This window comes from Pseudonocardia sp. ICBG601 (assembly GCF_020496245.1).
In genome coordinates this window covers 1,639,710-1,694,087 of record NZ_JAHLJA010000148.1, presented here as the reverse complement: position 1 = coordinate 1,694,087, position 54,378 = coordinate 1,639,710, and the positions used below count along the sequence as shown (strand labels likewise).

General features: G+C 74.1%; 63 protein-coding genes and 1 tRNA gene (2 of these 64 running past the window's edge). 30 read left to right on the top strand and 34 right to left on the bottom strand.

The features are described from left to right. Together xseA and KPL57_RS37420 are read left to right on the top strand one after the other, a co-directional pair. A protein-coding gene (gene xseA, locus KPL57_RS37425) for an exodeoxyribonuclease VII large subunit (protein ID WP_226355250.1) crosses the window boundary here: on the top strand, positions 1-1,106 show its 3' portion. 133 nt of this gene lie to the left of the window's left edge; 1,106 of the gene's 1,239 nt are visible here — the last part of the coding sequence; its start codon lies off the left edge, out of view; it ends in the stop codon at positions 1,104-1,106. Further along, a complete protein-coding gene (locus tag KPL57_RS37420) occupies positions 1,106-1,330 on the top strand; it encodes an exodeoxyribonuclease VII small subunit (protein ID WP_100879661.1) in 225 nt (74 codons plus the stop codon). Before xseA ends, KPL57_RS37420 begins: the two co-directional genes overlap by 1 nt. Before the next feature lie 72 nt (positions 1,331-1,402). Here KPL57_RS37420 and KPL57_RS37415 read toward each other — a convergent pair whose 3' ends face one another. Both KPL57_RS37415 and KPL57_RS70610 read right to left on the bottom strand, forming a co-directional pair. Next, positions 1,403-2,353, bottom strand: a complete 951-nt coding sequence (locus KPL57_RS37415; protein ID WP_226355249.1) for a hypothetical protein — start codon at positions 2,351-2,353, stop codon at positions 1,403-1,405. A 157-nt stretch (positions 2,354-2,510) separates the two neighbouring features. Next, a complete protein-coding gene (locus KPL57_RS70610) occupies positions 2,511-3,449 on the bottom strand; it encodes a DUF4245 domain-containing protein (protein WP_226355248.1) in 939 nt (312 codons plus the stop codon). 217 nt (positions 3,450-3,666) lie between these two features. Between KPL57_RS70610 and glpX the strand changes: the two genes are divergently transcribed. The 4 genes from glpX to KPL57_RS37390 all read left to right on the top strand — a co-directional run bounded on the left by glpX (position 3,667) and on the right by KPL57_RS37390 (position 9,052). Further along, entirely contained in the window at positions 3,667-4,653 is a 987-nt protein-coding gene (gene glpX / locus KPL57_RS37405; RefSeq protein WP_226356644.1) for a class II fructose-bisphosphatase, read from the top strand. Between the two features lie 54 nt (positions 4,654-4,707). Next, complete coding sequence (locus tag KPL57_RS37400; RefSeq protein ID WP_226355247.1) at positions 4,708-6,108, top strand: class II fumarate hydratase; 1,401 nt, start codon at positions 4,708-4,710, stop codon at positions 6,106-6,108. 139 nt (positions 6,109-6,247) lie between these two features. After that, entirely contained in the window at positions 6,248-7,477 is a 1,230-nt protein-coding gene (locus KPL57_RS37395; RefSeq protein ID WP_226355246.1) for an EAL domain-containing protein, read from the top strand. 45 nt (positions 7,478-7,522) lie between these two features. Continuing rightward, on the top strand, positions 7,523-9,052 hold the full coding sequence (locus tag KPL57_RS37390; protein ID WP_226355245.1) for an ATP-dependent DNA ligase: 1,530 nt from the start codon (positions 7,523-7,525) through the stop codon (positions 9,050-9,052). Here KPL57_RS37390 and KPL57_RS37385 read toward each other — a convergent pair. After that, the gene (locus KPL57_RS37385; RefSeq protein ID WP_226355244.1) at positions 8,983-9,759 is read right to left on the bottom strand and encodes a UTRA domain-containing protein; all 777 of its coding nucleotides are present in this window, start codon (positions 9,757-9,759) and stop codon (positions 8,983-8,985) included. The genes KPL57_RS37390 and KPL57_RS37385 overlap by 70 nt on opposite strands. A gap of 90 nt (positions 9,760-9,849) precedes the next feature. On the opposite strand from KPL57_RS37385, the gene KPL57_RS37380 reads away from it, so the two are divergent. Both KPL57_RS37380 and KPL57_RS37375 read left to right on the top strand, forming a co-directional pair. Next, positions 9,850-11,295: a GuaB1 family IMP dehydrogenase-related protein gene (locus KPL57_RS37380; RefSeq protein WP_226355243.1), complete on the top strand. Its 1,446-nt coding sequence runs from the start codon at positions 9,850-9,852 to the stop codon at positions 11,293-11,295. A gap of 43 nt (positions 11,296-11,338) precedes the next feature. After that, positions 11,339-12,163, top strand: coding sequence for a class II aldolase/adducin family protein (locus KPL57_RS37375; protein ID WP_226355242.1), 825 nt, complete (start codon positions 11,339-11,341; stop codon positions 12,161-12,163). A gap of 48 nt (positions 12,164-12,211) precedes the next feature. On the opposite strand, the gene KPL57_RS37370 is transcribed toward KPL57_RS37375, so the two are convergent. Further along, positions 12,212-13,492 carry a PhoH family protein gene (locus tag KPL57_RS37370; RefSeq protein ID WP_062400360.1) on the bottom strand — a complete coding sequence of 427 codons (1,281 nt, stop codon included), beginning with the start codon at positions 13,490-13,492 and terminating at the stop codon, positions 12,212-12,214. 454 nt (positions 13,493-13,946) lie between these two features. After that, a complete protein-coding gene (locus tag KPL57_RS37365) occupies positions 13,947-15,200 on the bottom strand; it encodes a DUF885 domain-containing protein (RefSeq protein ID WP_226355241.1) in 1,254 nt (417 codons plus the stop codon). Positions 15,201-15,510: 310 nt separating this feature from the next. Here KPL57_RS37365 and KPL57_RS37360 point away from each other — a divergent pair, with 310 nt between their 5' ends. Continuing rightward, the gene (locus tag KPL57_RS37360; protein ID WP_208818823.1) at positions 15,511-15,900 is read left to right on the top strand and encodes a hypothetical protein; all 390 of its coding nucleotides are present in this window, start codon (positions 15,511-15,513) and stop codon (positions 15,898-15,900) included. A 1,148-nt stretch (positions 15,901-17,048) separates the two neighbouring features. Beyond that, positions 17,049-17,480 (top strand): hypothetical protein, encoded by a 432-nt coding sequence (locus tag KPL57_RS37355; protein ID WP_226355240.1) that lies wholly within the window; start codon positions 17,049-17,051, stop codon positions 17,478-17,480. A gap of 134 nt (positions 17,481-17,614) precedes the next feature. Here KPL57_RS37355 and KPL57_RS37350 read toward each other — a convergent pair whose 3' ends face one another. Beyond that, positions 17,615-18,385 (bottom strand): isoprenyl transferase, encoded by a 771-nt coding sequence (locus tag KPL57_RS37350; protein WP_208818822.1) that lies wholly within the window; start codon positions 18,383-18,385, stop codon positions 17,615-17,617. A gap of 116 nt (positions 18,386-18,501) precedes the next feature. On the opposite strand from KPL57_RS37350, the gene KPL57_RS37345 reads away from it, so the two are divergent. Then, positions 18,502-19,128, top strand: a complete 627-nt coding sequence (locus KPL57_RS37345; RefSeq protein WP_226356643.1) for a hemolysin III family protein — start codon at positions 18,502-18,504, stop codon at positions 19,126-19,128. Between the two features lie 25 nt (positions 19,129-19,153). Here the strand turns inward: KPL57_RS37345 and KPL57_RS37340 are convergent, their stop codons facing one another. Beyond that, entirely contained in the window at positions 19,154-19,465 is a 312-nt protein-coding gene (locus KPL57_RS37340; protein WP_083658998.1) for a hypothetical protein, read from the bottom strand. Positions 19,466-19,557: 92 nt separating this feature from the next. Continuing rightward, a complete protein-coding gene (mca, locus tag KPL57_RS37335) occupies positions 19,558-20,436 on the bottom strand; it encodes a mycothiol conjugate amidase Mca (protein WP_062404173.1) in 879 nt (292 codons plus the stop codon). A gap of 545 nt (positions 20,437-20,981) precedes the next feature. Between mca and greA the strand changes: the two genes are divergently transcribed. Then, the gene (gene greA, locus KPL57_RS37330) at positions 20,982-21,470 is read left to right on the top strand and encodes a transcription elongation factor GreA (protein ID WP_174525543.1); all 489 of its coding nucleotides are present in this window, start codon (positions 20,982-20,984) and stop codon (positions 21,468-21,470) included. Positions 21,471-21,584: 114 nt separating this feature from the next. Here greA and ilvA read toward each other — a convergent pair whose 3' ends face one another. Continuing rightward, complete coding sequence (gene ilvA, locus KPL57_RS37325) at positions 21,585-22,808, bottom strand: threonine ammonia-lyase (protein WP_226355239.1); 1,224 nt, start codon at positions 22,806-22,808, stop codon at positions 21,585-21,587. A 91-nt stretch (positions 22,809-22,899) separates the two neighbouring features. Between ilvA and KPL57_RS37320 the strand changes: the two genes are divergently transcribed. Then, the gene (locus tag KPL57_RS37320; RefSeq protein ID WP_073577681.1) at positions 22,900-23,127 is read left to right on the top strand and encodes a hypothetical protein; all 228 of its coding nucleotides are present in this window, start codon (positions 22,900-22,902) and stop codon (positions 23,125-23,127) included. A gap of 15 nt (positions 23,128-23,142) precedes the next feature. Here the strand turns inward: KPL57_RS37320 and KPL57_RS37315 are convergent, their stop codons facing one another. Genes KPL57_RS37315 through KPL57_RS37305 form a run of 3 tightly spaced genes read right to left on the bottom strand, consistent with a single transcriptional unit; the run spans position 23,143 to position 26,178 of the window. After that, the gene (locus KPL57_RS37315; protein ID WP_226355238.1) at positions 23,143-24,288 is read right to left on the bottom strand and encodes a cystathionine gamma-synthase; all 1,146 of its coding nucleotides are present in this window, start codon (positions 24,286-24,288) and stop codon (positions 23,143-23,145) included. 38 nt (positions 24,289-24,326) lie between these two features. After that, positions 24,327-25,697, bottom strand: coding sequence for a cystathionine beta-synthase (locus KPL57_RS37310; RefSeq protein WP_226355237.1), 1,371 nt, complete (start codon positions 25,695-25,697; stop codon positions 24,327-24,329). A gap of 19 nt (positions 25,698-25,716) precedes the next feature. Beyond that, positions 25,717-26,178 (bottom strand): pyridoxamine 5'-phosphate oxidase family protein, encoded by a 462-nt coding sequence (locus KPL57_RS37305; RefSeq protein WP_226355236.1) that lies wholly within the window; start codon positions 26,176-26,178, stop codon positions 25,717-25,719. 112 nt (positions 26,179-26,290) lie between these two features. Between KPL57_RS37305 and KPL57_RS37300 the strand changes: the two genes are divergently transcribed. Continuing rightward, the gene (locus KPL57_RS37300) at positions 26,291-27,511 is read left to right on the top strand and encodes an acetyl-CoA C-acetyltransferase (protein WP_226355235.1); all 1,221 of its coding nucleotides are present in this window, start codon (positions 26,291-26,293) and stop codon (positions 27,509-27,511) included. A gap of 64 nt (positions 27,512-27,575) precedes the next feature. Here the strand turns inward: KPL57_RS37300 and KPL57_RS37295 are convergent, their stop codons facing one another. The 3 genes from KPL57_RS37295 to KPL57_RS37285 all read right to left on the bottom strand — a co-directional run bounded on the left by KPL57_RS37295 (position 27,576) and on the right by KPL57_RS37285 (position 29,434). Then, the gene (locus tag KPL57_RS37295) at positions 27,576-28,019 is read right to left on the bottom strand and encodes a hypothetical protein (RefSeq protein ID WP_226355234.1); all 444 of its coding nucleotides are present in this window, start codon (positions 28,017-28,019) and stop codon (positions 27,576-27,578) included. A gap of 146 nt (positions 28,020-28,165) precedes the next feature. After that, positions 28,166-28,987, bottom strand: a complete 822-nt coding sequence (locus KPL57_RS37290) for a Bax inhibitor-1/YccA family protein (RefSeq protein WP_226355233.1) — start codon at positions 28,985-28,987, stop codon at positions 28,166-28,168. Between the two features lie 156 nt (positions 28,988-29,143). Beyond that, entirely contained in the window at positions 29,144-29,434 is a 291-nt protein-coding gene (locus KPL57_RS37285; RefSeq protein WP_226355232.1) for a hypothetical protein, read from the bottom strand. A gap of 190 nt (positions 29,435-29,624) precedes the next feature. Here KPL57_RS37285 and KPL57_RS37280 point away from each other — a divergent pair, with 190 nt between their 5' ends. Beyond that, on the top strand, positions 29,625-29,849 hold the full coding sequence (locus tag KPL57_RS37280; protein ID WP_062400338.1) for a hypothetical protein: 225 nt from the start codon (positions 29,625-29,627) through the stop codon (positions 29,847-29,849). Between the two features lie 26 nt (positions 29,850-29,875). Here the strand turns inward: KPL57_RS37280 and KPL57_RS37275 are convergent, their stop codons facing one another. Further along, positions 29,876-30,091 (bottom strand): hypothetical protein, encoded by a 216-nt coding sequence (locus KPL57_RS37275; protein ID WP_226355231.1) that lies wholly within the window; start codon positions 30,089-30,091, stop codon positions 29,876-29,878. A 254-nt stretch (positions 30,092-30,345) separates the two neighbouring features. Here KPL57_RS37275 and KPL57_RS37270 point away from each other — a divergent pair, with 254 nt between their 5' ends. Next, positions 30,346-30,591 carry a DUF397 domain-containing protein gene (locus KPL57_RS37270; RefSeq protein WP_226355230.1) on the top strand — a complete coding sequence of 82 codons (246 nt, stop codon included), beginning with the start codon at positions 30,346-30,348 and terminating at the stop codon, positions 30,589-30,591. Between the two features lie 7 nt (positions 30,592-30,598). Here the strand turns inward: KPL57_RS37270 and KPL57_RS37265 are convergent, their stop codons facing one another. Next, a complete protein-coding gene (locus KPL57_RS37265) occupies positions 30,599-31,648 on the bottom strand; it encodes a nitronate monooxygenase family protein (protein WP_226355229.1) in 1,050 nt (349 codons plus the stop codon). Positions 31,649-31,750: 102 nt separating this feature from the next. Between KPL57_RS37265 and prcB the strand changes: the two genes are divergently transcribed. Then, positions 31,751-32,542, top strand: a complete 792-nt coding sequence (gene prcB / locus KPL57_RS37260; RefSeq protein WP_226355228.1) for a proteasome subunit beta — start codon at positions 31,751-31,753, stop codon at positions 32,540-32,542. A 9-nt stretch (positions 32,543-32,551) separates the two neighbouring features. On the opposite strand, the gene KPL57_RS37255 is transcribed toward prcB, so the two are convergent. After that, entirely contained in the window at positions 32,552-33,109 is a 558-nt protein-coding gene (locus tag KPL57_RS37255) for a GrpB family protein (RefSeq protein ID WP_226355227.1), read from the bottom strand. Between the two features lie 29 nt (positions 33,110-33,138). Here KPL57_RS37255 and KPL57_RS37250 point away from each other — a divergent pair, with 29 nt between their 5' ends. Both KPL57_RS37250 and KPL57_RS37245 read left to right on the top strand, forming a co-directional pair. Next, positions 33,139-33,492: a VOC family protein gene (locus tag KPL57_RS37250; RefSeq protein ID WP_226355226.1), complete on the top strand. Its 354-nt coding sequence runs from the start codon at positions 33,139-33,141 to the stop codon at positions 33,490-33,492. 57 nt (positions 33,493-33,549) lie between these two features. Next, positions 33,550-34,044, top strand: a complete 495-nt coding sequence (locus tag KPL57_RS37245) for a hypothetical protein (protein ID WP_226355225.1) — start codon at positions 33,550-33,552, stop codon at positions 34,042-34,044. Between the two features lie 67 nt (positions 34,045-34,111). Here KPL57_RS37245 and KPL57_RS37240 read toward each other — a convergent pair whose 3' ends face one another. After that, positions 34,112-34,729, bottom strand: coding sequence for a GyrI-like domain-containing protein (locus KPL57_RS37240; protein WP_226355224.1), 618 nt, complete (start codon positions 34,727-34,729; stop codon positions 34,112-34,114). 45 nt (positions 34,730-34,774) lie between these two features. On the opposite strand from KPL57_RS37240, the gene KPL57_RS37235 reads away from it, so the two are divergent. Continuing rightward, the gene (locus tag KPL57_RS37235; protein ID WP_308253075.1) at positions 34,775-35,308 is read left to right on the top strand and encodes a putative immunity protein; all 534 of its coding nucleotides are present in this window, start codon (positions 34,775-34,777) and stop codon (positions 35,306-35,308) included. Between the two features lie 28 nt (positions 35,309-35,336). Next, positions 35,337-35,621: a putative quinol monooxygenase gene (locus KPL57_RS37230; protein WP_226355223.1), complete on the top strand. Its 285-nt coding sequence runs from the start codon at positions 35,337-35,339 to the stop codon at positions 35,619-35,621. Between the two features lie 63 nt (positions 35,622-35,684). On the opposite strand, the gene KPL57_RS37225 is transcribed toward KPL57_RS37230, so the two are convergent. Next, entirely contained in the window at positions 35,685-36,149 is a 465-nt protein-coding gene (locus KPL57_RS37225) for a MarR family winged helix-turn-helix transcriptional regulator (protein WP_226355222.1), read from the bottom strand. 81 nt (positions 36,150-36,230) lie between these two features. Here KPL57_RS37225 and KPL57_RS37220 point away from each other — a divergent pair, with 81 nt between their 5' ends. Then, complete coding sequence (locus KPL57_RS37220; RefSeq protein WP_226355221.1) at positions 36,231-37,430, top strand: FAD-dependent monooxygenase; 1,200 nt, start codon at positions 36,231-36,233, stop codon at positions 37,428-37,430. Positions 37,431-37,436: 6 nt separating this feature from the next. On the opposite strand, the gene KPL57_RS37215 is transcribed toward KPL57_RS37220, so the two are convergent. The 3 genes from KPL57_RS37215 to KPL57_RS37205 form a co-directional block, all read right to left on the bottom strand. Next, positions 37,437-38,021, bottom strand: a complete 585-nt coding sequence (locus KPL57_RS37215) for a cadmium resistance transporter (protein ID WP_226355220.1) — start codon at positions 38,019-38,021, stop codon at positions 37,437-37,439. An 83-nt stretch (positions 38,022-38,104) separates the two neighbouring features. After that, positions 38,105-38,659 (bottom strand): dihydrofolate reductase family protein, encoded by a 555-nt coding sequence (locus tag KPL57_RS37210; protein ID WP_226355219.1) that lies wholly within the window; start codon positions 38,657-38,659, stop codon positions 38,105-38,107. 5 nt (positions 38,660-38,664) lie between these two features. After that, entirely contained in the window at positions 38,665-39,303 is a 639-nt protein-coding gene (locus tag KPL57_RS37205; protein ID WP_226355218.1) for a dihydrofolate reductase family protein, read from the bottom strand. A 179-nt stretch (positions 39,304-39,482) separates the two neighbouring features. On the opposite strand from KPL57_RS37205, the gene KPL57_RS37200 reads away from it, so the two are divergent. Further along, positions 39,483-40,250: a maleylpyruvate isomerase family mycothiol-dependent enzyme gene (locus KPL57_RS37200; RefSeq protein WP_226355217.1), complete on the top strand. Its 768-nt coding sequence runs from the start codon at positions 39,483-39,485 to the stop codon at positions 40,248-40,250. 79 nt (positions 40,251-40,329) lie between these two features. Further along, the gene (locus KPL57_RS37195) at positions 40,330-41,085 is read left to right on the top strand and encodes a class I SAM-dependent methyltransferase (RefSeq protein WP_226355216.1); all 756 of its coding nucleotides are present in this window, start codon (positions 40,330-40,332) and stop codon (positions 41,083-41,085) included. A 229-nt stretch (positions 41,086-41,314) separates the two neighbouring features. Here the strand turns inward: KPL57_RS37195 and KPL57_RS70605 are convergent, their stop codons facing one another. The 3 genes from KPL57_RS70605 to KPL57_RS37180 are packed head-to-tail and all read right to left on the bottom strand — an operon-like array spanning position 41,315 to position 42,912. Continuing rightward, on the bottom strand, positions 41,315-42,115 hold the full coding sequence (locus KPL57_RS70605) for a methylenetetrahydrofolate reductase (RefSeq protein ID WP_226355215.1): 801 nt from the start codon (positions 42,113-42,115) through the stop codon (positions 41,315-41,317). 59 nt (positions 42,116-42,174) lie between these two features. Then, a complete protein-coding gene (locus tag KPL57_RS37185) occupies positions 42,175-42,564 on the bottom strand; it encodes a pyridoxamine 5'-phosphate oxidase family protein (protein WP_226355214.1) in 390 nt (129 codons plus the stop codon). A gap of 48 nt (positions 42,565-42,612) precedes the next feature. Next, positions 42,613-42,912 (bottom strand): DUF1905 domain-containing protein, encoded by a 300-nt coding sequence (locus KPL57_RS37180; protein ID WP_226355213.1) that lies wholly within the window; start codon positions 42,910-42,912, stop codon positions 42,613-42,615. Between the two features lie 210 nt (positions 42,913-43,122). Between KPL57_RS37180 and KPL57_RS37175 the strand changes: the two genes are divergently transcribed. Then, positions 43,123-43,518, top strand: coding sequence for a DUF4345 domain-containing protein (locus KPL57_RS37175; protein ID WP_226355212.1), 396 nt, complete (start codon positions 43,123-43,125; stop codon positions 43,516-43,518). Positions 43,519-43,774: 256 nt separating this feature from the next. Beyond that, complete coding sequence (locus tag KPL57_RS37170; protein ID WP_226355211.1) at positions 43,775-44,182, top strand: VOC family protein; 408 nt, start codon at positions 43,775-43,777, stop codon at positions 44,180-44,182. A 299-nt stretch (positions 44,183-44,481) separates the two neighbouring features. Here KPL57_RS37170 and KPL57_RS37165 read toward each other — a convergent pair whose 3' ends face one another. Continuing rightward, on the bottom strand, positions 44,482-44,967 hold the full coding sequence (locus tag KPL57_RS37165) for a DUF3291 domain-containing protein (RefSeq protein ID WP_226355210.1): 486 nt from the start codon (positions 44,965-44,967) through the stop codon (positions 44,482-44,484). A gap of 322 nt (positions 44,968-45,289) precedes the next feature. Beyond that, positions 45,290-45,363 (bottom strand) — tRNA-Leu (locus KPL57_RS37160). A 33-nt stretch (positions 45,364-45,396) separates the two neighbouring features. Here KPL57_RS37160 and KPL57_RS37155 point away from each other — a divergent pair. Continuing rightward, positions 45,397-46,215, top strand: coding sequence for a class I SAM-dependent methyltransferase (locus KPL57_RS37155; protein ID WP_226355209.1), 819 nt, complete (start codon positions 45,397-45,399; stop codon positions 46,213-46,215). 205 nt (positions 46,216-46,420) lie between these two features. Here the strand turns inward: KPL57_RS37155 and KPL57_RS37150 are convergent, their stop codons facing one another. Next, a complete protein-coding gene (locus KPL57_RS37150; protein WP_226355208.1) occupies positions 46,421-47,137 on the bottom strand; it encodes a uracil-DNA glycosylase in 717 nt (238 codons plus the stop codon). Further along, a complete protein-coding gene (locus KPL57_RS37145) occupies positions 47,134-48,087 on the bottom strand; it encodes a Ppx/GppA phosphatase family protein (protein WP_226355207.1) in 954 nt (317 codons plus the stop codon). The genes KPL57_RS37150 and KPL57_RS37145 overlap by 4 nt, the downstream gene beginning before the upstream one ends. An 87-nt stretch (positions 48,088-48,174) precedes the next feature. Here KPL57_RS37145 and KPL57_RS37140 point away from each other — a divergent pair, with 87 nt between their 5' ends. Beyond that, a complete protein-coding gene (locus KPL57_RS37140; protein ID WP_226355206.1) occupies positions 48,175-49,812 on the top strand; it encodes an acyl-CoA dehydrogenase family protein in 1,638 nt (545 codons plus the stop codon). Positions 49,813-49,824: 12 nt separating this feature from the next. On the opposite strand, the gene KPL57_RS37135 is transcribed toward KPL57_RS37140, so the two are convergent. Then, positions 49,825-50,796: a zinc-binding dehydrogenase gene (locus KPL57_RS37135; RefSeq protein ID WP_226355205.1), complete on the bottom strand. Its 972-nt coding sequence runs from the start codon at positions 50,794-50,796 to the stop codon at positions 49,825-49,827. Positions 50,797-50,870: 74 nt separating this feature from the next. Between KPL57_RS37135 and KPL57_RS37130 the strand changes: the two genes are divergently transcribed. Beyond that, on the top strand, positions 50,871-51,461 hold the full coding sequence (locus KPL57_RS37130; protein ID WP_226355204.1) for a TetR/AcrR family transcriptional regulator: 591 nt from the start codon (positions 50,871-50,873) through the stop codon (positions 51,459-51,461). On the opposite strand, the gene KPL57_RS37125 is transcribed toward KPL57_RS37130, so the two are convergent. The 3 genes from KPL57_RS37125 to eno all read right to left on the bottom strand — a co-directional run bounded on the left by KPL57_RS37125 (position 51,458) and on the right by eno (position 54,051). Further along, complete coding sequence (locus KPL57_RS37125) at positions 51,458-51,982, bottom strand: DUF501 domain-containing protein (RefSeq protein ID WP_374203831.1); 525 nt, start codon at positions 51,980-51,982, stop codon at positions 51,458-51,460. The two genes, KPL57_RS37130 and KPL57_RS37125, sit on opposite strands and share 4 nt — an antisense overlap. 4 nt (positions 51,983-51,986) lie before the next feature. After that, positions 51,987-52,586: a septum formation initiator family protein gene (locus KPL57_RS37120; protein WP_073577652.1), complete on the bottom strand. Its 600-nt coding sequence runs from the start codon at positions 52,584-52,586 to the stop codon at positions 51,987-51,989. Positions 52,587-52,755: 169 nt separating this feature from the next. Continuing rightward, positions 52,756-54,051, bottom strand: a complete 1,296-nt coding sequence (gene eno, locus KPL57_RS37115) for a phosphopyruvate hydratase (protein WP_226355203.1) — start codon at positions 54,049-54,051, stop codon at positions 52,756-52,758. 153 nt (positions 54,052-54,204) lie between these two features. On the opposite strand from eno, the gene KPL57_RS37110 reads away from it, so the two are divergent. Next, on the top strand, positions 54,205-54,378 hold the 5' end (the start) of the coding sequence (locus KPL57_RS37110; protein WP_043279643.1) for a tetratricopeptide repeat protein. Its footprint extends 237 nt past the window's final position; the window shows 174 of its 411 coding nt (coding positions 1-174); the start codon lies at positions 54,205-54,207; its stop codon lies off the right edge, out of view.

Here is a 54,378-nt window from a genome sequence, read left to right as displayed (position 1 = left end):
CCGCGTTCCTGACCCTGCGTGACCCGGCCGCCGACATCTCCCTGCAGCTGACGGCGCCGTCGTCGCTGGTGCGCGACGCCGGCGGCGCCGTGACCGAGGGCAGCCGGGTGATCGTGCACGGCAAGCCGTCGTTCTACCTGGGGCGCGGCACGCTGTCGCTGCGCGTCGACCGGATCCGCGCGGTCGGGCTCGGCGAGCTGCTGGCCCGCATCGAGCGGCTGCGCAGGCTGCTCGCCGCCGAGGGGCTGTTCGACCCGGCCCTGAAGCGGCGCCCGCCGCTGCTCCCGCACACCATCGGCCTGGTCACCGGGCGCGACTCGGCCGCCGAGCACGACGTCGTCCGCAACGCGACCTCGCGCTGGCCCGCGGTGCGGTTCCGGATCGAGAACGTCGCGGTGCAGGGCGGGCTCGCCGTCGAGCAGGTCGTCGGCGCGCTGCGGGCCCTCGACCGTGACCCGGACGTCGAGGTCATCGTGCTCGCCCGCGGCGGCGGCAGCGTCGAGGACCTGCTGCCCTTCTCCGACGAGACGCTGTGCCGCGCCGTCGCCGCCTGCCGGACCCCGGTCGTGTCGGCCATCGGGCACGAGCCGGACACCCCGCTGGTCGACCACGTCGCCGACGTGCGCTGTTCCACCCCCACCGAGGCCGGACGCAGCCTGGTGCCCGACCTCGCCGAGGAGACCGCGCGGATCTCCGGGCTGCGCGACCGGGCCCGCCGCGCGCTGCACGGCTGGGTCGACCGCGAGCAGCACCGCCTCGACGACCTGCGACGACGGCCGGTGCTGGCCGACCCGCTGCGCATGGTCACCTCCCGGGAGGGCGAGATCGCCGACGCCCGCGCCGCCGCTCACCGCGCGGTGCTGCGCCGGCTGGACCGGTCGTCGTCGGAGCTGGAGCACCTGGGTGCCCGGCTCGCCGCGCTCGGCCCGACCGCGACCCTGGCCCGCGGCTACGCGATCGTGCAGCTCGCCGACCGCACCGACGACGACGTGCCCCCGCTGCTGCGGTCGGTCGCCGACGCGCCCGCCGGCACCGGCCTGCGGATCCGGGTCGCCGACGGCGCCGTCGCCGCCACCGTGACCACCACCCCCGACCCGGAGACCTGATGAGCGACCGACCGGCAGTGGAGACCCTGGGCTACGAGAAGGCCCGCGACGAGCTCGTGGAGGTCGTGCGCGCGCTGGAGGTCGGCGGCCTCGGCCTGGACGAGTCCGTCGCGCTGTGGGAGCGCGGCGAGGCCCTGGCCAAGCGCTGCGACGCCCAGCTCGCCGGCGCCCGCACCCGCATCGAGGAGAAGCTGGCCGACGCCGAGTCCGACGACGAGGCCTGAGCCTCCCGCACGGGATCCGGCGTCCCACACGGGTCCCGATCCGGTGTGGGACGCCGGATCCGGTGTGGGAGGTCATCGGGTCGGCAGCCTGGTCCGGAGACGGGTCAGGAGGGCGGCGGGGTCGTCCAGGTCGCGCCAGGTCCACCGGACGACGTGCAGTCCCAGGTCGCGGAGCCGGTCCTCGCGGATCTTCTCCTCGGTGATCACCTGGCCCGCCGTCCTCCCCGGTGGGAGCAGACGCCCGTACTTGATCTCGCCGTCGAACTCCCCGACGACGGGTGGACGGCCGTCCCACCAGAAGCCGACCGTCGCGAGCCACCGGCCGGCGGGGTCACGCACCTCGCGCTGCAGGTCGGGTGCGGGGAGTCCGGCGGTGTGGAACAGGACCCGGCTGCGCGACTCGCCGGGGCCCGCGGCGCGCCCGTCGGCGAACCGCGCGACGCGCACCGCGGCCGCCGTCCCCCGGCGACGGCGGTCCGGGCGGGCGGCGCCCAGGAGCTCCGCGGTCCCGAGCCCGTGTCGCCGGGCGAGAGCGTCCGCGACGACGACCGCCTGCCCGAACGGCACCGTCCTGGCGACGTCGACGACGGTGCGGGCGGGGCTGGTGACCGGGAGCCCGCGCACCCGGACCGTCTCCGCGGGGTCGAGGGGCAGCGCGTGGAGGACGAGGTCGTGCCCCCTGCGGGCGCCGGTCGGCACCGACCGCGTGACGTGCACGCGGTCCAGCGGCACGTCCCAGGTCTCGGCGCCGTGCACGACCGCGGCGGAGACGTGGCTGACGACGGCGGGCGAGTCGAGCCGACGCAGCACACCGCGCACGGCGCGCTCGTGCGCGGTGACGAGCTCCTCCCCGCGCCCGCCGGGTCCCGTCACCGCCCCGGGCAGTACGGCACCGCGGTACATCCCGCGGCAGACCAGCACGATCGCCCCCGCGCCCAGGGCCTGCCGGATCTCGGCCTCGCTCATCCCCGCGGCGATCAGCTCCGAGCGCCGCACGGGCGTCGTACCGGGCAGGAGGTCCATGCCCCGACCCTGCCCCGCCACACCCCGTCCGCCGGCCCCACCCGGGCCCCTGTGGACAACTCCCCGCGATGTGGACAACCACGTCCCGCACGGGATCCGGCGTCGCACACGGGATCGGAGCCCGTGTGGGACGCCGGAACCCGTGTGGGACCGGTCCTCAGGACCCGGGCGGGAAGACGCGGGCGGTCGTCAGGGCGGTGGCCAGGGTGCTGAACTGCTCGTCCGACGCGGACCCCGTCACCAGGACGCGGACCTCCGGCCGGCCGGGCAGCGTCGCGATCCGGAAGGGCTCGCCGCCCTCGGCGCCGTAGACCTCCCAGGTCAGGCCGCCCGCCTGCACGGTGCCGCGCATCGTCGGCGGGCCGTCGCCGCGGCCCGCGGAACCGGACTCGGTGGCGAGGACCCCCTCGACCGTGCCGTCGGTCTGAACCAGGCTCAGGAAGTCCGCGTCGGGGGTGACGAAGCCGATGCGCACGGCGGTGCCGCCGCCCTCCACCGGGCCGCGGTCGGTGGAGTTGACCCGGAACGGGACGTCCGGCAGCCGCAGCGGGAAGGTCGAGCCGCGGGCGTACTCGGCGAGCCGGGCCGGGGCGTCGACGGTGGGGGCCGACGCGGCGTCCTCGGCCGGGGTGCCGGGCGAGAACGAGCAGGACCCGCCGACCGAGAAGATCAGCAGGGCGACCGGGACGAGGATCAGGCAGGCCCAGATCAGGTCGCGCACCGACGTGTCGCCGCGCCCGGGCTTGTGCATCGCCTGCGGACCGGCCTCGGGGATCCGGCGGGTCACCGGAGGCGGCTGCGGCCTCCCGGACCGGGCCGCACCCGCGGGAGCCGCGGCGACGGCCGGGGTCTCGGCCGGGGCCGGGCCCGCGTCGGGGTGAGCGGCCGGGGCCGACGCCGGGTCCGATGCCGGAACCGGGCCCGGGACCGGGTCGTCGGCCGCAGCCCGACCGGCGGAGGCCGCCCCACCGGGGGACGCGTCCCGACCGGCGGCCCCGGCGGTACCGGAGGTCTCGGCCGGGTCCGGGACAGCCGGGGGCCCGGCGGGCTCCGAGGAGTCCGGCGACGGCGTTCCCGGGTCAGGTCGTGCGCTCACGTGTCCATCGTCCCAGGCATGGCGTCGGTCGCTCATCACTGCTCCCCCGGCGTCCCGCGTGCGAGGATCGCCGGGCGCCTCCCCGTACGCCCGTGGGAACCCGGACGAGGGGACGTCGCCGACGAGCACGCCGCCCGTGAATGGAGACGTATCCGTGAGCCAGCCCGCCAGCCCCGCCACCCCCCGCCGTCGTGAGGCGCCCGACCGCAACCTGGCGATGGAGCTGGTCCGGGTCACCGAGGCCGCCGCGATGGCCGCGGGCCGCTGGGTCGGCAAGGGCGACAAGAACGGCGGTGACGGTGCCGCCGTCGACGCCATGCGCCAGCTCATCTCCTCGGTGTCGATGCGCGGCGTCGTCGTCATCGGCGAGGGCGAGAAGGACGAGGCCCCGATGCTGTTCAACGGCGAGGAGGTCGGGAACGGCGAGGGCCCGTTCTGCGACGTCGCCGTCGACCCCATCGACGGCACCACGCTGATGGCCAAGGGCATGCCCAACGCGCTGGCCGTGCTCGCCGTCGCCGAGCGGGACGCCATGTTCGACCCGTCCGCCGTCTTCTACATGGAGAAGATCGCGGTCGGGCCGGAGGCCGCGGACGTCATCGACATCACCGCACCGGTCGCGGAGAACATCCGCCGGGTCGCGCGGGCCAAGGAGATCGACGTCGCCGACGTCACCGTCTGCGTGCTCGACCGCCCCCGCCACGAGCAGATCGTCACCGAGATCCGCGAGGCCGGAGCCCGCATCGCCTTCATCTCCGACGGCGACGTCGCCGGTGCCATCGCCGCCGCGCGTCCCACCTCGGGCGTGGACATGCTCTACGGCGTCGGCGGCACCCCGGAGGGGATCATCACCGCGGCCGCGCTGAAGTGCATGGGCGGCGAGATCCAGGGCCGGCTGTGGCCCAAGGACGACGCCGAGCGCGAGAAGGCCCTCGCCGCGGGCCACGACCTCGACAAGGTCCTGACCACCGCCGAGCTCGTGCGCGGCGAGAACGTCTTCTTCTGCGCCACCGGCATCACCGACGGCCCGCTGCTGCGCGGCGTCCACTACCGGGGTGGCGGCGCGACCACCCAGTCGATCGTGATGCGGTCCAAGTCCGGCACCGTCCGGCTGATCGACGGCTACCACCGTCTCACCAAGCTGCGCGAGTTCTCCTCCGTCGACTTCGACGGCGTCGAGGGCGAGGCCCCGCCGCTGCCCTGAGGTTAGGCTCACTTAACACTGCGGGACGGGTCGTGGAGGAGTAGACCTTCGCCCATGAGCGAGGACTTCCGCATCGAGCACGACACCATGGGCGAGGTCCGGGTCCCCGCCGACGCGTTGTGGCGGGCCCAGACCCAGCGCGCGGTGGAGAACTTCCCGATCTCGGGCCGCGGCCTGGAGCGCGCCCAGATCCGCGCACTCGGCCTGGTCAAGGCGGCCGCGGCCCGGGTGAACGGCGAGCTGGGCGTACTGGACGACGACCGGGCCCGCGCGATCGCCGCGGCCGCCGACGAGGTGGCCGCGGGCGGGCACGACGACCACTTCCCGGTCGACGTCTTCCAGACGGGCTCGGGCACGTCGTCGAACATGAACGCCAACGAGGTGATCGCCTCGCTGGCCGCCCGCGCCGGCACCGACGTGCACCCGAACGACCACGTCAACGCCTCGCAGTCGTCGAACGACGTCTTCCCGACGACCATCCACCTCGCCGCCACCGAGGCGCTGGCGACCGAGGTCGTCCCGGCGCTGCAGCACCTCGAGGCCGCGCTGCGCCGCCGCGCGGCGGACTGGTCGGAGGTCGTGAAGGCGGGCCGCACCCACCTCATGGACGCCGTCCCGATCACCCTCGGCCAGGAGGCCGGCGGCTGGGCCAGCCAGGCCGGCTACGGCGCCGACCGCGTCCGCGACGCGCTCCCCCGCCTCGCCGTCCTGCCGATCGGCGGGACCGCGGTCGGCACCGGGCTCAACGCTCCGGACGGGTTCGGCGCCGCGGTGGTCGCGAAGCTGCGCGAGGCGACCGGCCTGGAGCAGCTCGCCGAGGCCACCGACCACATCGAGGCCCAGGGCTCCCGCGACGGCCTGGTCGAGGCCTCCGGCGCGCTGCGCACCGTCGCCGTGTCGCTCTACAAGATCGCCAACGACCTGCGCTGGCTGTCGTCCGGTCCGCGCACCGGGCTGGCCGAGATCCACCTGCCGGACCTGCAGCCGGGCAGCTCGATCATGCCGGGCAAGGTCAACCCGGTGATCTGCGAGGCCACGATGATGGTCTGCGCGCAGGTCATGGGCAACGACGCGACGGTCGGCTTCTCCGGCAGCCAGGGCAACCTGGAGCTGAACGTGATGATGCCGGTGATGGCGCGCAACGTGCTGGAGTCCGCCCGGCTGATCGCGAACGCGGCGCGGCTGCTCGCCGACAAGGTCGTCGACGGGATGGAGGCCGACCTCGAGCGCACCCGCGAGTACGCCGAGTCCTCGCCGTCGATCGTCACCCCGCTCAACTCCAGGATCGGCTACGAGGAGGCGGCGGCCATCGCGAAGCAGGCACTGAAGGAGCGCCGGACGATCCGCGAGGTCGTGATCGAGCGCGGGCACGTGGCGAACGGGACGCTCACCGAGGCCGAGCTGGACCGCGCCCTGGACGTGCTGGCGATGACCCGCGGCGAGAAGCGCTCCTGACCCCCGGCTGCGCCCGGTCACCGGCCGGGCGCACCGGGTCAGTCCATCCGCTGTTCACCTCCGCGTCCCCGTTCGGTCCACATCGACGTGACACCGTGTGTGCGTCAGTCGATCACTGTCACTCGAACGGACCTCTCCCATGCCCGACCAGCGCTTCGCGTACGTCCCCGTGCACGATCTGCGCTCCGGTCGCTGCACCGGGGTCGAGGTCGTGCCGCGCCTGCACCACGACGCGGTGGCCGTCGCGGCCCGCGACCGCGGCTGGGACGCCCGCCGGATCGCCGAGCTCGACGCGGGCACCGCGGTCTCCGCGGTCGCGTCCGCCCGGTCCTGGGCTGCCGCCGTCCCGGTGCAGGTCGACGTCGCCGCGGACACCGTCCTGCACGCCCGCGGACGGCTGCGCGCCATGCTCGGCGGCACGTCCGACCCGGTCGCTCCCCTGCTGGAGGTCGGCCCGCCGATCGCCGCGGCCGCCCCGGCGGAGCACCTCGTCCCGGCACTGGCCGAGCTGCGGCGCTGGGGGTTCCGGATCGGTCTCGACGGGGCCGGGCGCGCGTTCGGTCCGGAGCTCGTAGCCGCCGTCCGGCCGGACGTGGTGAAGCTCGAGCCGGACCTCTGCGACGGGGTGCTCGACACGGGGGCCGGCGCCGCCGTCCGTGCCGTGGTCGAGGTGTCCCGCGCGGTCGGGGCGCCGGTCGCCGCGACCGGGGTCCGCGACGCGGCCCGGCTGACGGGGCTGTTCGCGATCGGGATCGCGTTCGCCCAGGGCCCGTTGCTGGGTGGGACGCGCGCCGCGCCCGAGGCCGACCCGGCGACCCGCGCGGAGCTGCTCGGCCTGCTGAGCGCGGCGCCGCAGCCGTTCACGACCGGGTCCGCGCCGCCCGCCCCCGAGCGCCCCGCGGCGCCCCGGCCGGCCGGTCCCCCGGTGCGCGGGCTCGCCGTGCCGGCCGTGACCCTGCCCGACGACGCCGTCGGCGACACCGCCCGCGAGGCGCTGCGCGCCCGCCCCGACTCGGCCGGGATCGTCCTGGTCGACCGGGCGCACCGGCCGGTCGGCTACCTCGACCGCAGCCGCGTCCTGCTCCAGCTGGCCGGCAGGTTCGGGCACGCGCTGTGGGCCGAGAAGCCGGCGGCCGAGCTGGCGGACCCGCCGCGCACCGTCGACGAGCGGACCCCGCTGCACCGCGCGATGGAGATCGGTCTGTCCGGCGACCCGGCCCGCGGCTACGACGACCTGGTCGTCGTCGCACCGGACGGCACCTGCCGCGGGGTCGTCCCGGTCGCCGAGCTGTGGCGCCGTGCCATCCTGCCGCCCGCCGCGTCCGGCCCAGGCCCCGTCCCGGTACCGCAGGCCGCGCGCACCGCCTGATCCGACGACGCGCGAACTGTCGGGGGTCGCTGCTTCACTGACCCCGTGCTGTTCACCGACGTCGTCACCACCTCGGCCGCGGTCGGGGCGACCCGCGCGCGCAAGGAGAAGACCGCCGCGCTCGCCGGGCTGCTGCGCACCGCCGCGCCGGCCGAGGTCGTGCCGGTCGTCGCCTGGCTGTCCGGGGTCCCCCGGCAGGGCCGGATCGGGACCGGCTGGCGGACCCTGTCGGGCGTCGACGTGCCGGCCGCGGCGGAGCCGTCGCTGACGGTGGAGCGGGTCGACGCACTGCTCGACAAGCTGGCCGGCACCGCGGGGACCGGCTCGGCGGCCCGGCGCCGCGAGCTGCTCACCGAGCTGTACGGCGCCGCGACCACCGAGGAGCAGCGCTTCCTGCACCGCCTGCTCACCGGCGAGCTGCGCCAGGGCGCCCTCGAGGGGCTGATGGTGGACGCCGTCGCCGCCGCCTCCGAGGCACCCGCGCCCGCGGTGCGCCGCGCGTTCATGCTGTCCGGCCGGCTGCCGGAGACCGCGGCCACCGCGCTGACCGGCGGACAGGACGCGCTCGCCGCGGTCGGGCTGGAGGTGGGCAGGCCGGTCCGGCCGATGCTCGCCTCCCCCGGCGACTCGCTCGACGCCGCGCTGGCCGGGCTCGGCGCCGACGTCACCGTCGAGCACAAGCTCGACGGCGCCCGCATCCAGGTGCACCGCCGCGGCGACGAGGTGCGGGTGTGGACGCGCACGCTGCGCGAGATCACCGACGGGGTGCCCGAGCTGGTGGAGCTGGTGCGCGGGCTGCCGTGCGACACCGCGGTGCTCGACGGCGAGACCCTCGCCCTCGACGACGACGGCCGCCCCCGCCCGTTCCAGGACACGATGAGCCGGTTCGGCACCGAGGAGCGGGTACCGGACGTCCTGCTGTCGCCGTTCTTCTTCGACCTGCTCCACCTCGACGGCCGCGACCTGGTCGACGAGCCCGCCGAGGTCCGGCTCGACGCGCTCGCCGGGCTGCTCGCCGCGGACACCCACGCCGCGCTGCGGATGCCGGGGGTGCGGCGGCCGTCGCCGGAACAGGCGGCCGCGGTCCTCTCCGAGGCGCTGTCGGCGGGGCACGAGGGCGTCGTCGTGAAGGACCTGGCCGCGCCGTACGCGGCCGGGCGGCGCGGCAAGGCCTGGCAGAAGGTGAAGCCGGTGCACACCCTGGACCTGGTGGTGCTGGGCGCCGAGTGGGGCTACGGGCGGCGCACCGGGTCGCTGTCGAACATCCACCTCGGCGCCCGCGACCCGGACGGCGGGGAGCCGGTGATGGTCGGCAAGACGTTCAAGGGGATGACCGACGAGCTGCTGGCCTGGCAGACCGCGACCTTCCCGGAGTACGAGACGGCGCGCGAGCCCGGCGTGGTGCACCTGCGGCCCGAGCTCGTCGTCGAGATCGCGCTCGACGGCGCGCAACGCAGCACCCGCTACCCGGGCGGGGTCGCGCTGCGCTTCGCCCGGGTGCTGCGCTACCGCCCGGACAAGACCCCGGCCGAGGCCGACTCGCTGGAGGCGGTGCGGGCGCTGCTGTCGGGCTGAGCGGCCGCGGCGCCGTCGCGGGCCACCGGGACCGTGCCTGACGAGTCGGCGCGCAGCACGCTGACGGCGAGGACCCGGCCGTCGTCGCCGGTCAGGGTGCGTTCGGCCCCCAGCAGCGGGGCACCGGCGGCGACGCCGAGCAGCGCCGCCGAGTCGGGGTCGGCGGGCACCGGGCCGGACCGGGTCCCCGCCCGCGCGGGACGCAGCCCGGCGTCGGCGAGCTGCCGGTCGAACGGGCCGGTCCCGGGCACCGCGAGCAGCAGCGCCGCGGCCTCGGTGGCCAAGTAGTGGGTCTCCAGCACCGCGCCGCCACCGGCCGTCGCCGAGACGCACTCGGTGCGCAGGCACGGCGTGCCGACGGGGACACCGAGCCAGTCGGCGAGCACGTCGGGCGCGGCGATCCCGGTGCGTTCCAGCCAGCGCGGGACCCGGGTGCCCGTGCCCGTGCCGGCGGTCCGGCCGGGGTAGTGCGGGCGGGCGACGATCCGGTGCGCGGTCGGCCCGGGCCGCAGCAGCCCCTCCTCGCGGAGCAGCCCCAGCGCGGCGCGGACGGCGCTGCGCGGCACACCGTGGCGCACCATCAGCTCGTCCTCACCGGGCAGCAGGTCCCCGGGGCGCCCGCGCCCGGCGACGGCGATGCGCAGCAGGTCCCGGAGCCGGCGCGCGTCGGACGCCCGCACGTGGTGGGACGGCGACGGCACCGGCATGTACCCGACGGTAGGCACACGGGGTTGCCCGGCGGTTCCCCTCACATGACGGACGCGTGACAACGCCCCGGGGCGTAGCATCCCGACATCGTGCGCTTCCTCGACGACCGCCGGCCCGAGCACGACCTGACCTACGACGACGTCTTCCTCGTCCCGCGCCGTTCCACGGTGACGTCCCGGTTCGACGTGGACCTCACCGCCCCGGACCGCTCCGGGGCCACGGTGCCGGTCGTCGCGGCGAACATGACCGCCGTCGCCGGCCGCCGGATGGCCGAGACCCTCGCCCGCCGCGGCGCCCTGACGGTGCTGCCGCAGGACGTGGCGACCGACGCCGTCGCGGAGATCGTGACCTGGATCAAGTCCCGGCACCCGGTGTGGGACACCCCGCTGGTGCTGCGCACCTCCGACGCGGTGGCCGACGCGCTGAACCTGCTGCCCAAGCGGGCCCACGACGCCGTCGTGGTCGTCGACGACGGCGGCCGCCCGGTCGGGACCGTGTCCGAGGCGCACTGCGCGGGGGTGGACCGCTTCACCCGGCTCGCCGACGTCCTCGACCCCGACCCGCTGGCGCTGCCGCTGGGCACCGAGCCGCGGGAGGTGTTCGAGCAGCTCGACGCCGGTCGGAAGGCGGTGGCGCTCGGCCTCGACGGCGACGGCCGTCTCGCGGGCCTGCTCACCCCGCTCGGCGCGATCCGGGCCGGGATCTACTCCCCCGCCCTCGACGGCGCGGGCCGGCTGCGCACCGCGGCCGCGATCGGCATCAACGGCGACGTCGCGGTGAAGGCGAAGGCCCTGCTCGACGCCGGTGTGGACGTGCTCGTCGTCGACACCGCGCACGGCCACCAGGAGAAGATGTTCGAGGCGCTCGGCGCGGTCCGCCGTGTGGTCGACCAGGCCGGGGCCGCGGTCCCGGTCGCCGCCGGCAACGTGGTCACCGCCGAGGGCGTCGCCGATCTGGTCGACGCGGGCGCCGACATCGTCAAGGTCGGCGTCGGCCCCGGCGCCATGTGCACGACCCGGATGATGACCGGCGTCGGGCGCCCGCAGTTCTCCGCGGTCGCCGAGTGCGCCGCCGCGGCCCGCGAGCGCGGCGCCGTCGTCTGGGCCGACGGCGGGGTGCGCCACCCGCGCGACGTCGCACTCGCCCTCGCCGCGGGCGCGGCCTCGGTGATGATCGGCTCCTGGCTGGCGGGCACCTACGAGTCCCCCGGCGACCTGCTGCGCGACGAGCACGGCCGCGCGTACAAGGAGTCGTTCGGGATGGCCTCCAAGCGCGCGGTCAGCGCCCGCACCCGCGGGGACAACGCGTTCGACCGGGCCCGCAAGTCGCTGTTCGAGGAGGGCATCTCGTCCTCGCGCCAGCGGCTGGACCCGGACCGGCCGGGCGTGGAGGACGTGCTCGACGAGATCTGCTCGGGCGTCCGCTCCGCGTGCACCTACGCGGGCGCGCGCTCGGTCGACGAGCTGCACGAGCGCTCCGTCGTCGGGGTACAGACCACCGCCGGGTTCACCGAGGGCACCCCGCACGGCCTCTGAGCCACCGCTTGACCCGGGGCGTGATCCGGCGCACGGTCGGGTCATGGCCGCCCCCACGCAGGACACCACCACCAGCAGCTCCGGTACCGCCGCCCTCGGCGGCGGTGGTACCGGCGGTCTGCCCACGCCACCGACGTTCGCCACCTCCGCCGAGGAGCGGCTGCACCGCAAGCAGCAGCTCGCCGGCGCGTTCCGGATCTTCGGCCGGTTCGGCTTCGGCGAGGGCATCGCCGGGCACATCACCGTGCGCGACCCGGAGGACCCGGAGATGTTCTGGGTCAACCCGTTCGGCATGAGCTTCCGGCACATCCGGGTCTCGGACCTGATCATGGTCGACCACCACGGCACGGTCCGGCACGGGAACCGCCCGGTGAACCAGGCCGGGTTCGTCATCCACTCGGCCGTGCACGCCGAGCACCCGCACGTCGTCGCGGCCGCCCACGCCCACTCGGTGTACGGCAAGGCGTGGTCGTCGCTGGGCCGCCCGCTGGACCCCATCACCCAGGACGCCTGCGCCCTCTACGAGAACCACGGCGTCGTCCACGAGGGCGCGGGCGCGGTCGTGCTCGACCCGGAGGCGGGCCGGGCGCTGGCCCGCGGCCTGACCGACCGGAAGATGGTGTTCCACCAGAACCACGGGATCTTCTCCGTCGGTGAGACCGTCGCCGAGGCCGCCTGGTGGTTCATCTCGACCGAGCGCAACTGCCAGGCGCAGCTGCTCGCCGAGGCCGCGGGGACGCCGACGCTCGTCGACCACGCCAACGCGCGGTTCACCGCCGAGCAGACCGGTACCCCCTACGCCGGCTGGTTCTCCTACCAGCCGCTGTGGGACGAGGTCGTCCGCACCGACCCGGACCTGTTCGACTGAGCACACGGCCCCCGTCCGCGGCTGCGGACGGGGGCCGGGCCCGGCACCTCAGGAGTTGGGTCCCTCCAGCATCTCCGTGACCAGCGCGGCGATCGGCGAGCGCTCGCTGCGGGTCAGCGTGACGTGCGCGAACAGCGGGTGGCCCTTGAGCTTCTCGATGACGGCGTTGACGCCGTCGTGCCGTCCGACGCGCAGGTTGTCGCGCTGCGCGACGTCGTGGGTGAGCACGACGCGCGACGCCGTCCCGAGCCGGGACAGCACCGTGAGCAGCACGTTGCGCTCCAGCGACTGCGCCTCATCGACGATCACGAAGGTGTCGTGCAACGACCGGCCGCGGATGTGGGTCAGCGGCAGGACCTCCAGCAGCCCGCGGGCGATGACCTCGTCGATGACGTCCTGGCTGACCATCGCGCCCAGGGTGTCGAAGACGGCCTGCGCCCAGGGCTGCATCTTCTCGACCTCGCTGCCGGGCAGGTAGCCGAGGTCCTGCCCGCCGACGGCGTAGAGCGGCCGGAAGACGACGATCTTGCGGTGCTGGCGTCGTTCCAGCACCGCCTCCAGACCGGCGCACAGCGCGAGCGCCGACTTGCCCGTCCCGGCGCGGCCGCCGAGGGAGACGATCCCGACCTCGTTGTCCAGCAGGAGGTCCAGCGCGATCCGCTGCTCGGCCGAACGGCCGTGCAGCCCGAACGCCTCCCGGTCCCCGCGCACCAGCTTGACCCGCTTGTCCGCGGTGACCCGCCCGAGCGCGTTCGACGCCCCGACCAGCCGCAACCCCGTGTTGCAGGGCAGGTCGCGGGCCTCGTCGTGGTCGATGACGCCGTCGCGGAACAACGCGTCGACGTCCTCGGGGGTCACCTCCAGGTCGGTCATCCCGGTCCAGCCGGAGAACAGCACGTCCTGGCCGTGGTACTCGTCGGCATCCAGACCGACCGCGGCGGCCTTGACCCGCAACGGCATGTCCTTGGTGACCAGCGTGACGTCCGCCGGCGCGGCCGGGTCCGCCTTGAGGTTCAGCGCGCAGGCCAGGATCCGCGAGTCGTTCGAGTCGGTGCGGAACCCGGCCGGCAGGACCGTGGGGTCGGAGTGGTTCAGCTCGACGTGCAACGTGCCGCCGGACTCGCCGATCGGCACGGGTGCGTCGAGACGGCCGTGCTTGACGCGCAGCTCGTCGAGCTGGCGCAGCGCGGTCCGGGCGAACCAGCCCAGTTCGGGGTGGTGACGCTTGGCCTCCAGCTCACTGATGACGACGAGCGGCAGGACGACCTGGTGCTCGTCGAAACGCTGCAGCGACCAGGGGTCGGACAGCAGCACGGACGTGTCGAGCACATAGCAGCGGGTGGTACCTGCCGGTGCGTCCCCGACGGACCCCTGGGGTGCGGAGGTCGGGTCGGTGAGGGCGGGACGACGATCGGTCACGGGTGCTCCCTCGCAGGCGCGGCACCGCGCCTGCTCTGCGTCGGGCCGGCCGGCCCCGGTGCGGGCCGCGACGACGCGGAGGGACCATGGCGGTCCTCCGGCCGGCACGCCCGCAAGGGCCGGGTGCCGGCCCTCTCGGGTGCGTGTGACACCACTCCAGGGCCTCCCGAACGGGCCGCATCGGGTACAGCCCGTCGTCATGGACGCTACTAGTGGTCACCCTCGTGCGGTCAATAGCAACTCTCCGTCGGATCCCTACGTTGACCCCTGATGGAACAGTCGTAACGTGCCGTTCATCGTGTGATCGGTACCGTCCGACGTCGGATCGGGTATCAGCACCTCGTTCGGTGGCGAGCCGTTCGGCTCAGCCGAGGCGCGGCGGACGGACTACTCCGACCGCGGCGGGGGGCGGTCCACCGCGTTCCGGACCGTGCGCGGCGCCACCGTCGGTGACCAGATCCGACGGCAGGACCGGGGTGTCGAGCAGCGTCGCCAGCGCGGCGGCGGGGCCCTCCGGGTCGGTGGCGAGCCGGGCGCGCACGAGCGGGCCGCCCTCGGCGTAGGTGACCGGGTAGGTGCGCCACTGGGGGTGGTCGAGGAAGTCGAGCATGCGCCGCGCCCGGTCGTCGTCGACCAGCAGCCAGCGTGAGAGGTGGGCGAGCACCGCGTCGGGGCCGGCGCCGTCGACGTGGCGCATGAGGGCGGCGTCGAGCCGGACCCGGCCGAGCAGGTCCAGCTCCCGTTCGATCCGCTCGGCCGCCGGGCCGTCGAGGTGCACGCCCGCGCCCGCGAGGACGCGTTCGGCGACCGCGCCCCAGCCGGGGCCGGGCACCACGGCGACGGCGGCCTCCGCCGCTCCCTCCGCGACCAGCCCCTGCGGGCTGTGGACCAGCCGCAGGGCCAACTCCGGGTACCGCGCCGACGCGACCTCGGCCCGGCAGTACTGCAGGTGGTGGCCGGGATAGGCCTCGTGGGCGAGCAGCGGCAACAGCGACCCGGCCCGCACCCGGCCCGTCGTCGCGACCGAGATCCGGCTGCGCAGGCCCCCGCGGTAGCGGGTGAACGCCGTCCAGGGGCGGGCGCCGACGAGGTCGACGTCGGCGTGCTCGCCGTCCGGGAGCCCCAGCGTGTCGCGGGTGCGGCGACGCAGCTCGGCGACGACGGCGGTGACCGCACCGGCCAGCCGTTCCACCGGGACGACGTCGGCGGCCCGGTGGTCCCGCATCCGGGCGGCCAGCGGACCGCGCCCGGGCAGCACCGCCGCCAGTCTGCGGTGCGCCTCGTGCAGCTCGTCCGGCTCGCTGCGGCGCGGGAGCACCCCGAACAGGTCGCGGACCTGCTCGACGTAGCCGACGTCCTCGCCGGCGAGCAGCCTGGCCCGGCAGCGCAGCGCGACCAGGAGCGCGTCCAGGTACCGGCGACGACCGTCCGGGAGCCCCGCCGCCGCGACCTCCGCACGCAGCCGCCCGGCCGTGACGACCAGCGCCGCCGGGTCCTGGACCGGCTCCGCGGCCACCCGCCGGGCGATCGACGGGTACGGCGGCGGCCCGTCCAGCACACCCGGCCGCAGCCGGTCCACCCGCGACGCGAGCTCCGCCGTCGCGTGCAGCAGGTCCATCCCCGGAGCGTAGGCGGGCCCGGAGCGGAACGACGGCGAGGGCCGCCGGTGACGCGTCCGTTCGGACGTACCCGACCACGCAGGGTGCACGATCCGTGTCGGCGACAGCTCGGTCGCACGGAACCGGAACAACCTATTTGGGGAGTATCGGAACCGTCAGTGAAAGTGTACCTCGATAGGGTCACGAGATTTGTTTCGCAGGAATAACAGCGGTAGCTTTTCTCGCAGTCGGTACGGGCTCCCCCTCGTCAGCGTGCCGGCACGCGTGAGACCGGCTTCGGGCGGACTCGAGACTCAACAGGAGAAAACTGTGCTGAAGAAGGCTGGAATCGTGGTTGCGGCCTCCGCCGCGTCCCTGCTCGCCCTGTCCCCGCTCGCCTTCGCCGGCGACAAGGACGGCGACCACGGCCACAAGGGCGGCCACCACCACGGTGCCGAGAACGTCATCGACAAGGACGCCAAGGGCCTCATCGCCGGCCTGAACGGCAACAACGTCAACGTGCCGATCCAGGCCTGCAACAACAACGTCCCGGTCAACGTGCTGGGCGTGCAGGTCCCGGTCGAGGACGCCTCCGCCCTCAACGGCGTCACCGGCGCCCTGGGCATCCTGGGCAAGGCCCAGGCGAAGTCGGGCGACTCGACGACCGACCAGTCGGACAACTGCGGCCAGGAGGCCGGCGCCGGCGACTCGATCGGCTGATCTCCTCGCAGATCTGAGAATGCCCCGGAGCTTCTGCTCCGGGGCATTTTCGCGTTCCGCCCCGAGTCCACTCCCGGGTGGCCGGGATTCCGTCGGGTCACCGTTTTCCGGCCCCCGGCGGACGCCCTCACCCCGTCGTGCCGACGCCTCCGGGCGCTACTCCGATTCCTCGGCTGCGTGACCACGCTCCGTACACGAAGCCCGCCTCCCCTCGTGCCCGGCTGCCCTCGCCCCTCGGCCGCGCTACCACCCGGCGACACCCGCGCCCGGCGGCGCTCCTGCCGCCCGACCTCCTTCACGCCGGCGGCCGTGAGGCCGTCCGACGTCCCAGCACCCCCGCACGCGACTGCAGCTCAGCCGCCCAGCGGCCCTCGGTCGCGACAGATCGGGTCGCCCGCCGTCCCAGCGGCCCCGCGCCCGGCCACCTCCGGCGCCCCGACTGCCCCGGCCGCCCGACGGCCCCCCGCGGCCGACCGCCCCCGCGTCGACCGCCGCCGTCCCGGCCCGTCCGCGCTACGTCCGGCGCTCACGACCTCGTACGAGACGCCGGACGCCGGACGCCGGACGCCGGACGCCGCCATGATCGCCGGTTGTGGAGCGGAACGTCCGCGTGGCGGACGCCTGACTCCACAACCGGTGATCATGTGAGCCCCACCGGCCGGGCCGGGAGCCGAACCGGGTCGCCCGCACCGGTTCGGCACCTGCGGCACCCCCGGGTTCACCCGCCGACCTGCGCCCCGCTCCGGCGCGGCCCACCTCCGAGGCCCACCCGGCTCGACCGTCCCGGCCGGCGCCGAACTCGTGAAGGCGATGCCCACCCGCGCGGCGGGCCGCACAGCCGGATCCCGGTACCGCCGACACCGGCCGCACGCCTCCCCCGAACGGCTCCCACCCCGCTGCCCCGACCGCCGCAGCGCCGACACGCCCGCACGCCACGCCGACCGCGCTGCGATTGCGGCGACGAATCCCCAGGTACACGAATGGTTCGCCGACTCCCTCGAAGAATTACGCAGGGTCAGATTGTCGAGCGCGAAAGCGTCCGTTAGATTGACACGCAGTCGATGCGGGCTCCCCGGTTCGAGCGTCGACAGGTACTGAGAGTTGCGCACCTTGGTCGGGCGCGCTCTCCGACTAACAGGAGACGGACTGTGCTGAAGAAGGCTGGAATCGTTGCCGCGGCCGGCGCCGCGTCGCTCGTCGCGCTGAGCCCGCTCGCGTTCGCGGGTGAGCACGGCGGCGACACCTACATCAAGGACAGCGGTAACACCAAGTCCCACGAGAGCTACTTCAGCGGCAACAAGGCCAAGGCCTCGACCGTCGAGGACTCCGAGGGCGTCGCGCAGAAGAACAGCGCCGGCCTGGTGAACCTGTCCAACAACAACATCAACGTCTCGCCGCAGGCCTGCGGGACCGCCCTCAACGGCAACAGCCTGGTCCAGGGTGCCCTGGGCGGTCTGTTCAGCGAGGCGTACAACAAGTCGGGCGTCAAGTCGGACAACAGCGTCGACTGCACCAACGCCGCCGACAACGGCGACAAGGTCGACATCGACGGTGGCAAGCACCACGGCGGTGGCAAGTAAGACCTCGCGTCACCGACGCGCGGAAGGCCCCGGGAGTCCGCTCCCGGGGTCTTTGCCGTTTCCAGGGACCGCGATCTCCGTTTTCAGGGCATATATAACGAGCGAGTCGGCCGGAGGTTACGGTCTATCTGAATTCATCCGCCGAAACGTCGGTGCCGTGCGCCGAAGTCGCGCAGTGCCCGCAGGAAATCGACGCGGCGGAACTCGGGCCAGTAGGCCTCGCAGAACCAGAACTCCGAATGGGCCGACTGCCACAGCAGGAACCCCGACAGCCGTTGCTCGCCGCTGGTCCGGATGACGAGGTCCGGGTCGGGCTGTCCGGAGGTGTAGAGGTGCTCCGCGATGTGGTCGACGTCGAGCGACTCCGCGAGTTCCTCGATCGTCCGTCCCGCCTCCGCCTGGGTCAGCAGCATCTTGCGGACGGCGTCGGCGATCTCCTGGCGGCCGCCGTAGCCGACGGCGACGTTCAGCTGGATGCCCCCGCGGTCGCTGGTACGGGCGACCGCCGCGGTCAGCCGGTCGGCCAGGCTGCTCGGCAGCAGCTCCATCGCGCCGACCACCCGCAGCCGCCACGGGGTGTCCGGGCCGGAGAGGTCGTCGACGACCCCGGCGATGATCTCCAGGAGGTCCTTGAGCTCCTCCGGGGAGCGGGTGTCCAGGTTGTCGGTGGACAGCAGGAACACCGTGACGACCTCCACGCCCGCCTCGGAGCACCAGCCGAGCATCTCGGCGATCTTCGCCGCGCCGGCACGGTGCCCCTCCGCGGGGTCGGCCAGACCGGCCTCCCGCGCCCAGCGGCGGTTGCCGTCGAGGATGAGCGCCACGTGCCTGGGCTGCTCGGCCCCCGCGATCTGACGCAGGATCCTGCGCTCGTACACCGTGTAGAGCAGGTCTCGGAGGGCCACGTACAGGGAGCCTAGTCCCGGGTGTGGCGTTCGTCCGCCGGACGGGACCCCCGCCGTCGCGACCCGTAACGTCGGGGTGCGTGAGTATCGCCCCGTCCGCCCCGCTCAAGCCCCGTATGCGGGGCTGGCTGCACCTGTGGAGCCTCGTCGGTTCCGTGTTCGCGTGCGCCGCGCTCATCAGTGTCGCGGGGGCGCTCGTCGGGGCCTTCGCGGCCGCGGCCACGGCCGTCTACACGCTGACCACGTTCGGCCTGTTCGGGATCAGTGCGCTGTACCACCGGCACACCTGGGTCGACCCGGCCCGGCGACGGCTGATGAAGCGCCTCGACCACTCGATGATCTTCCTGTTCATCGCGGGCACCTACACGCCGGTCTCGGTGCTGGCGCTCCCCGCGGCGACCGCCACCTGGGTGCTCGCCGTCGTCTGGGGCGGGGCACTCGCCGGGGTCGCGCTCAAGCTCGCCTGGCCGACCGCGCCGGCCTGGGTCGGGGTGCCGATCTACGTCGCGCTCGGGTGGGTCGCGGTGTTCGTGCTGCCCGGGCTGCTGGCCGGCGGTGGCGTGGCCGCGCTCGTGCTGCTGCTCGCCGGCGGGGCCCTCTACACCGTCGGCGCGGTCATGTACGCGCTACGACGGCCCGACCCGTGGCCCGCGACGTTCGGCTACCACGAGTTCTTCCACGCCGCGACGGTGCTGGCCTGGGCCTGCCACCACGTCGCGATCTGGCTGGTGCTGCTGCGCTGACCCGCTGCGTCCGCGGGTCGGCGGCTCAGGAGCGGGCCGGTCCCGGCTCGCCGCGGTCGGTCGCGGTCCCGGATGCGGTGCCGGCCGGGTCGGATCCGCCCTCCGCGGTGTCCTCACCGTCGAAGGACTCCGGGAGCCGGGTGATCCGCTTGCTCATGTTGCGGATGAGGAAGACCGTCGCGAGCAGCAGGAGCAGCACGATCGCCAGCCCGGCGGGAGCCGCGTTGCCGAACTCGGGCAGCTGCCCGGGGGGCGGGGGCCGGTCCTGCATCGGGACGAGCAGGCCCGTCACGACCTGGTTCACCACAGCCGTCACGTTCTCGACCTGCACCGCCACGCGCCTCCGTACTCCGGTTCCCGGATCACCGGCACCACCCCGCAGCTGCGGGAGGGGCCGGTGACCAGGCTACCCGCGGAGCCCGCGCGCCCTCATCCGGCGCGACGGCGCTCCCCGCCGACCTCGACGGGGATGCCGGCGAACAGGTCGTCCTCCGGGACCTCGGTGTCGACCAGGGACTGGACCAGCTCGTAGTCCTCGGTGGGCCACACCCGGGCCTGCACCTCGAGCGGGGTGAAGAAGAACCTGCTGTCCGGGTCGATCTGGGTGGCGTGTGCGCGCAGCGCGTCGTCGCGCCGGCCGAACCAGTCCGAGCACGGGACCTTGGTGGTCACCCGGGTGCCGGGGTCGGGCCGGTCGCTCTTCCAGTTCTCCAGCCACTCCGCGTACGGCGACTCCTGGCCGGACTCGACGATCGCGTTGTGGAAGGCCTCCAGCCGGGCCTTGGAGAAGCCGTGGCCGTAGTAGAGCTTCATCGGCTGCCACGGGGCCCCGGCCTCGGGGAAGCGTGCCGGGTCGCCCGCGGCCTCCCAGGCCGCCATCGAGATGACGTGGGTGCGGATGTGGTCCGGGTGCGGGTACCCGCCGTTCTCGTCGTAGGTGACGATCACGTGCGGGCGGAACTCGCGGATGACCTTCACCAGCGCCGCGGTCTGCTCCTCGACGTCACCCAGGGCGAAGCAGCCCTCGGGCAGCGGGGGCTTCGGGTCGCCCTCGGGCAGGCCGGAGTCGACGAAGCCGAGCCAGACGTGCTGCACGCCGAGGATCTCGGCGGCGCGGGCCATCTCGGCGTTGCGGACCGCGGTCATGTTCTCCAGGACGTCCGGCCGGTCCATCGCGGGGTTCAGGATGCTGCCCCGCTCACCGCCGGTGCAGGTCACGACCATGACTTCGTGACCCTCGTCGACGTACCGGGCGGTGGTCGCCGCGCCCTTCGACGACTCGTCGTCGGGGTGGGCGTGCACCGTCATCAACCGGGGACGCTCGCCGGGCGCCGGCGGCTGGACCGGGCGCGGGGCGGACGGGGTGTACTGCGTAGCCATCGGGGCGGGTTCCTCCACGGTCACCGGACTCGGGTCCCGCACCGGTGGTCTGCCGGCGGCGGGCGGCGAGGTCGTGCTCAGGGACGATCCTGGCAGAGGGGACCGACAGGAACCGCGCCGAGCACGGGCTCCGGCATCGGCAACGCCGTCACCCGCACCATCTGTTCCCGCCGGGGCGCCTGTCTGCGACGGACGGTTGACGCCGACGCGACCGGGGCGGCGGCGTGGGCGTCGACAACCCCGTTACCTGCGAATATTCCTCGACAGGGAACTATCCGGCACGCGCGCCCGTTCACCGAAAGGCTGCGATGAGCGGCACGCTCCGTGGTAAGGTGAGCCCCACACGACCCGCAGGCGGGTCGTGTTTTTCCTTACTCGGGGCGTGCCGCTCGGAGCCGCCACCCCCGTGTGCCCGCCGGGCGCCAGGCGTCCCGGCGGTGACACGTCCTGTTTTCCTGGAGGAGTTGATGACGGTGACGGACACCCAGGCCACCTGGCTGACCCAGGACGCCTACGACCGGCTGAAGGCCGAGCTGGACGGGTTGATCGAGAACCGGCCCGTCATCGCCGCGGAGATCAACGCCCGCCGCGAGGAGGGCGACCTCAAGGAGAACGGCGGCTACCACGCGGCGCGCGAGGAGCAGGGCCAGCAGGAGGCCCGGATCCGTCAGCTGCAGGAGCTGCTGCGCACCGCCCAGGTCGGCACCGCGCCGTCCAGCTCCGACGAGGCCTCCCCCGGGACCGTCCTCGAGATCCGCTACGAGGACGACGACGAGACCGAGAAGGTCCTGCTCGGCTCCCGCGAGGAGGGCAGCCACGGCGACCTGCAGGTCATCTCCCCGAACTCCCCGCTCGGCGCGGCGCTGCTCGGCGCGAAGCCGGGTGACACCCGCGAGTACCAGCTGCCCGACGGCGGAACCATGAAGGTGACGCTGGTGTCGGTGGAGGCCTTCACCGGCTGACCCACGACCACCCGCGGGACGGGCCCGGCCGGTCGGCCGGGCCCGTTCGCGCGTCGGAGCCGGTCGGAGCCGGTCTCCGAACGGGTCAGGGCGGTCGCAGCGGGCCAGGGCGGGTCAGGGCGTGGCGACGGCGTGCCCGGCCTCGCGCAGGTCGGCGACGATGGCGTCGCGGTGCTCGGGCCCCCGCGTCTCCACACTGAGCTCGACGTCGACCTCCCCCACCGCGAGCGCGCCGCTGATCCGCGAGTGCGCGACGTCGGTGACGTTGGCCCCGAGCCGACCGACCCGGGCAAGGAGCTCTGCGAGCGCGCCGGGGCGGTCGGGCATCCGCAGGTGCAGGGTGAGGTAGCGGGACGAGGCGACCAGCCCGTGCCGGATGACCTGCAGCAGCACGAGCGGGTCGACGTTGCCGCCGGACAGCACGCACACGACCGGTCCCGGCCAGCGGTCGGGCTGCTCCATCAGTGCGGCGACGGACGCGGCACCGGCCGGCTCGACGAGCATCTTCGCCCGTTCCAGGCAGTGCAGCAGCGCCGCGGACAACGCGTCCTCCGACACCGTGACCATCTCGTCGATCAGGCTGCTGACCTGCGCGAACGTCACGTCGCCCGGGCGTCCGACGGCGATCCCGTCGGCCATCGTGCGCATCCCGCCGACCGGCATCGGCTCACCCGCCGCCAGCGACGACGGCCAGGCCGCGGCACCCGCGGCCTGCACCCCGACGATCCGGATGTCCGGGCGGGCGGCGCGCAGGACCGCCGCGGTCCCGCCGAGCAGCCCACCGCCGCCCGCGGAGATCAGCACGGTGCCGGCGTCGGGGACCTGGTCGAGGATCTCGCAGCCGACGGTGCCCTGACCGGCGATGATGTCGGGGTGGTCGAAGGGGTGCACGAACACCGCACCCGACCGTTCGGCGGCCGCGGTGGCGGCCGTGACGGCCTCGTCGACGGTGCGGCCGGTGAGCACGACCTCGGCGCCGTAGCCGCGGGTCGCGTCGACCTTGGGCAGCGCCGCCCGCTCGGGCATGTACACGGTGGCGCGCACGCCCAGCAGCCGTGCGGCGAGCGCGACGCCCTGGGCGTGGTTGCCCGCCGACGCCGCGACGACGCCGCCTGCGCGCTCGTCGTCGGAGAGGCGGGCGATGCGGGTGTAGGCACCGCGGATCTTGAACGAGCCGGTGCGCTGCAGGTTCTCGCACTTCAGCCGGACCGGGGTACCGGTCAGGTCGGACAGGGCGCGGGCACCGGCGACGGGCGTGGTGCGCACGACGCCGGAGAGCAGTTCGCGGGCGGAGAGCACGTCGTCGGCGGTGACCGGGGGGATGACGGGGGCGGCCATCCCGGCAGTCTCGCACCGCCCCGGGTAACCTCGCCGATGTCTCACCGGGCGTGACGTCTCCTGCGCGCCCGGTGTCGGGAGGGACTCGCGAATGACGCGTCTGCGCACGACAGCACCGCTGCTGCTGGCCGCCGGACTGGCCGCGCTCGCGGTGGCGACCGTGCATGACGCGGGCTGCGCCGACCCGGGCCGCTACGAGGCCCGCGGCGACGGCACGTGGTCGCTGGTCGGCGGCTGCGTGGACCCGGGTGACCTGGTCATCCCGCCGCCGCCGGTGGTCCAGCCCCCCGCGCCGTCGCCGGAGCAGTCGCGCAGCTGAGCCCGCCCGGCGCCGCTACCGGACCGCGTCGAGCGCGGCCCGCAGGTCGTCCAGCAGGTCGTCGGCGTCCTCGATGCCGACCGACAGCCGGACCAGCGAGTCCGGCACCTCGAGCATCGACCCCGCGGTCGAGGCGTGGGTCATCTCGCCCGGGTGCTCGATCAGCGACTCGACCCCGCCGAGCGACTCGGCGAGGGTGAACAGCCGGGTGCCCGCGCAGATCTTCAGCGCCGCGTCGCGCCCGCCCGCGGCGAGGAACGACACCATCCCGCCGAACCGGCGCATCTGCTTGGCCGCGACCTCGTGGCCGGGGTGCCCGGGCAGGCCCGGGTAGAGCACCGAGGCCACCGCGGGGTGCGCGGAGAGCATCTCGGCGACGCGCTCGGCGTTGTCGCAGTGGCGCTCCATGCGCACCGCGAGGGTCTTCGCGCCGCGCAGGGTCAGCCACGCGTCGAACGGGCCGGGCACCGAGCCGGTGGAGTTCTGGACGAACGCGATCTGCTCGGACAGCGCGTCGTCGTCGGTGACCAGTGCACCGCCGACGACGTCGGAGTGGCCGCCGACGTACTTGGTCGTGGAGTGCACGACGACGTCGGCGCCCAGCGCCAGCGGCGTCTGCAGGTACGGCGAGGCGAAGGTGTTGTCGACGACGAGCCGCGCGCCCGCCTCGTGCGCCACCCCGGCCAGCGCCGCGATGTCGGCGATGCCGAGCAGCGGGTTGGTCGGGGTCTCGCACCACACGACCCTGGTCGTGGGCCGCAGCGCCGCGCGCAGGGCGTCGTGGTCGGCGAGGTCGACCGGGGTGTGCTCGACGCCGAACCCGGACAGCACCTTGTCGACCAGCCGGAACGTGCCGCCGTAGGCGTCGTGCGGGATGACCAGGTGGTCACCGGGCTTGAGCAGGATCCGCAGCAGCGTGTCCGTCGCCCCCATCCCCGAGCCGAACGCGTGCGCGTGCCGGCCGCCCTCCAGGGCGGCGAGCTGGTCCTGCAGCACGGTCCGGGTCGGGTTGGCGCTGCGGGAGTACTCGTACCCCCCGCGGGTACCGCCGACGCCGTCCTGGGCGTAGGTCGAGCTGGTGTGGATCGACGTCGTCACCGCGCCGGTCGTCGGGTCCGGGACCTGGCCGGCGTGGATCGCGCGCGTGGAGAAGCCCTGCATGGGCGCCGAGGCTACTCCCGGCGCCCATGCGGGCCGGATCAGGCGTTGCCGCCGAGGAAGGCGATCACGTCGGACCGGGTGACGACGCCCGCGGGCTTGCCGTCCTCCAGCACCAGCGCGGCGTCGGCCTTGGCGAAGGCCTCCATCGCGTCCTGCACCGACTCACCGGCGCCGAGGGTCGGCAGCGGCTCGGACATGTGGTCCTCGAGCCGGTCCGAGAGCTTGGCCCGCCCGGTGAACAGCGCGTCGAGCAGGTCGCGCTCGCTGACCGACCCGGCGACCTCGGCCGCCATGACCGGCGGCTCCGCCTTGACCACCGGCATCTGGGAGACACCGAACTCGCGCAGGTAGAGCGCGGCGTCGGCGACGGTCTCGTTGGGGTGGGCGTGCACCAGCGCGGGCAGCGCGCCGTCCTTGCGCCGCAGCACGTCGCCGATGGTCGCGCCCTGCGACGGCGGGAGGAAGCCGTAGCTGGCCATCCAGCGGTCGTTGAAGACCTTGCCGAGGTAGCCGCGGCCACCGTCGGGCAGCAGCACGACGACCACCGCGTCCGCGGGCAGCGTCGCGGCCACCCGCAGGGCGGCGACGGTCGCCATCCCGCAGGAACCGCCGACGAGCAGCGCCTCCTCGCGGGCGAGGCGGCGGGTCATCTCGAACGAGTCGGCGTCGGAGACGGCGACGATCTCGTCGCAGACGTCGCGGTCGTAGGTGGTCGGCCAGAAGTCCTCGCCGACGCCCTCGACCAGGTAGGGGCGCCCGGTGCCGCCGGAGTAGACCGAGCCCTCCGGGTCTGCGCCGATGATCCGCACGGCGCCGTCCGACTTCTCCTTGAGGTACCGCCCGATGCCCGAGATGGTGCCGCCGGTGCCGATCCCCGCCACGAAGTGGGTGATCCGGCCCTCGGTCTGCTCCCAGATCTCCGGGCCGGTCGAGTGGTAGTGCGACTCGGGGTTGGCCGGGTTCGCGTACTGGTTGGGCTTCCAGGCGCCCTCGATCTCGCGGACCAGCCGGTCGGAGGTCTGGTAGTAGGAGTCGGGGTGGTCGGGCTCGACCGCCGTCGGGCACACCACGACCTCGGCGCCGTAGGCCTTGAGGACGTTGCGCTTGTCCTCCCCGACCTTGTCCGGGCACACGAACACGCACTGGTAGCCCTTGCGCTGGGCGACCATCGCCAGCCCGACCCCGGTGTTGCCCGAGGTCGGCTCGACGATCGTGCCGCCCGGGCGCAGCTCACCGGAGGCCTCGGCGGCCTCGACCATCCGCAGGGCGATGCGGTCCTTCACCGATCCACCGGGGTTCAGGTACTCGACCTTGGCCAGGACCGGCGGGGCGATGCCCGCGGCCGTCGCTCCCAGCCGGACGAGGGGCGTGTTCCCGACCAGGTCGACGACGTGCTCGACGTAGCGCATGCACGCATCCTCGCACCGCTCACTCGCGCGAGACCTCGTGCATCCCGCCACCGGGGGTCCACCAGCGCACCACGAGACGGTTCCGCTCGTCGTTCAGCCCGGTCCAGACGACCTCGGTGAGATCGACGCGGAACGCGTCCCCGGTGACCGGCCCGGACAGCGGGCCCTGCAGCACCGCCCGGCCCGACACCTTCAGGTCGCCGTCCCCGAGGTCCCCGCCGGACTGGTCGGCCGGTGCGGCGTGCAGCGCGAACCGCGGGTCCCGCCGCAGGTCGGAGCCCTTGCGGGCGCCCGGCATCGACCCGAAGGAGAGCTCGGTGTCACCGCCGGCGTCGTCCAGGACCACCTCGATCCCGGAGACGCGCGGTGACCCGTCGGCGCGCAGCGTCGCGATCACGAGCGCGATCCCCCGCCGCAGGATCCGCTCGGACAGGTCGGCGAACGCGGGCTCGGCCCGCCGGAAGTCTCCCCACGACGTCATGGACCAGAGCATGCCGCGGACCCCTGACGGTTTCGTCACGCCGTCTCCCGATCATCGGTTACCGACGAGTAGGGTCGGTTCGAGAGGTACCTGCGATGGAGGAGGACGTCCCATGCCCGAAGCCGTGATCGTCGCCGCGGCCCGGTCCCCGATCGGCCGCGCCAACAAGGGCTCCCTGGCCGGGATGCGCCCGGACGACCTGACCGTACAGATGGTCCGCGCCGCCCTGGGCCAGGTCCCGCAGCTGGACCCGGCCGAGATCGACGACCTGATGCTCGGCTGCGGCCTGCCCGGTGGGGAGCAGGGCAACAACCTGGCCCGGATCGTCGCGATCCAGCTCGGCTACGACTCGCTGCCCGGCACCACCATCACCCGGTACTGCTCGTCGTCGCTGCAGACGACCCGGATGGCGCTGCACGCGATCAAGGCCGGTGAGGGCGACGTGTTCGTCTCCGCCGGTGTCGAGACCGTCTCCCGCTTCTCCCGCGGCACGTCGGACTCCTGGCCGGACACGCACAACCCGCTGTTCGCCGACGCCGAGGCCCGCACCGCCGGGACCGCGGAGAAGGGCGCCGAGAGCTGGACCGACCCGCGTGACCAGAGCCTCCTGCCGGACGCCTACATCTCCATGGGGCAGACCGCGGAGAACCTGGCGCGGTACAAGGACGTGTCCCGCGAGGACATGGACCGCTTCGCGGTGCAGTCGCAGAACCGCGCCGAGAAGGCCATCGCCGACGGCTTCTTCGCGCGCGAGATCACCCCGGTGACGCTGCCCGACGGCACGGTCGTCGACACCGACGACGGCCCCCGCCCCGGCACCACCTACGACAAGATCTCGCAGCTCAAGCCGGTCTTCCGCCCGGACGGCCGGATCACCGCCGGCAACGCGTGCCCGCTCAACGACGGCGCCGCCGCCCTGGTGATCATGTCCGACACGAAGGCCGAGCAGCTCGGCGTCACGCCGCTGGCCCGGGTCGTCTCGACCGGTGTCACGGGGCTGTCGCCGGAGATCATGGGCTACGGCCCGGTCGAGGCCTCCCAGCAGGCGCTGCACCGCGCCGGGCTCACGATCGACGACATCGACCTGGTCGAGATCAACGAGGCCTTCGCCGCGCAGGTGCTGCCCAGCGCCCGCGACCTGGGCATCGACGAGGCCAAGCTGAACGTGCACGGCGGCGCGATCGCGTTGGGCCACCCGTTCGGCATGACCGGCGCCCGCATCACGACGACCCTGATGAACGGCCTGCGCAGCACCGGCGGCCGCTACGGGCTCGAGACGATGTGCGTCGGCGGCGGCCAGGGCATGGCGCTGGTCGTCGAGAACCTCGCCTGACCCCACTCCGTCCCGCGAACGGGCCGGTCCGCCTCGTGCGGGCCGGCCCGTCGGCGTCACGGGGTCAGGCCGCGTGGCCGGGCGGGTCGATGCGCACGCCGGTGGCCTCGATCTCGGCCTCGGTCCGCAGCCGCGCGAGCTCACGCTCGGCGTCGAGCGCGCCCTGGGTCCCGCCCGCCTCGACGTGGGCGCGCAGCGGCGGGTCCTCGACGCCGACGGCCCGGCAGACGTCGAGCAGGACGTCGTCGTAGGCGGCCAGCAGCGCCAGGCGCCGGACGCGGGTGGCCGGTTGCGGCCCGCGGCGCAGCCGGTCGAGGCGGCGCAGGTCGGCGACGAGCCGTTCCAGAGGCGGCCCGATCGGGCGCGGCGGCGCCGGGCGGCGGTGCCGCGCGGCGACCCAGCGCACCAGACGGGGCAGGCGCACCAGCAGCCCCACCAGCACCGCGGGCCCGAACGCGATCCCCAGGAGGATGGCGATCCCGGTGACGACCGGGTCGTTCCCGGGCACGACACCGACGCTACGACTCCCGGCCCCGCCGGACCACCCCCGGACACGACGACGCCGCGGACACCGGAGGTGTCCGCGGCGCGCGCGACCGGAGGGGGCGATTCCGGCCGCACCCGGCCCTCACGGGCCGGGTCGTGGGTGACCGGTCAGTCCTGGCGCAGGTAGCTCAGCAGGCGCAGGATCTCGATGTAGAGCCAGACGATGGTGGTCATGAGCCCGAACGCGAGGTACCAGGAGTACTTCGCCGGGACACCGGCCTTGACCGCGTTGTCCGCGGCGTCGAAGTCGAGCAGCAGGCTGAACGCCGCCACACCGATCACGACGATGCTGAACAGGATGGCCAGCGGGCCGCCGTCGCGGAGGCCGAAGCCACCCTCCATGAAGAAGCTCGCGACCAGGTTGGCCAGCATGAGGACGACGACGCCGATCAGCGCGCCCATCATCCACTTGGTGAACCGCGGGGTGACCCGGACGGCACCGGTCTTGTAGACGACCAGCATCCCGAAGAACACACCGGCGGTGCCGATCACGGCCTGGACGCCGATGCCCCGGAGGTTCGGGTCCATCTGCATGAACCCGGTGATGCCGCCGAGGGCGACACCCATCGAGCCGGAGTAGAGCAGCGTCAGGACGGCGCTGGGCTTCTGCCTGAAGATGACGATCAGGGACACGACGAACCCGACGATGAACGCGGGCAGCGCCAGGATGTAGAGCCCCGACAGCACGGTCAGGGTGCCCGCGACCAGAGCCAGGGCAGCGCTGATGGCGGTCTTCTGGACGACGTCGTCGACCGTGATCGGCCGGCCCGTGTCCTGGGTGGCCTGGGTCGGGTCGACGTAGGACGACTGGGAGCCGGCCATGGCGGCGCCCCCGCCCATCATGCCGCCACCCGAGCGGTCGAACGTGGCGTAGCCGCCCTGCTTCTGTGTGGGCAGGTTGCGGAACGCCGGGTTGCTCGTGGAGCGCACCTGGATCCTCCTCGACGGACGTGTGCGGGGCCCACCTCTGGCAGGCCCTCACACGTGTGCAACGCCGAGGGAGCGCCGGGGGTTCCCGCTGGTAAAAGAAAATTTACCGCGTCCGGGGCGTCCGGCGTCAGTCCCGTCTCCCACAACGGGCGATGATCACCGCCCCGGGTGTCTCACCTGCGGGAACGTCGACGTCGGCGGCAGCGGTTCGGCACGCACCGCCGGCATCTCGGGCGTGGTGTCGAAGCGACGGTCGTCGGCGGTGTCGGCACGCCCGTCGGACAGCGGCGCGTCACCGCGCATCTCGGCGCGGATCAACGCGGGCCAGCGTCCGACCGAGCCGAGCGCGGCCACCGCGGCACGGCGACCTGCGGGGCTGACCAGGGCGGCGACGACGAGCAGCGCGACGGCGACGACCACCACGCTGCCGGAACCCGGAGCGAACACGGGCGAACCTCCTCGCAGAAGCGGGCGCCCGGCCGGGGGCAGCCGGACCCACCCTCACGTCGTACAACGATCCCGTCGCGGGTCGGTCACGGGCCGTCACCTCGCAGCGGGCGCACCCGGGCGGGCCGCACTACTGTCGGCGCGTCCGGCGACGGCGCCTCCGTCGCCCCAGTGAAAGGACGGTCCGGACATGTGGGCCCTGCTCTCCCGGCACCTGCGCGTATGGCTGCTCCTGGCGGTCGGTGCACCGTTGCTGGCCTGGCTCCTGGGCAAGATCGGCGACGCCGTCGAGCGCCGCCGCGGCCCCAACACCCTCAGCAAGCTGACCCGCTCGGGTCGCCGCTACCTGGAGAGGCGCACCCGGGGACCGCTGCGCCGCCACGAGCAGACCGACCCGGAGCGGCTCGCCCGCTGACGGGTCCCGCTCCGGTACCGGACGACTCAGGCCGGCAGTACCCGGCGCAGGCCCCAGCCGCGCCGGCGGGCGGGGCGCCGCGACGTCTCCTCCGGGGGTGGCGTCGGGTCGAGCTGCACGCAGCGGCCGCACGGGGTCCCGGCGACGTCGATCAGCGGGGCCGGGGACACCAGGTGGCCGCACAGGGCCGCGTACCGGCCGGTCCGCATCGAGTGCGGTGCGCAGAGTTCCGAGTCGGTCACCTTGTGTGCACGACCGTCGAGAACGGACGTCACCGTGAGGACGTCGGGCCCGCCGGCCCCGTTCGTCCGTCCGGCGGTCACGACGACATCCACCCGACGGCAGATCCGTGCGTCGACCGGCGCATTCACGGGCCCCCTCAGCGTGTCGGTCGTTCCATCGTCACGGATGACACGTGCGGATGCAAGATCGCCTGCACAGTCTTTCGACACTCTCCGCAGTCAAACGGACGCAGCGGACACATCCGGAGGTCCCCATGTCCCACCCGAACGGCACGCGCGCAGCAGATCTCGGCCCCGTGACGTGGCGCCGCCCGGCCGGCGGGACCGCCGACGGGCAGAACGTGGAGTTCGCCGTCCTGGACGACGGCCAGGTCGCGGTCCGCAACGCCCGCGACCCCGAGGGTCCGGTGCTCGTCTACACCCCGGCCGAGATCTCCGCGTTCGTCGACGGCGCCAAGAAGGGCGAGTTCGACGACATGGTCGACCCCGTCCGCGACTGAGCCGGGCTCACGGCAGCAGCGGGTCCGCCTCGCGCCACAGCCGGGCGACGACCTCGGACGCCGGGTCGGTCGACGCACGTCCCGCGGCCTGCCCGGCCCAGTGGTTGACCCGGTCGACCGCGCCGGGCTCGCCCGCGCGGTAGCGGGCCACCAGGCGTCGCTGGTGGGGGTACGGCGCCGGGGCCGGGGCGCCCGGCACGGTCCAGGCGCGGACGTAGTCGGTGGCGATGCCGCGGGCCAGCCGGCCGGTGTAGGCACGTGTGGTCGTCGTGCCGGTGGGGTCCAGGCCGTCGAGCCGGGCGGACCAGCCGTCGTCGATCCCGGCCTCGGGGCTGCGCAGCAGCGCCGTCCCCACCTGCACCGCGCTCGCGCCGAGGGTGAGCGCGGCGGCCAGGGCCCGGCCGTCGCCGATCGCGCCGGCGGCGACCACCGGGACACCGACGGCGTCGGCCACCCACGGGACGAGCGCGAGCAGCCCGACCGAGACGGCCTCGGCGTCGGCGGGGTCGGTGGTCCCGCGGTGCCCGCCGGCCTCCATGCCCTGCACGACGACGGCGTCGGCCCCCGCCCGCTCCGCCGCGAGGGCCTCGGCGCGCGTGGTGACCGTCGCGAACCAGGCGCAGCCCGCGGAGTGCACCGCGGCGACCCGGTCGGCCGGCAGCAGCCCCATGATCGTCGAGACGACGGCGGGCCGGGCGGCCAGGACGGCGGCGAACTGGTCGTCGAACGACGGCCCGGGGCCGCCGGGCGGGGCGGCTGCGCCGCCGAGGGTGTCGAGGTAGGCGGTCTGCAGGCCCACGTCGTCGTCGGCGGGCGGGTCGGGGATCCACAGGTTGAGCTGGAACGGCGCGGTCCCGGCGAGCGCGCGGAAGCGGGCGGCCCAGTCGGCGATCGCCTCCGGGGTGTCGTTCACGACGCCCGCGGCACCCATGCCGCCGGCCGCGGCCACCGCGGCCGCCAGCTCCGGTGGACAGGCCCCGGCCATCGGGGCCTCCAGGACGGGCACGCGCAGCCCGTGGCGTGTGCAGAAGGACTCGGCCCGGCTCCGTGCGCTCACCGTCGCGAGTGTGCCACTCCACCGCGGGTGGACCCGGGCGCCGCGGGCGGGAAGGATCGGCCCCGTCCCCGCCCCGCAGTGCGAAGGAGCCCGCTCCCCCTCATGACCGGACCCTCGTTCCTCGAGCAGCTGCGTGCCCACGCCCCGGAGCTGCTGCCCTCGCACCTCCCGCGCGACCCCGTCCAGCGGGTCCCCGCCGACCTGGACGTCCCGCACGGCACCACGATCATCGCCCTGACCTGGGCCGACGGCGTACTGCTCGCCGGTGACCGGCGCGCCACCTCCGGCAACCTGATCGCGCAGAAGGACCTGGTGAAGGTCGTCGGCATCGACGACACCTCCGCCGCCGGGTTCGCCGGGTCGGTCGGGCACGCGTTGCAGATGCTGAAGATGTTCGCGGCCGAGGTGGAGCAGTACGAGAAGGTCGAGGGCGCGCCGATCAGCCAGGACGGCAAGGTCCGCAGGCTGTCGAGCATCGTGCGGGAGAACCTGGGCGCGGCGATGCAGGGCTTCGTCGCGCTGCCGCTGTTCGTCGGCTACGACCCGACCGACCCCGACCCGGTCCGCATCGTCACCTACGACCCGACCGGCAGTATCAAGCGCGCCCGGTCCGGCTACGTCGGCATCGGGTCCGGCTCGCAGTTCGCCGAGGCGTCGCTGAAGAAGCGGCACGATCCGGGCGTCGACCGGGCCGGCGCGATCGCGCTCGCGGCCAACGCGCTGTGGGACGCCGCCGACGACGACACCGCCACCGCGGGCCCCGACCTCACCCGGGCGATCTTCCCGAACCTGATCACGGTGACCGCCGACGGCGTCGAGGAGATCGGTGTCGACGAGGTCCGGGCCGCGACCGAGCGGATGCTCGCCGAGCGGGCGGAGCGTCCCGGGGGCTGAGCCGGCGGGTCAGGGCCGGGGCGGGCCGCCGGCCCGGCCGATGATCTCCTCGACGACCGGTCCCTTGGCGTCGGCGTAGAGGTTCATGTCGGCCCACTCCCGTCCGGCGAGGCCGCGCTTGTGCGCCTCGTAGCGCGCCCGCTCCTCGTCGTGGGCGCGGAGCCGGTCCCGGAACACCAGGTAGCGGGTGATCTCCGGGCTGCCCTGCGCGTAGCAGTGCAGGTTCACCGGCAGGTCCCCGACGGCGCCGCGCAGGCAGCGGTGCCCGGGCTCGCAGACCCGCAGGTCGTAGCCGTCGGCGAGCAGGTCGGGCAGGTAGGCCGCCTCGTCGTCGGGATCGTCGAGGGCCACGACGACGTCGATCACCGGCTTCGCCGCGAGCCCCGGCACCGAGGTGGAGCCGATGTGCTCGATCCGGTGGGCCCGCTCCCCCAGCGCCGCCCGCAGCCGGGCCGCCGCCGCGTCGAAGGCCGCGGGCCAGGCCGGGTCGGGCTCGGCGAGCTCGACGACGACCGGACGCATCCCGTGCACGAGTGCCCGGTTCAGCTCGTCGTGGCGTCTGGTCACGGCGGCGAGCATGCGGGCAGACTGCCTCGGTGTCCACGCTGCGCTCGGTCGCCCCGGTCTTCGCCACCACCGATCTCGACCGGTGGCTGGACCACTACCGGGCGCTCGGGTTCACCGTCGAGCGCTACGACGACGGCTACGGCTTCGCCGTCCTCGGCGGCGTCGAGCTGCACGTCTCGGTGCTGCCCGACCACGACCCGGCCCGCACCGCGGGCTGCGCCTACTTGCACGTCGACGACGCCGACGCGCTCCACACCCGCTGGTCCGCCGTGGCCGGCGGCCGCGAGGTGGCGCCGGTCGACACCTCCTACGGGCTGCGCGAGGGCGCGCACCACGACCCGGACAACAACCTGCTGCGCTACGGCTCGCCGCGGCAGGACTGACCGGCTCGCCCCCGCCACGGCGCGCGGACCGGCCGGCGACCCGGAATGATCCGGGCGGTGCGCCCCTGGTTCCCGCTCCTCGCCGGTTCGGTGTTCTACGCGTTCGCCCTGGTGTGGGCGGCCGGCGAGCTGCCCGAGGACGGGGTACCGCTGCACTTCGACCTCACGGGCGTGCCGACCGCGTTCGGCAGCCGCGCCTGGTTCCTGACGCTCGGCACCCTGTTCGGGCTGCTCGTCGCCGGGATCGGCGCCGGGCTCTACCGCCTGGTCGCGACGGGCTCGCTGGCGCGGGTGTCGGTGCCGCACCGCGACTACTGGACGGCGCCGCAGCGGGTCGGGCGGCTGCGCCACATGCTCGCCGAGGACATGGGCCGGACCTTCGGCGCGACGCTGTTCCTGCTCACCGTGGTCCCGGTGACGGCGGTGTACGCCACCCGCACCGATCCGCCACGTCTGCCGGTCGGACCGGTCTGGGTGGTGCTAGCGCTGCTGGTCGCCGGGATCGTCGGGTACTGCGTCCACCTGGCGCGCTACCGGTACCGCCCGGCCTGAGCACCCGTGATCACCGGTTGTGGAGCGCAGCGACCGCCTCGCGAACGCTCCACTCCACAACCGGTGATCACGCGTCGGCGACGGGCTGGCGCAGGATGGTGCGCAGCTTCTCCGGGGCGGTCCGGCGCGGGTCGCCGAGGTAGATCTCGTGGTGGCGGCCGGTCATGCGCAGCCCGTGCTCCGGGATGAACTCGGTGTGGATGCGGTGCAGGAGCGGGGCCTCGTCGTCGTAGGGGCCGACGTGCAGGGCCTGCACGCAGCGGCCCTCCGACAGCGGCGCGAACCGGACGTCGTCGATCCGCTCCGGCGCCTTCTTCCGCCGGACGGTGGCGACGGCGTCGTCGACCATCGCCTCGGGCACCCAGTCCGGGATCATGATCATCATCGTCCACGACCAGCGGGTCTTGTCCCGGGACAGGGTGAAGGAGTCCATGTCCTCGGCCCACCAGAGCCCCTCCAGGGGCATCACGACGTGGTCGCGCCCGAGCTCGCGCCTGCTGGCGAACTTGCACGTGTAGGCGACCGGGTACAGCGCCTCGACCGCCGCCGTGTAGACGGGCGTGTTCGGGTCGCCGTGGCCGTCGATCATGAGGAACCGCAGGTCGGGGACGTCGACCAGCTCGGGGGTGTCGCGGCGCGCGGCGTAGCAGGGCAGCTCGCGCTTGAGGTCCACCGTCGTCGGCACGACCCCATCCTGGCGGAGGTGCGCGCGGTACGGGAAGGTGCTGCGGTGGCACGGATCGGACCGGGGGACGTCACCCTCACCATGGCCGACCTGCGGGTCGTGACCCGGTTCGCCGCGGAGTGCGCCGCCGAGGCCCTCCCCCTGTTCGACGGGCCCGACGACGGCCGCCCCCGCGCGGCGCTCGACGCGGCGTGGGCCTTCGCCGACGGCGCCGAGCGGTCGCGGCTGCAGCGGGTGACCGCCGTCGACGCGGCGCGGGCGGCGAAGGAGGCCCGCACCCCGGCCGGCAGGCACGCCGCGCTGGCCGCCGCGGACGCCGCCGCGTCCGCCTACCTGCACCCGCTGGCGAAGGCCACCCAGGTCGGCCACATCCTGCGCGCGGCCGCGCACGCCGCCCACGCCGTCGAACTGGCCGACGGCGACGCGCCCCGCAGCGGCGACGCGCAGCTCGACCGTGCCCGGCGGCGCGCGACACCGGAGCTGGTCGACGTCCTGTGCCGCTACCCGCGCGCGGCGGCCGGCAGCAGCCGCGTCGCCGCGCTGACCACCGCACTGGACGACGCGCTGCGCGACCGATGAGTCCGGGGCCGCGCGGCGGTCCTCCTGCATGCTGATCGTCGCGGGCCACCTGCTCACCGACCCTGCCGACCGGGACGCCCTCGTCGCCGAGGGGACGCGGGCGGTCGCGCTCGCGCGCTCGGCCCCGGGCTGCCTGGACTTCGCCCTGACCGCGGACACCCTGGACCCGGCGCGGGTGAACGTCTACGAGCGCTGGGCGTCGGAGGAGGAGCTGCTCGCGTTCCGCGGCTCCGGGCCGGACGGGGACACCGCGGCCCGGATCCTGGGCGCGGACGTGCGGCGCTACGCCATCTCCTCCGTCGGCGACGCCTGACGCTCACGCGCCGCGGGCGACCCCGGCGGGTGCGGCCTTCGCGAACGCCTCCGGCGTCCCGGGTCAGGGCACGCTCCCGTCGACGGTCGTCGCGAGCCGGCGCAGGAACCGCACGACGACGTCGGCCTCCGCGGGCGACAGGTCCCGGCAGACCTCGTCCATCCGGCGCACAAGCGGGATCCAGGCCTCGAGGTTGGCCCGGCGGGCGGCGTCGGTGGCGGTGATGGCCACCCGTCGCCGGTCGACGCGGTCGCGGACGCGCTCGGCGTGCCCGGCGCGTTCGAGCCGGTCGACCAGCGCCGTCGCGGACGCCGACCGGATCCCCAGCCGGTTGCCCAGCTCGACCACCCCCATCGGCCCGAACTGGACGAGCAGGCCGACCGCGGTCATGTCGGTGACGTTCTGCCCGGTGGCCTGGGCCGTCCGGCCCGCCAGCTGCTGGGTCGCGGCGACCAGGTCGCGGACCGCGAGGGTCACCTCACCCAGCTCCGAGAGGTCGTCCGGACCCGTCTGCACACCATCGGCCATGCGGGTGAGTACACCACTCGACTTGCCGCCAGTCCATCTAGTCGCTAGTTTCTCTACTTATACGACGCCGAGGGAGACCCGATGAGCCCGCACGCCCTGATCTCCGGAGCCGGTATCGCCGGCCCGGCGCTGGCCCACCAGCTGCACGCCCGCGGCTGGCGCACGACCGTCGTCGAGCGGGCCACCGAGCTCCGCGAGGACGGCCAGAACGTCGACGTCCGCGGCACCGCCCGCGAGGTCGTCCGCCGGATGGGGCTGGAGGAGGAGATCCTCGCCGCCGGCACCCGCGAGGAGGGCACCCGCTTCGTCGACGACACAGGCCGCCCGGTCGCTGAGTTCGCCGCGGGCCGCGACGACACCCGCGGTCTGACCGCGGAGGCCGAGATCCTGCGCGGCACGCTCGCGCGGCTGCTGCACGACCGCACCCGCACCGGCACGGAGTACCGCTTCGGCGACCGCATCGTCGACGTCCGGCAGGACACCGAGGGGGTCACCGCCACGCTGGAGCGCGGCGGCACCGTCGAGGCCGACGTCCTCGTCGTCGCCGACGGCACCCGGTCCCGCACCCGTGACCTGGTGTTCGACGACGTCGTCCTGGAGGAGCTCGGCCTCTACGCGGCCTACCTGACCATCCCCCGCACGGCCGACGACGACCGCTGGTGGACCGTCCTCAACGCCACCGGCTCCCGCGGCGTGAGCCTGCGTCCCGACGACCGCGGCACCACCCGCGCCGCCCTGACCTTCCTCAGCGGGGTGCGCGGGCTGGAGGCGCTCGCCCCGGAGTCCCGGACGGCCGTCCTGCGCCGCACCTTCGCCGACGCGGGCTGGCAGACCTCGCGCGTGCTCGACGCACTCGACGCGCCGTACTACATGGACGCGATCGCCCGGGTGCACGCGCGGAGCTGGAGCGCCGGGCGGGTGGTCCTCCTCGGCGACGCCGCGTGGTCCACCGGGCCGTTCGGCACCGGCACCAGCCTGGCTCTGACCGGCGCCTACGTGCTGGCCGCGGAGCTCGCGGACGGCTCCGACCACCGGTCCGCCCTGGCCCGCTACGAGCAGGTCGTGCGGCCCTTCGCGATGAAGGCCCAGGGTGTCACGGCCACCCAGCTCCGCGCCGCCAACCCGAGCAGCCGACTGGGACTCGCGACCCAGCGGGCGGTGCTGCGGGTGGCCGCGTCGGCGCCGCTGCAGCCGCTGGTGGAGCGGCTGGCCGCACCGCCCGCCGACACGATCACGCTGCCCGCGCGGTACGGGTCGCCGGCGCCGGCCCGCGTGGCCTGACCGGGCTCAGAGCCCGAACGCCCCGCCCTCGACGAGGATCAGCACCCCGATCCCGACGAGGACGACGGGCAGCACCACGTGCCCCCACCGGGCCAGGGCCCGCGCGACCGGCGGCCGTGTCGCGAGGAACCGGCCGAGGGCGCACCACACCCCGACGAGCACGAGGAACACGACGACGTGGGTGACGATCCCGGCCGTCCCCGCGGTGGCGAACAGCGGGACGTAGACGCCGAGGTTGTCGCCGCCGTTCGCGAGGGTCACCAGTGCGACGGTCGCGACGCCGACCCGGCCGCCCCCGGGCCCGGACTCGTCGTCGGGGTCGTGGTGCTCGCGCCACGCCGCCCGGGCGGCGCGCAGGCCGAGCAGCAGCGGCACCAGACCGAGGTAGGGCAGGGCCTGCTCGGGGAGCAGCCCGGCGACCAGCGCACCCGCCACGGAGGCGGCGAGGATCCCGGCGAACCCGAGGTACTGCCCGGCGACGACGGCCGCCACGCCCCGGCGCCCGTCGGCGACCCGGGCGAAGAACAGTGCCAGGACGAGGAGGTCGTCGACGTTGGTGGCCGCGAACACGGCTGCCGCCTGGGCGATCACGGACGGCTCCCGAGTGGCGGCGACGAGGACGGTAGGAGTCTCCGGGACGCCCTGTCCGGTGCCGCGACCGGATCCGGCCCGGGTCAGCGGACGCGCTGGTAGCGCAGGTGCACGGTCCCGCCGTCGAACACGCGCTGCTCGACCAGTCGCAGCCGCAGGTCCGCACCGAGCGGCAGGTACCGCTTCCCGCCGCCGAGGACGACCGGCACCACCCGCGGGCGGAACTCGTCGATCAGGTCCAGCAGCGACGCGGCCAGCCCGGGCCCGCCCACGGCCAGCTCGCCGTCGGTCTCCTCCTTCAGCCGGGCCACCTCCGCCCGGGCGTCGGCGCGGCGGACGAGACGGCACCCGGGCGCGACGGAGGTCAGCGAGTCGGAGAACACCACCCGCGGGATCGCGGTGTAGAGCTGCGCGAACTCCGCCTCCACGGGGTGGCCCTCGGCCCGCTCGGGGGCGGTCCAGAAGTCCTCCATGATGTCGTAGAGGTTGCGGCCGAACAGGAACACCGACGTCGCCCGGGTCTGGTCGTTGGACAGCCGGTGCACCTCCTCGTCGGGGTCGCCGAAGGCGATGCTGCCGGTGGGGTCCTCGACGAAGCCGTCGAGGGACATGCTCATGGAGTAGCTGAGGAATCCCACGGGTGTCAGACCTTCCGGTTCCAGAACTGGTGGATGCGCCCGCTCGGCGAGGCGACCGACTCGACGGTGAACCGGTCCTCGACGCCGGTCAGCCCCTCCCACGGCGACACCCCACGCCCCAGCACGATCGGCAGGATCACCACGTGCATGACGTTGACCAGGTCGGCGTCGAGGAACTGCCGGATCGTCGAGGGTCCCCCGCCGAGCCGGACGTCCAGGTCGCCCGCCGCCTCCTGCGCGACCGTCAGCACCTCCTGCGCCGACCCGTCGACGAAGTGGAAGCTCGTCCCGTTCGCGAACTCGATCGGCGGCCGCGGGTGGTGGGTCATGACGAACACCGGGGTGTGGAACGGGGGCTCGTCGTCCCACCAGCCCTGCCAGCCGTCGTCGGTCCAGGGGCCGGTCTGCGGACCGAACTTGCGCCGCCCCATGATCTCGGCGCCGATGCCCTGGGCCCACGTGCTGGTCAGGGCGCGGTCCAGGGTGACGGGGGCGTCCACCCCGCCGATCCCGTGGATGAACCGCCCGTCGAACCCGGCGAAGAGCCGCCCGGCGTCGCCGATCGGGGCGTCGAGGGTCACGTGGTCGCCGGCGGCGTAGCCGTCGAGGGAGATGAACAGGTTGTGCACCCGGGTGCGGGGCATGGGGCCTCCTCGGTGAACGCGCGGACCGCGTCGCGACGGTGGACCGCCGGGGGCGGCGGAACTCATCGGTCGACGCGGGTCCGGCTGCTGGCTAGCGTCGTCCGGGACCGGCTCGTCGTCGAGGGGTGGGGCGCGGTCCGGCACGGGCCGATGCCCGGACGACCGAGAGGGAGCACATCGTGGACACCGTCGTGGCCGGACTGGCCGAGCAGCACCGCGTCCTCGACGAGCTGCTCACCCCGTTGACGCCGGACCGGTGGGACCGGCCGGCCCCGGACTGTCCGGGATGGACGGTCGCCGACGTCGTCCTGCACCTGGCCCAGGCCGACGAGTGGGTGGTGGCCGGACCGACCGAGGGCAACGCCGCCGCGGCGGCCCGGATGGCGGGCGGCCCGCCGGCGCCGGGTGGGACGACCGACGACACGGTGGACCGCATGGTCGCCCACGAGCGCGGGGCCCCGCCGGAGCAGCTGCTGGCCCGCTGGCGCGCGTCGTCCGGCGCGCTCCGGGAGTTCTTCCTCGTCCGGGACCCGCGCGACCGGCTTCCGTGGATCTTCGGCGACCTGCCCGCCCGCACCCTCGCGACGACGCGGATCGTCGAGTGCTGGATCCACACCCGCGACGTCGCGAACGCCCTGCGCACGACCGCGCACGACGGCGACCAGCTCTGGCACGTCGCCCGTCTGGCCTGGCGGACGCTGCCCTTCGTGTCCTCGCAGGCCGGGCGTCCCGCGATCCCGCCCGAGTCGGTACGGCTCGAGCTCACCGCCCCCGACGGCGGCGACACCTGGACCTTCGGTCCCGAGGACGCCCCGACCGCGATCCGCGGGCCCGCACTCGACTTCTGCCTGGTCGCGGCGCGCCGGGTGGAGCCGTCCGCGACGGCGCTGGCCGGGCAGGGGCCGGACGCGGAGGCGGTGCTGTCGGTGGTGCGCACCTGGGGCTGAGGCGCCCCGTCGCCGCGTCCCTTCTGCGTCGACGCCACGAGCGCGATGCCGGGCCCGACGGAACGGGAGGTGGTCGACGGTGAGCACGGACCCCTACGCCGTTCTCGGGACCGGCTACGCCGTGCAGCGCCGCACCGACCCGCACATCGACCGCCACATCCGGGAGGCGTTGCGTGGGTGCCGGCGCGTCGTCGACGTCGGTGCGGGCGCCGGTTCGTACGAGCAGCCCGGCACCGTGCTGGCGATCGACCCGTCCGCCACGATGCTCGCCCAGCGACCCGCCGGCGCCGCGCCCGCGGTGCTCGCGTCGGCCGAGGCGCTGCCCGTCCGGGACGACGCGGCCGACGCCGCGCTGGCGGTACTCACCACGCACCACTGGCGTGACCCGGCGGCGGGCGTCGCCGAGCTCGTGCGCATCGCGCGGCGGCAGGTCGTGCTGACCTGGGACCCGGTCCTGTTCGCACGCACCTTCTGGCTGGTGGCGGAGTACCTCCCCGAGATCGGTCACCGTGAACGGCACCTGGCCTGCCTGGACACGGTCACACGGCTTCTCCGGCGGCACGGCGCCACGATCGAGACCGTTCCCGTCCCGGTGCCCGCCGACTGCGTCGACGGCCTGCTCGCGGCGCACTGGAAACGTCCACACGCCTACCTCGACCCCGCCGTCCGAGCCGCGGCCTCGGGACTCGCCGGCCTCCCCCGCGACGTCGTCGGGCCTGCACTGGCCCGACTCGCCGACGATCTCGACACGGGACGGTGGCAGGAACGCCACGCGGACCTCGCCGGGCTGGAGCACCTCGACGTGGGCTACCGGCTCATCGTCGCGACGCGGTGAGCGGGCGGCCCGGGGCCCGGCCGACGCTCCCGTGTCACGCGGCGCCCGGGCACGGCGGTTGCCGGCCCTGTCGGCCACCGCATTCCGCCGGGAGGTCGCCGGGTGGCGCACCCTCGTGGGAGACCCGGCCGTCGGCACGACGCTCGCGGCGGTCGACACCGGCGGCCGGGGGGACACCGACCTGCTCGACCGGGGCCGGCATCGGCGGCCGGGGCCTCGGCCGACGCGGTCACGCGGAAGCCGGGCCGCTCCGGAGCTCGCGTTCGAGCGACGCCGACACCTCACGGAACCGGCTGACGGGGACGAGGTGCACCCCGGCGAAGGCTCCCGTGTCACGCAGCGCCCGGATCTGCTCGCACGCCGCGTCGACCCCCGCGGACGGACCGTGCGCGACGCGGTCGACCAGCTCGTCCGGGATCTCGATGTCGGGGATGGACGCCCGCAGCCTCGTCGCCATCCCGGCACTCGCCAGGACCATGACGCCGGCGTAGACGGGCAGGTCGGTCGGGTTGTCCTCGCGCCACCGCAGGAACGCCTCGACCGAGTAGCCGACCTGGACGAACACGAAGTCGGCGCCCTGCTTCCGGGACGCCATCCGGCGACGATGACCGGCGGTCACCCCGAGGCGGAAGGGTGCGATCCCGGCGAACGGCTCCTGGTCGGTGGCCGCACGCGCTTCCTCGATCATGGCCCGCACGGTCAGCTCCCCGGTGCGGGCTCCGACCGACGGCTTGTCACCCTGCACGAACAGGAACTGGTCCACGCCGTAGGCGGCAGCGGTCAGGAGATCCCGGCGGAAGCCGAGCAGGTTGCGGTCGCGGGAGTTCACACAGGCGATGCTGGTCCCGCCCATGGCCCGGACCTCGTTGGCCACCGCGATGCTCGACACCGTGGCGCGACCGATGTGGTTGTCGGGGATCAGGAACGCATCCGACACCGGGGTCAGGACGCCGATCTGGTGACGGGCGTGCGTCAGGTCGGGCCTGGTCGGCGGCTCGATCTCGCAGATGATGCGGAATCCGTCGGTCACGGTCCGACGATAGGACCCGGGGCACCGGGAACCGGAGCGAGCGACGCCGCGACACACCGCTACCGGGCCGTCCCCCGGAACAGCCACCGGGTGGTGGCCACCTCGATGAGGGCACGGGGTCCTGTGCCGTCGTCGGCCTCGACGTCCCACCCGTACTTCCGGTCGAACAGGGCGACGACACCGGCCGGGAAGCCGCACGTCAGGACGGTGGCGACGCCCTCCGCCACCACGGGTGCCCGACCACCGTCGAGGGCCAGGGCGACCGCCGGCTGCGTGCGACAGTTCCTGACCTTCACCGACGTCGCGTTGCAGCCGACCCACCAGGTCGAACGATCGACGACGAACCACACGGGCGTGACATGAGGGGTTCCGTCGGGACGCACTGTCGTCAGCCATGCGATCTCGTCGCTCTGCAGTCGACGTCGGACCGTCGCGTCCGGCTCGTCCATCCCCGGAGTATCGCGAGTGGCAGGGACCGACGGTGACGACGACGGAGGTCACCGACGGCCCAGACGCTCGTCGAGGTGGACGGTGACGGTGTCCCCGGCCTGCTTGCCGATCGCCGTCCGCACCGCCGCGGTCACGGGCAGCTTGTGCGTCCCGTCGCCGAGCGCCATGAAGGAGCTCTGGAACGGGTGGCCGTCGATCGTGCCCCGGACCTTGACCAGGCCGCGGGTGGCGAAGAACTCGGCCGACCAGTCGGTGCGGAGGTAGACCCACCCGCCCGGTGCGTCGCTCTTCTCGAGCGTGGCGGTGAACGTGTGGTCGAGGGCGTGGGGGGCGACGGGATCGCTCATCGGGGTCTCCTTGTCGGGATGGCTGTCCGCGGGTCTGCCCGACCTGGACGATGAAGGAGACCGGCACGGGGCCGAGGATTCATCGGAGGCGGCTCCCACCCCGGACGCCGGCATCTGCACCGTCGGACGACATCATCTCGACATCGGCGGGCGTCATCGCTGTCCAGAGGGCCGAATCGATCTTGCGTGCGCGCCGTCCGCTGAGGAAGTGTGCAGATCGTGAAGGCGTCTACCGCACGTGGGATCGTTCGAGGCCTGCTCGCGGGGTCCGGAGCCGTTGCGATCGGCACCGCCGGAGCCGTTGTCGCCAGGGGCACACGCGCGATCCCGGGCGGCGGTACCGCGACCGCGAGCACGGACAGCGTGTTGCGCTTCTACGCGACATGGTGGGGCGGTTCAGGGATCGCGATGCTCGCCGCGGCGCGGGAACCGAACCCGAGCACGGCCGTCGTCCGCGGCGTCGCCGCTGCGACGTTCGTAGGCGGGCTCGCCCGCCTTGCCGCTGCCCGACGGAGCGGACGACCCCATCCGCTGTTCCAGGCACTGACCGTGATCGAGCTTCTGACTCCGCCGGCGCTTCTCCTCGCACGACAGAAGTCCGAGTAGCCCACTCGCTCCGAGCGCCTGCGGCTGTGGACCCGCGGATCTTGGACCCGTGATCGCATCCGACCGGCGACATGGATGTCGAGACTCGGAGTGCACACCGGCTTCGGAACGCATTCGACACGAAGCTCGACAACACCTGGCTGACCGGCTGTGAGCCAGGGCGGATCGGATAGGGTGCGGCTACAGGCCACTGCGTCGAGGATCCAGGTTGTAACGGGCACCGCCCCGAGTTGCCGCCCCTTGCATGGAGCCGAACATGAAGGAAGCACCCTTCGGTCAATTCGGTCGAATCGCCGCAACCCTCCCCGTCGCAGACGTGGACCGGGCAGTTCGCTTCTACAGCGAGACCCTCGGCATGACCGTGACGTTCACCAACGGCGACCCCACCGGGTTCGTCATCGTGCGGCGCGACGAGGCTGAACTGCACCTGACGCTCGTCACAGGGCATCGGCCCGGTATTCACAACGTCGCGCACATGATGGTCGCGGACGCAGCCGGCTTCTACGAGCATCTGACGAGCAACGGAGTGCGGATCATCAAGCGGCTGCGTGACGCTGACTACGGACTGCGTGGATTCGTCTTCTGCGACCCGGACGGCAACCGCATCGACGTGGGACAACGCGTCGGGTCGCGTCGGCCCTGCTCGTCCGACGACCATGGATGACAGGGACACAGCGCCGTCGCAGCAAGGCCGGACAATCAGGCCTTCTCATTCCTCCGGGTCGGCAGTTCGTCGCGCAGGCCCTACGTGCTGGACCGTGATCGCGCCGCCGACCTGCGCTGATGCTCCTCGACGGGCGCGTCAAGCGGCAGCTGTTCCGTACCGGGTCACGTAGCAGCGGCGCGATCTCGTGATTCGGCCGTTCCTCTCCGATTCCCTCGTCCTGGCCGCATCGCTCCTCGGTGACAGGGACAAGAGTGGCGAACCATCGCGAAGCGACGCTGCAGGCGCCTTCGTGGCCGTCACCGCGGCGTGGATGATCGCGATCGAGGGGATGCAACCGGTGCACCGGAAGCAGTGAACTGGCGCCGTAGGGAGAACGCTCGTGCCGTAGGTCCGTACGTCCCAAGGTGACGGAGTCGATGTGTTGCGTCATCCGCGGTGGGTCGCTCTCCGGTGGTCACCCACCACAGGACCGTGGACGGCTGTCGGGTCGTGTCGAACCAGCGGTCCCGTTGACGCAGGAGGTCTCCATGCCGGCTGCGGTAGACGAACTGGTGCAGCGATCGGTAGTCGCGCCAGACCGAGAGGTTGAGGAAGGCCGGGCCGGTGCCGTCGCGGATCACGCAGAGACCGTGATCGTCGCCTGTCCGGAGGCGCCAGAGGAAACCGTCGCTGTGCTCGGCGAGGTGGTGGATCGGCGCGAGCGCGGTCAGGAATCCGCGCATCCTGGGGTCGTCGAGTGGCGCGCGCAGACTGGCGACGTTGGCCTGTGCGAGTTCAGGCATCCTCGCAGCGTACGACTCACGGAGGCGTGATCGGGTCAGGCGGATTCGCCCTCTGATCGGACGTCTCCCTACTGCTGGGGGCCTGCGTGGTCAGCCCGCGCGCCGCCGGAGGCCGGCCTGAATCGACACCGGCCGCCGTCGTGAGGAACGCGGGTCGAAGCACCGGGCGGTCGGCGAGACCGGCCGTGACTGAAACGTCGACACCTAGTCGAGACGGCCACCCGGTGGGCACCGGTTCCCGCCGGTCACAGCCGGACAGCCAGATCACGACCTCGGCGGGCGAACACGCTGGTCAGAGGCGTAAAGTCGCGGTCGGAACGGGTGCCCCCGGTGGGAGTCGAACCCACACCGGTGACCCTTTTAAGGGGCCTGCCTCTGCCGTTGGGCTACGGGGGCGCCGCGACAGCGTAGCCAGGGCGGGAAGGACTCATGCCGAGCACCGAGAAGGTCGACCTCCGGGGCGCCGCGGCGACCCTGCTGATGACCCTCTACATGCGACGCCTGGACGCCCGGTCCCGCCGTCCGATCCTGGGCGACCCGTGGGCGGAGCCCGTCTGGGACCGCATCGAGCACGACGTCCACGGCCTCTGGCAGTTCACCGGCGACGTCTCGACCATCGTGTGCCGCGCCGCGATCCTCGACGGCTGGACGCGGGAGTTCCTCGCCGCCGAGCCCGCCGGGCAGGTCCTGCACCTGGGCTGCGGACTGGACAGCAGGCCGTTGCGGGTCGGGGTGCCGTCGACGTGCCGCTGGGTCGACGTCGACCAGCCCGAGGTGATGGAGGTCCGACGCCGGCTCTACGACCTCCCCGACAGCATCGAGCAGGTCTCCGGCTCCGTCACCGACGACGGCTGGTGGTCCGCCGTCGACCCGACGCTGCCGACGCTGGTCGTCGCCGAGGGGCTGTTCATGTACGTCCCGGCGGAGGCCGTGCACGCGACCGTCGACCGGGTCGTGTCCGGCACCCCCGCGGTGACGCTGGCGTTCGACGCCGTCGCCCCGTGGACGGTGCGTGCCTCGCGCTGGACGCCGACGTTCCGCGCCGTCGGTACCGAGTTCCGGTGGTCGTGGAACCCCGCGGAGTTCGCGCACCGGCACCCGTCGCTGACCGAGCGCGACGACATCTCGATCTACGACGAGGTGTCCCTGCGCGAGCCGCGGGTGTGGCTGCGCCCGCTGTTGTCGGCGGCCGGGCACGTCCCCGCCATGCAGGACGCGATGCGCCTGCACCGCTTCACCACCGGCTGAGTCCCGGGACCGGGACACCCGGCGAGATGCAGCTCAGCGGGCGACGACCCGTACCGGAACCCCGCTGAGCTGCATCTCGGCGACGGCATCGGCGCGGGAGACGCGACGCGCCCCGGGGGGCCGGGGCGTCGCGGCGGAGGGTGTTGCGTAGAGGTGAGCAGAGCAAAGCCACGCCGGAAGAGGCCCCGACCAGCGGCGATGGCGTTTATCGTCGGGTCGGCGACAATCCCGCGGCCCGCGCGGTGTCCGCCAGGACCTGCTCGACCATGGCCGGGGTCAGCCGTCCGGTGAAGGTGTTCTGCTGGCTCACGTGGTAGCAGCCGAACAGCTCCAGCGGCTCCCGGTCGGGCCGGGCCGGGGCCAGCGTCACCGACGCCCCGTGCCCGAACTTCGGGGCCGGCCGCGGGACCGTCCACCCCGCGCCGGCGAGCACCGGCAGCAGCGCCTGCCACCCGAAGCCGCCGAGCACCATGACCCCGCGGACCGTCGGCGCGAGCAGGTCGAGCTCCTGCTCCAGCCAGCTCCGGCAGGCGTCGCGCTCGGCCGGGGTCGGCTTGTTCGCCGGCGGCGCGCAGTGCACGGGCGCGGTGATCCGGACCCCGTGGAGCTCCAGGCCGTCGCCGATGTGGGAGGCGGTCGGCTGCGACGCCAGCCCGACGGCGTGCAGCGCGGCGTAGAGCACGTCGCCGCTGCGGTCGCCGGTGAATATGCGCCCGGTCCGGTTGGCGCCGTGCGCGGCGGGAGCCAGCCCGACGATCAGCATCCGCGCGTCGGGCGGGCCGAAGCCGGGCACCGGGCGTCCCCAGTAGGTCTCGTCGCGGAACGCGGCCCGCTTCTCCCGGGCCACCTGCTCGCGCCACTCGACCAGCCGCGGACATGCCCGGCACTCGGAGATCCGCTGGTCCAGGACCGCCAGGGTCATGCGATCGATCGCGCGATCCCGTCGAGGATGTCGTGCTCGGAGACGACGACGCGGTCGATCCCGGCGCGCGCGTGCAGCTCGTCGGCCAGGGCCTGCACGACCAGCGCCCCGGCACCGATGACGTCGACGCGGCCCGGGTGCAGCGAGCCGTGCTTCTCCCGTTCCGACCGCGACGACCGGATCAGCAGGTCCGCGACCCGGTGCAGGTCCTCGCGGGTCAGCGTCGAGCCGTGCACCTGCTCGCGGTCGTAGGCGGGCAGCTCCTGGGCGATCCCGGACAGCGAGGTGATCGTCCCGGCCACCCCGACCCAGGTCGTCGCGGTCTCGACCGGCACCGACGCGAACGCCTCGGCCAGCACCTCGGCGGCGACCACACGCGCGGAGTCGATCTCGGCGTCCGACGGCGGGTCCGAGGGCAGGCAGCGCTCGGTCAGCCGCACCGACCCCATGTCGACCGACTTCGCCGCGGTCACCACGGCGGCCCCGTCGCGCAGCTCCCCCACGACGACCTCGGTGGACCCGCCGCCGACGTCGGTCACCACGAACGGGCCGTCGTCGGGGTCGAGGTCGCCCACGGCGCCGACGAACGACAGCCGCGCCTCCTCGTCGCCGGAGATGATCTCCGCCTCGACGCCCAGGGTGTCGCGGACCATCGCGAAGAAGTCCTCGCGGTTCGACGCGTCCCGGGTCGCCGACGTCGCCACCATCCGGATCCGCTCGGCTCCCTTGCGGCGGGCGGCGACGGCGTAGTCGACCAGCGCCACGCGGGTCCGCTCCAGCGCCTCCGGGTCGAGCCGGCCGGTCGCGTCGACCCCCTTGCCGAGCCGCACGATCCGCATCTCGCGGTGCAGGTCGCGCAGCTCCTTCTGGCCGTCGAAGGCCTCGGTGACATCGGCGACGAGCAGCCGGATCGAGTTCGTTCCGCAGTCGATGGCGGCAACCCGCGACATCGGCACTCCTTCGGGTACGACGACGGTCGGTCCGAACCGTAGTCGGAACGCCTGGGATCGGTCGCACGCCGGGGTTACCCTCCGGTAATGGCGACGACGCACACCCCCGCCCCGGTGTCCGACCTCGGCACGCACCAGGTCGTGAACCAGGTCCCGCCCCGGGCCGACGGCGACCTGCTCTCCGCGGACCCGGCCGTCGTCGAGGCCATCGGACGCGAGGGGGGCGACCCGGCGGCACTGCGGGCGCTCGCCGGCGAGATCGGGACGGCGGAGCACCGCGAGCACGCCCGCGCCGCCAACGCCCACGAGCCCGAGCTGCGCACCCACGACCGCACCGGGCACCGCGTCGACGAGGTGACCTTCCACCCGTCGTGGCACGCGCTGATGCGCACGAGCGTCGAGCACGGCCTGGCCGCCGCCCCGTGGGCCGCGGCGCCCGGCACCGGTGCGCACGTCACCCGGGCCGCGGGCTTCTACCTGACCTCGCAGGTGGAGCAGGGTCACCTGTGCCCGATCTCGATGACCTACGCGTCGGTGCCCGCGCTGCGGCACGCGCCCGAGCTGGCCGCCGCCTACGAGCCCGGCCTGACCGCCCGCCGCTACGCGCCCGGCCTCGCCGTCCCGGCCGGCAAGGACGGCCTCCTCGCGGGCATGTCGATGACCGAGAAGCAGGGCGGCTCCGACGTCCGCGCCGGCACCACCGTCGCCACCCCGCAGCCCGACGGCAGCTACCGCCTCACCGGGCACAAGTGGTTCACCAGTGCCCCGATGAACGACCTGTTCCTCACCCTCGCCCAGGCCCCCGGCGGGCTGACCTGCCTCGTCCTGCCCCGGGTGCTGCCCGACGGCACCCGCAACGCGATCCGGCTGCAGCGGCTCAAGGACAAGCTCGGCAACCGGTCCAACGCGTCGTCGGAGATCGAGTACGCGGGCGCGGTCGGCTGGCGGGTCGGCGACGAGGGCCGCGGCGTCCGGACGATCATCGAGATGGTCTCGATGACCCGGCTGGACTGCGTGCTGGGCTCCGCGGCGACCGCGCGGGCCGCGGTCACCGAGGCCGCGCACCACGTCGCGCACCGGTCCGCGTTCGGGGCGCGGCTCGCCGACCAGCCCCTGATGCGGGAGGTCCTCGCCGAGCTCGCCGCCGAGACCGAGGCCGCGACCGTCCTGGCGCTGCGGCTGGCCGGCGCCGTCGACCGGGGTGAGACGGCGCTGCTGCGCCTGGCCCTGCCGGTGTCGAAGTACCTGGTGTGCAAGCGGACCTCGACCGTCGTCGCCGAGGCACTGGAGTGCCTGGGCGGCAACGGCTACGTCGAGGAGTCCGACCTGCCCCGGCTCTACCGGGAGGCGCCGCTGAACTCGATCTGGGAGGGCTCGGGCAACGTCACCGCGCTCGACGCGCTGCGCGCCATCGCCCGCGAGCCGCACGCCGTCGAGGCACTGCTCGCCGAGATCGACCTCGCCGCGGGAGCCGACCCGCGGCTGGACGCGACGGTCACCGCGCTGCGCGCCGAGCTGGCCGCGCCGGAGGAACGCCGGGCCCGCCGTCTCGCGGAGCTGGCCGCGCTGGCCCTGCAGGGGTCGCTGCTGGTCCGCCACGCCCCGACGGCCGTCGCGGACGTCTTCCTCGCGACCCGGCTCGACGCCGACGGGCCGCTGCGCACCGCCGGGACCCGGCCGGGGAAGGACAGCGTCGGGGTGCTGCTGGAGCGGGCGACGCCCTGACCGACCGGGCGGTCAGGCCGTCGCGGGGCCGTCGCCGGGCACGAGCACGAGCCGCCCGAAGACGGTCCCCGCGTCCATCCGGCGGTGCGCCTCCACCGCGGCCCGCAGCGGCAGTACGTCGTCGACGACGGTGCTGAGCCCGCCCCGGACCGCCGCGTCGAACTGGTCGGCGCGGACCGCGTCGCGTCGAGGGTGGGGGACGGTGTCCAGGCTGAAGGTGGCGAACGAGCGCGACTGCTGGAACGCCCGGGTCAACGCCGACCCCACGTCGGCGGGCGGGAACCCGGCGACCGCACCGACGAGGACGAGCCGCCCGTTCGGAGCCAGCCGATCCAGGAACGCCGGGACGTCCGGTCCCCCGACCACGTCGATGATCACGTCGTAGCGGTCCGTCCCGCCCCCGCCGGACCGGTCGAGGACCCGGGTCGCCCCGAGCTCGCGCAGTCGGCGCCCCCGTTCCGCGGACGAGGTCGTCACCGCCACCTCGCCCGCACCGCCCTGCACGGCGAGCTCCACCGTCGCGATGCCGATGCTTCCCGCCGCACCGCGGACCAGGACGCTCTCGCCGGGCGCGTGGTGGGCGTGGGCCAGGGCGAAGTGCGCCACGGGTCCCGCGCTCCCGAGGGTCACCGCGCGGGCCGCCGTCAGGCCGTCCGGCAGGGCGACCACGTCGCCGACCGCCACGAGGACCTGCTCGGCGTAGGCACCGCCGGTACCGGTGAAGGCCCAGACCCGGCGGCCCGTCCACGCCGGGTCGACCCCCTCCCCGGTCGCGGTCACCACTCCCGCCACCTCGCTGCCCGGCACCATCCCCACCGGGAACCCGGTGCCGAGCAGACCCCGCCGGATCACCGCGTCCACACCTCCGACGCCGATCGCCTCGGCCCGGACGAGGACCTGACCCGCACCGGGTCGCGGCACCGGGACCTCGACCACCTCCAGCCCGTCCGGGGCACCGAACTCGCCGATCCTGACCGCCTGCATCTCCGGGTCCTCCCTGGTCGCGTACCCTTCCGACGGTAGTGGACGCACCCGTCCACTTAGTGGAAGTGAGAGAGATGGATCGCGAGCCGACTCGGCTACGGGCCGACGCGCAGGACAACCGTGACCGGATCCTCGCCGCGGCCCGCGTCCTGTTCGCCGAGGACGGGCTCGACGTCGGGATGCGCGCGGTCGCCCGGCGGGCCGGTGTCGGCCCGGCCACGCTGTACCGCCGCTTCCCCACCCGGGACGACCTGGTCCGTGAGGCGTTCGCCGAGGAGATGCAGGAGTGCCGGCGGATCGTCGTCGACGGGGTCGCCGACGAGGATCCGTGGCGCGGCTTCCGCACGGTCGTGCACCGGCTCGTCGCCCTGAACGTGCGGAACCGGGGCTTCGTCGACGCGTTCACCGCCGCGGAGCCCGCCCGCGACCTCCTCGCCGGCCACCAGCGGGAGCTGCTGCGCATGATCGACGGGCTCGCGTCACGTGCGCGGGCCTGCGGCGCGCTGCGCCCCGACTTCACCGTCGACGACCTGATCCTGGTCCTGCGGGCCGGGCGCGGTCTCGCCGGGGCACCGGAGGCCAGCCGCGGACGCGATGCGGAACGCTTCGCCCGGCTCGCGGTCGACGCGTTCCGTGCCGGGCGGGACCGTGGGCAGCCGGTCTAGGAGCAGGGCGGCCCGGACCGCCACCACTCCCCGATCTCGTCGAGGGCCTCGTCGCCGAACGGGTTCACCCCGGACCCGGCGGCGAGGGCGTGTGCGACGTGCACGTGCAGGCACTTCACCCGGTCCGGCATGCCCCCGGCGGTGACGTCGGGGTGCGTGGCGAGCGGCTCGATGGCGTCGCGCTCGGCGAGGTAGGTCTCGTGGGCGCGGCGGTAGGCGGCGGCCAGCTCGTCGTCGACGGCCAGCCGCTCCTCCATCTCCCGCATCCGGCCCTCGGCCTCGAGGGTTCCGATCCGCGACGCCAGCCGGGCGCAGGTCAGGTAGTACAACGTCGGGAACGGGGTGCCGTCGGGCAGCCGCGGCGCGGTCTGCACGACCGCCGGGTGCCCGGACGGGCAGCGGTAGGCGACCGCGAGGACCCCGCGCGGGGCGCGGCCGAGCTGGTCGGCGACGGCGTCGAGGTCGGCCTGGGCGACCGGGCCCGGCTCCAGACCGGGCGGACGGGAACGAGTGCTGCTCACACCCTCATCGTCGCGGGTCGCCCGTGACGTCGTTCCAGAGGGTGTGGAACCAGGGCACGCCGGGCTCGGCCTGGCCGTCCTCGACGACCGGCGCCGGCGGGGCCGGGAACTGCACGACGTAGGGGGTCTCCCCCGGCTGGACCATCCCGAGCCGGGACCGGGCCTGGGCCTCGACCTCGGCCGGGTCCGAGAGCCGGGCGCGGTCGGAGGACAGCCGCGCCACGTCGGCCTCCAGCGCCTGCTGGCGGTCGGAGACGTCGGCCAGCTCCTGGCGCTGGGCGACGAAGTTGTGCAGCGGCACCGCGACGGTCAGCGCGAGCGCGCAGACCACGATGGCCAGGATGGCGGCCCGCTTGGTCGACGACAGGCCCAGCAGCCCGGTCGTGCGGGCGACGACCTCGCCGGCGCGGGACCGGGCGCGGGTCAGACGGGGCCGGGCGCCCTGCGGTCCGGCCGGCCGCGACCGCGCGCCGGAGCCGCCCGTCGACGCGGGGGCCCGCGCCGAGCGTGCGGTCGTGGTCCGCGGCTTGGCCGCGGCACGGCCACGCCCCGTGCCGGTCGTGCGCGCACGAGCGTCCCGTCCACGTCCCCGACGGTCCGCCATGCACCCTCCCGTCCGTCCCGGGTTCCCTCACCCGTCAGTGCCGCCCGTGCCGCTCCGTGGCGACCCGTCCAGCATGCCGCCCGATCGGGCACCGGTGGGGGTGCCGCGCCGGACCGTCCGCAGACGATCCGGGCGGCACCGTGTCACCGACGGGGGAACGACCGGAGCGTCAGCTCTGGCCGGGCACCTGGTAGCGCGGGAACGCCAGCTCGCCGTTGTAGCGGGCGGCGTCACCGAGCAGCTCCTCGATGCGCAGCAGCTGGTTGTACTTCGCCACCCGCTCGGACCGCGCCGGGGCGCCGGTCTTGATCTGACCGCAGCCGGTCGCGACGGCGAGGTCCGCGATGGTGACGTCCTCGGTCTCCCCGGAACGGTGGCTCATCATGCAGCGGTACCCCGCGTTGTGCGCCATCGTCACCGCATCGAGGGTCTCGGACAGGGTGCCGATCTGGTTGACCTTCACCAGCAGCGCGTTCGCGGCGCCACGGGCGATGCCGTCCTCGAGCCGCTCCGGGTTGGTGACGAACAGGTCGTCGCCGACGAGCTGCACCTTGTCGCCGATGGCCTCGGTGAGGCCGACCCAGCCGTCCCAGTCGTTCTCGTCCAGCGGGTCCTCGATGGACACCAGCGGGTAGGAGTCGACCAGCTCGGCCCACACCTCGGACAGCTTGTCCGCGGTGATCTTCTTGCCCTCGAAGGAGTACTTGCCGGCCTCGTGGAACTCGGTCGCCGCGACGTCGAGCGCCAGCACGACGTCGGTGCCCAGGGTGTAGCCGGCGCGCTGCACGGCGGCGGCGATCAGGTCGAGCGCCCCGCGGGTGCCGCCCTTGACGTCGGGGGCGAAACCGCCCTCGTCGCCGAGGCCGGTCGACAGGCCCTTGTCCTTCAGCTCCGACTTGAGCGCGTGGTAGACCTCCGCGCCCCAGCGCAGCGCCTCGCGGAAGGTCTCCGCGCCGATCGGCGCGACCATGAACTCCTGCACGTCGACGGAGGTGTCGGCGTGCGCACCACCGTTGAGGATGTTCATCATCGGGACCGGCAGGACGTGCGCGTTGGAGCCGCCGACGTAGCGGAACAGCTCCAGGCCCGAGGACTCCGCCCCGGCCTTCGCGACGGCCAGCGACACGCCCAGCAGGGCGTTCGCGCCGAACTTCGACTTGTCCGGGGTGCCGTCGAGGTCGACGAGGCGCTGGTCGACCAGTCGCTGGTCCACCGCCTCGACGCCGACGAGCTCCGGCCCGATCTCGTCGAGGACGGCCGCGACGGCCTTCTCGACGCCCTTGCCGCCGTAGCGGTTCTTGTCGCCGTCCCGCAGCTCGACGGCCTCGTGTTCGCCGGTCGAGGCGCCCGACGGGACCGCGGCACGCGCCAGCGTGCCGTCGTCCAGCGCGACCTCGACCTCCACCGTGGGATTGCCCCGGGAATCGAGGATCTCGCGTGCCCCGACCTGCTCGATGACCGCCACCGTGACTCCTGTTCTGATCGCGGGTGTCGTCCGGTGCGTCAGCGTAGTCACCGGTGGGCCCCCGGCGGGGGACGCTTGCGTCACCCTGCTCCGCACCGGCGGTCTGTCAAGACCTCGCATCCCGCCCGGATCGCACCTAACGTAAGAGTGACCATGAGCAGTCCCCGTGCGAACCACCAGGACCCGGTCGCGGCGTTCCGCCGTGCCGACCGGCTGCTCTCCCGGCACCGCCCGCTCGAGGCGCTCGACGCGCTCCGCCCCGTCCTCGATGCACACGGTCCGGACGAGCCCGGCGACGCCTCGGTGCACCTGCTCGCCGGCCGCGCC

Bases quoted from the DNA above. Each gene is read 5' to 3' on its own strand.
- KPL57_RS37420 (WP_100879661.1), top strand. From the start codon at position 1,106: ATGAGCGACCGACCGGCAGTGGAGACCCTGGGCTACGAGAAGGCCCGC.
- KPL57_RS37415 (WP_226355249.1), bottom strand. From the start codon at position 2,353: ATGGACCTCCTGCCCGGTACGACGCCCGTGCGGCGCTCGGAGCTGATC.
- glpX (WP_226356644.1), top strand. From the start codon at position 3,667: ATGGAGCTGGTCCGGGTCACCGAGGCCGCCGCGATGGCCGCGGGCCGC.
- KPL57_RS37400 (WP_226355247.1), top strand. From the start codon at position 4,708: ATGAGCGAGGACTTCCGCATCGAGCACGACACCATGGGCGAGGTCCGG.
- KPL57_RS37395 (WP_226355246.1), top strand. From the start codon at position 6,248: ATGCCCGACCAGCGCTTCGCGTACGTCCCCGTGCACGATCTGCGCTCC.
- KPL57_RS37385 (WP_226355244.1), bottom strand. From the start codon at position 9,759: ATGCCGGTGCCGTCGCCGTCCCACCACGTGCGGGCGTCCGACGCGCGC.
- KPL57_RS37375 (WP_226355242.1), top strand. From the start codon at position 11,339: ATGGCCGCCCCCACGCAGGACACCACCACCAGCAGCTCCGGTACCGCC.
- KPL57_RS37365 (WP_226355241.1), bottom strand. From the start codon at position 15,200: ATGGACCTGCTGCACGCGACGGCGGAGCTCGCGTCGCGGGTGGACCGG.
- KPL57_RS37345 (WP_226356643.1), top strand. From the start codon at position 18,502: ATGCGGGGCTGGCTGCACCTGTGGAGCCTCGTCGGTTCCGTGTTCGCG.
- mca (WP_062404173.1), bottom strand. From the start codon at position 20,436: ATGACGGTGCACGCCCACCCCGACGACGAGTCGTCGAAGGGCGCGGCG.
- ilvA (WP_226355239.1), bottom strand. From the start codon at position 22,808: ATGGCCGCCCCCGTCATCCCCCCGGTCACCGCCGACGACGTGCTCTCC.
- KPL57_RS37320 (WP_073577681.1), top strand. From the start codon at position 22,900: ATGACGCGTCTGCGCACGACAGCACCGCTGCTGCTGGCCGCCGGACTG.
- KPL57_RS37315 (WP_226355238.1), bottom strand. From the start codon at position 24,288: ATGCAGGGCTTCTCCACGCGCGCGATCCACGCCGGCCAGGTCCCGGAC.
- KPL57_RS37310 (WP_226355237.1), bottom strand. From the start codon at position 25,697: ATGCGCTACGTCGAGCACGTCGTCGACCTGGTCGGGAACACGCCCCTC.
- KPL57_RS37305 (WP_226355236.1), bottom strand. From the start codon at position 26,178: ATGACGTCGTGGGGAGACTTCCGGCGGGCCGAGCCCGCGTTCGCCGAC.
- KPL57_RS37300 (WP_226355235.1), top strand. From the start codon at position 26,291: ATGCCCGAAGCCGTGATCGTCGCCGCGGCCCGGTCCCCGATCGGCCGC.
- KPL57_RS37280 (WP_062400338.1), top strand. From the start codon at position 29,625: ATGTGGGCCCTGCTCTCCCGGCACCTGCGCGTATGGCTGCTCCTGGCG.
- KPL57_RS37270 (WP_226355230.1), top strand. From the start codon at position 30,346: ATGTCCCACCCGAACGGCACGCGCGCAGCAGATCTCGGCCCCGTGACG.
- prcB (WP_226355228.1), top strand. From the start codon at position 31,751: ATGACCGGACCCTCGTTCCTCGAGCAGCTGCGTGCCCACGCCCCGGAG.
- KPL57_RS37230 (WP_226355223.1), top strand. From the start codon at position 35,337: ATGCTGATCGTCGCGGGCCACCTGCTCACCGACCCTGCCGACCGGGAC.
- KPL57_RS37225 (WP_226355222.1), bottom strand. From the start codon at position 36,149: ATGGCCGATGGTGTGCAGACGGGTCCGGACGACCTCTCGGAGCTGGGT.
- KPL57_RS37220 (WP_226355221.1), top strand. From the start codon at position 36,231: ATGAGCCCGCACGCCCTGATCTCCGGAGCCGGTATCGCCGGCCCGGCG.
- KPL57_RS37205 (WP_226355218.1), bottom strand. From the start codon at position 39,303: ATGCCCCGCACCCGGGTGCACAACCTGTTCATCTCCCTCGACGGCTAC.
- KPL57_RS37185 (WP_226355214.1), bottom strand. From the start codon at position 42,564: ATGGACGAGCCGGACGCGACGGTCCGACGTCGACTGCAGAGCGACGAG.
- KPL57_RS37180 (WP_226355213.1), bottom strand. From the start codon at position 42,912: ATGAGCGATCCCGTCGCCCCCCACGCCCTCGACCACACGTTCACCGCC.
- KPL57_RS37170 (WP_226355211.1), top strand. From the start codon at position 43,775: ATGAAGGAAGCACCCTTCGGTCAATTCGGTCGAATCGCCGCAACCCTC.
- KPL57_RS37165 (WP_226355210.1), bottom strand. From the start codon at position 44,967: ATGCCTGAACTCGCACAGGCCAACGTCGCCAGTCTGCGCGCGCCACTC.
- KPL57_RS37155 (WP_226355209.1), top strand. From the start codon at position 45,397: ATGCCGAGCACCGAGAAGGTCGACCTCCGGGGCGCCGCGGCGACCCTG.
- KPL57_RS37150 (WP_226355208.1), bottom strand. From the start codon at position 47,137: ATGACCCTGGCGGTCCTGGACCAGCGGATCTCCGAGTGCCGGGCATGT.
- KPL57_RS37145 (WP_226355207.1), bottom strand. From the start codon at position 48,087: ATGTCGCGGGTTGCCGCCATCGACTGCGGAACGAACTCGATCCGGCTG.
- KPL57_RS37140 (WP_226355206.1), top strand. From the start codon at position 48,175: ATGGCGACGACGCACACCCCCGCCCCGGTGTCCGACCTCGGCACGCAC.
- KPL57_RS37135 (WP_226355205.1), bottom strand. From the start codon at position 50,796: ATGCAGGCGGTCAGGATCGGCGAGTTCGGTGCCCCGGACGGGCTGGAG.
- KPL57_RS37130 (WP_226355204.1), top strand. From the start codon at position 50,871: ATGGATCGCGAGCCGACTCGGCTACGGGCCGACGCGCAGGACAACCGT.
- KPL57_RS37120 (WP_073577652.1), bottom strand. From the start codon at position 52,586: ATGGCGGACCGTCGGGGACGTGGACGGGACGCTCGTGCGCGCACGACC.